21 protein-coding genes (2 of these 21 cut by a window edge) are annotated in these 57,671 nt (G+C 38.9%); all 21 read left to right on the top strand.

Going from position 1 to position 57,671, the window contains the following annotated elements; genetic code table 11:
* Positions 1–361, top strand: the 3' portion of a protein-coding gene (locus JIV24_RS03980) for an RNA polymerase sigma factor (protein WP_234445699.1). It extends 212 nt beyond the left edge of the window; only the last 361 of its 573 coding nucleotides appear in the window; its start codon lies beyond the left edge, outside the window; the stop codon is at positions 359–361.
* Between the two features lie 430 nt (positions 362–791).
* Positions 792–1,955 (top strand): FecR family protein, encoded by a 1,164-nt coding sequence (locus JIV24_RS03975; protein ID WP_200463716.1) that lies wholly within the window; start codon positions 792–794, stop codon positions 1,953–1,955.
* A gap of 110 nt (positions 1,956–2,065) precedes the next feature.
* Positions 2,066–5,308 carry a TonB-dependent receptor gene (locus tag JIV24_RS03970; RefSeq protein ID WP_200463715.1) on the top strand — a complete coding sequence of 1,081 codons (3,243 nt, stop codon included), beginning with the start codon at positions 2,066–2,068 and terminating at the stop codon, positions 5,306–5,308.
* Between the two features lie 20 nt (positions 5,309–5,328).
* Positions 5,329–6,774, top strand: coding sequence for a RagB/SusD family nutrient uptake outer membrane protein (locus JIV24_RS03965; protein WP_200463714.1), 1,446 nt, complete (start codon positions 5,329–5,331; stop codon positions 6,772–6,774).
* Between the two features lie 13 nt (positions 6,775–6,787).
* The gene (locus tag JIV24_RS03960; protein WP_200463713.1) at positions 6,788–7,801 is read left to right on the top strand and encodes a hypothetical protein; all 1,014 of its coding nucleotides are present in this window, start codon (positions 6,788–6,790) and stop codon (positions 7,799–7,801) included.
* Positions 7,802–7,823: 22 nt separating this feature from the next.
* On the top strand, positions 7,824–8,279 hold the full coding sequence (locus JIV24_RS03955) for a DUF4625 domain-containing protein (protein WP_200463712.1): 456 nt from the start codon (positions 7,824–7,826) through the stop codon (positions 8,277–8,279).
* 140 nt (positions 8,280–8,419) lie between these two features.
* Positions 8,420–13,954 (top strand): T9SS type A sorting domain-containing protein, encoded by a 5,535-nt coding sequence (locus JIV24_RS03950; protein ID WP_200463711.1) that lies wholly within the window; start codon positions 8,420–8,422, stop codon positions 13,952–13,954.
* A 65-nt stretch (positions 13,955–14,019) separates the two neighbouring features.
* The gene (locus tag JIV24_RS03945; RefSeq protein WP_200463710.1) at positions 14,020–16,836 is read left to right on the top strand and encodes a carboxypeptidase regulatory-like domain-containing protein; all 2,817 of its coding nucleotides are present in this window, start codon (positions 14,020–14,022) and stop codon (positions 16,834–16,836) included.
* Between the two features lie 233 nt (positions 16,837–17,069).
* Positions 17,070–20,411 carry a T9SS type A sorting domain-containing protein gene (locus tag JIV24_RS03940; RefSeq protein ID WP_200463709.1) on the top strand — a complete coding sequence of 1,114 codons (3,342 nt, stop codon included), beginning with the start codon at positions 17,070–17,072 and terminating at the stop codon, positions 20,409–20,411.
* Between the two features lie 63 nt (positions 20,412–20,474).
* Positions 20,475–24,350, top strand: coding sequence for a S8 family serine peptidase (locus tag JIV24_RS03935; protein WP_200463708.1), 3,876 nt, complete (start codon positions 20,475–20,477; stop codon positions 24,348–24,350).
* 136 nt (positions 24,351–24,486) lie between these two features.
* Positions 24,487–27,771 (top strand): T9SS-dependent choice-of-anchor J family protein, encoded by a 3,285-nt coding sequence (locus tag JIV24_RS03930; protein WP_200463707.1) that lies wholly within the window; start codon positions 24,487–24,489, stop codon positions 27,769–27,771.
* A 1,537-nt stretch (positions 27,772–29,308) separates the two neighbouring features.
* Positions 29,309–30,835, top strand: a complete 1,527-nt coding sequence (locus JIV24_RS03925) for a hypothetical protein (RefSeq protein ID WP_200463706.1) — start codon at positions 29,309–29,311, stop codon at positions 30,833–30,835.
* Between the two features lie 280 nt (positions 30,836–31,115).
* Entirely contained in the window at positions 31,116–34,238 is a 3,123-nt protein-coding gene (locus JIV24_RS03920; RefSeq protein WP_200463705.1) for a SusC/RagA family TonB-linked outer membrane protein, read from the top strand.
* 39 nt (positions 34,239–34,277) lie between these two features.
* Entirely contained in the window at positions 34,278–35,816 is a 1,539-nt protein-coding gene (locus JIV24_RS03915) for a RagB/SusD family nutrient uptake outer membrane protein (RefSeq protein WP_200463704.1), read from the top strand.
* A gap of 39 nt (positions 35,817–35,855) precedes the next feature.
* On the top strand, positions 35,856–37,358 hold the full coding sequence (locus JIV24_RS03910; protein ID WP_200463703.1) for an FISUMP domain-containing protein: 1,503 nt from the start codon (positions 35,856–35,858) through the stop codon (positions 37,356–37,358).
* A 126-nt stretch (positions 37,359–37,484) separates the two neighbouring features.
* Positions 37,485–45,092, top strand: a complete 7,608-nt coding sequence (locus JIV24_RS03905; RefSeq protein WP_200463702.1) for a S8 family serine peptidase — start codon at positions 37,485–37,487, stop codon at positions 45,090–45,092.
* Positions 45,093–45,165: 73 nt separating this feature from the next.
* Positions 45,166–46,635, top strand: a complete 1,470-nt coding sequence (locus tag JIV24_RS03900; RefSeq protein WP_200463701.1) for an FISUMP domain-containing protein — start codon at positions 45,166–45,168, stop codon at positions 46,633–46,635.
* A 3-nt stretch (positions 46,636–46,638) separates the two neighbouring features.
* Positions 46,639–54,249 carry a S8 family serine peptidase gene (locus JIV24_RS03895; protein WP_200463700.1) on the top strand — a complete coding sequence of 2,537 codons (7,611 nt, stop codon included), beginning with the start codon at positions 46,639–46,641 and terminating at the stop codon, positions 54,247–54,249.
* Positions 54,250–54,886: 637 nt separating this feature from the next.
* Positions 54,887–55,426 (top strand): hypothetical protein, encoded by a 540-nt coding sequence (locus JIV24_RS03890; RefSeq protein ID WP_200463699.1) that lies wholly within the window; start codon positions 54,887–54,889, stop codon positions 55,424–55,426.
* Positions 55,427–55,684: 258 nt separating this feature from the next.
* Positions 55,685–57,667, top strand: a complete 1,983-nt coding sequence (locus JIV24_RS03885) for a PAS domain S-box protein (RefSeq protein WP_200463698.1) — start codon at positions 55,685–55,687, stop codon at positions 57,665–57,667.
* On the top strand, positions 57,664–57,671 hold the 5' end (the start) of the coding sequence (locus JIV24_RS03880) for a response regulator transcription factor (protein ID WP_200463697.1). It continues 652 nt past the right edge of the window; the window shows 8 of its 660 coding nt (coding positions 1–8); it begins with the start codon at positions 57,664–57,666; the stop codon falls past the right edge of the window. The genes JIV24_RS03885 and JIV24_RS03880 overlap by 4 nt, the downstream gene beginning before the upstream one ends.

The raw sequence follows: 57,671 nt of genomic DNA, 5'->3' as shown, positions 1-57,671 counted from the left end.
TGGAGCATTACGTAGTTATTTATTTACTTGTGTTCGAAACAGCTGTTTAAATGCTATTCGCAACGCAAAGGTCAATGAGCATACCAAAGATGTGTTTCCCGATGTTCAGTGCCATGATACTGCCGATGAATATGAAATTGAAACAATGGTATATGCTGAGGTTCATAAAGCTATTAAGCATTTATCGCCACAAGCACGCGAGGTAGTTATACACTCAATGAATGGCTTAACCAATATTGAGATTGCTGAGGAACTAAAGGTGTCGGTCAATACTATTAAAACCATGAAAAAACGCGCATACAAAAGTCTACGAGAAAAACTAGGTGGCATGCGTTGGGTTTTAGTTATTCTGTTTGGATAAATGCAGATCTTGATTTTGTTAAAATGTCCTAGTATGTTCTTATGGTGTGGTCAGTGTTATGTGTTTATTTGTTAGGTAATTATAGTTGCGTTCTTGTCTGTGCTATTCAATTAACATGAGTTATTGGGAGATTTTTTTAAAAAAAGTTGCTCAGAGTTCGTTGAAACTGGCTGTTTTAAGGGGGGTACTATCCAAAGTATTAACGTTAATTTTTGCAGGTCGCGAAAAAGTGCACAACTTTATTCAGGAAATTTCCGCCCTTATCCATATCCCAATGTTCTTCCTTTGAATTATTTCAAGTATTTGACTTGTTAAATGATTGTATGACACGGTAGTGTGTTTGTCACATGTGTTTTTGTATAAAAAAAAAAAAAAAGTGTCACCCACATTATTGAATTCCGTGTTTAGGGGGGTGAATAACATTAATTGGATGAATACAAATAACGAAAAGATATCAAACTTAATTATCGGTTACCTTCGTGATGAATTGACCCATAGGGATAGGCAAGAGCTGGAGGAATGGCTAAAGATTGGTGATAATCAACGGTTGTTTGGAAGAATAATTGACAAGCAAAATCTTATTGAGCAGAGTTTATTAAATGATGAATTCGATGCAGCTGAAGCTTGGAATAAGATGGAGGCGCATTTGCGCCCCCAACGGAAGATAGGATGGTGGTTGTTTTATGCGGCAGCTGTATTAGTTCCGCTTGTGTTGTTTTTTAGTGTCTACATATTAAGTGATGATGCAGGCCTGCAAGGGGAATATGTTGAAGGCTATAAGGTGAAGCCAGGTGAAGCTAAAGCGGTACTTACCTTGCATGATGGTAGTACTGTGGGAATTGCAAGTGCAGATACCTTGATTGATCTTTTAAAATCAGGAACCCATATTAAACTGGATTCCCTCGGGGCCAATTACACTAGCAGTAATACCGGGCATATAGAAAAGTTACGTTATAATACCATGGTAACTCCAAGAGGAAGTGAGTTTAAACTAACGCTTGAAGATGGTACCAAGGTGTGGATGAATGCTGAATCGCAATTGCGCTATCCAGAACGATTTGTTGAGAACACTCGTGAAGTATACGTAAAAGGGGAGGTGTTTTTCGAAGTGGCGAAAGATACAGAAAAATCATTTTTTGTGCATTTTAACGACAAACGAGTAAAAGTGTTAGGTACTGAATTTAATGTTCGTTGTTATGAAGATGAATCATCTGATGTGATTACACTTGTTGAAGGGTGTATTGCTTTGGATTCGAAGCGTGAGAGCGTTATACTATCACCTGATCAGCAAGCAGTCATTGGGCTGAATGATAAGAAGATAGCCATTAGCAATGTGGATGCTAAGCTATTCGCAGCCTGGAAGGATGGTAAATTTGTCTATAACAATACACCTCTGGAAACGATTATGAAAGATCTGTCAAGGTGGTACCAACTCAATATTTTCTATCAGAATGCGAATATGAAGAACAAACGCTTTTCATTGTACACCATGCGTTATGATTCGATAGAAGAAATGTTAGAAATACTAGAAGCAACTAATAAAGTAAAATTTGAAATATTTGAAGATAACATTGCCATTAAATCGATAGACTAAGAAACAGAAATGTACAAAATAAATGAAAACAGGGAATATTGGTACTATCCCCTGTTATCGTAAGCTGATTGGAGCTCAGCTCATTCGTTAAAATAATCAATTTCAAAAATATGAAGAAAAATGGAGAAAACATCTTTCTGGAGAGGCGAAAGATGTTAAAACTGTACAGGATTATGAAACTGTCTTTTATATTATTATTAATCGGAATGCTACAGGTATCTGCAAGTGTTTATTCGCAGGATAACAAGGTGAAGATCAGGGAGCGGAACATCACCTTAGCAGAATTGTTTTGGAAAATACAGTCAAAAACTGATTTTGTATTTGTATTCAGTAACGAAGATGTAGAATCATTTTCGAATATTGATGTCAATGCAGAAGGGGATATTGAGGACGTATTAAATGAGATATTGGCTGATAAAGGACTCACTTTTAAACTTAAGAATGGGGTTTATGCAATTCAGCGTAAGGCTGAATCCCTTAAGTCGTCTGTTGTAGTTGCTAAACAGCAAGAGGAAAGAGCTATTACTGGTAGCGTACGTGACGAAAATGGGGAGCCTATCCCGGGAGTGACTGTTTATATCAAAGGTACAAGTGTGGGTACCATTACGATGGTTGATGGTAGTTATAATATCACAGTACCAGAAAGTGCTGGCATTTTAGTGTTTTCGTTTATCGGGTTTGAACCACAGGAGGTTCAACTAAAGGAGGAAACGACCATTAATATTGTTTTAAAAACTGAAGCAACAGACCTTGACGAAGTTGTTGTAACCGGTTATGGTATTAAGAAAAAGGGTACTTATACCGGATCGGTTGAAGTGGTTGATGCTAAGAAAATAGAACAGGTACCCGTTGCCAGTTTTGATCAAATACTACAAGGTAATGCACCTGGTGTGTTGAGTGTGGGGTCTTCGGGAGCACCGGGAGCGCCTTCAACAGTGCGTATTCGCGGTTTGAGCTCCTTAAGCTCTGGTAACAGTCCTCTTTATATTATGGATGGCATACCCATTACAGCCGGGCAGTTTAGTGCCTTAAACCAGAATGACATTGAGAATATGTCGATATTGAAAGATGCGACAGCTACTTCGTTATATGGTAGTAGGGCATCTAACGGGGTTATTGTTATTACTACCAAGCGTGGTAAAGATTCAGAAAGAGCCATGATTCAATACCGTGGGCAATATGGTTCTAATCAGATTGCCAACGATAATTTTGATATGATGACTTCGGCTCAGAAAATACAATATGAAGAAGAACTAGGGCTGCAGGATTATACTGATAAAGAAAAATTTGACCGACTAAAGGTCAATACCAACTGGCTGGATGTGGTACTGCGTGATGCCATTACACAGTCCCATGAGCTTTCGGCAAGGGGCGGTAATGCAAGAAGTAAATACTATATTTCAGGTGGTTATTATAGTGAGGAAGGTATTCAGTATAGAAGTGATTTTGAGCGTTATACCTTTCGATTAAATCTTGATAACAAGTTATCCGATAAGGTTAATTTGGGTGTGAATTTCACTTTAGGCTACGAGACTTTTAATCATACCGTTTCCTCTGGAACCAATGTTTATAACCCAATTTTCTCCGCACGTTTGTTGAATCCCTATCTGCGTGCTTACAATGTGGATGGTAGCTTTAACCAGGAGGGACTTCCCTGGGCCAACCCTATTGAGCAGCTCATGTTAAACGATGATTCTAACGATCGTTTCAAGATAGTAGGCGGTCTGTTTTTAGATGTTGATTTAGCTGAAAATTTAAAGTTTAAAACAAACTGGGGGGTCGATTTCTCCGATGGCACCGCTGATGGCTTCTTAAGTCCCGAATCAGAATGGGGAGCTGCCTATAATGGAGAAGTCAGCAGGAGCATGTCACGAAACTTCCGATTAACACCCACCAATACCTTGAACTATAAGCTCAACCTAAATGATGTTCATGACTTTAACTTTCTCATAGGTCAGGAAGCGATCATCAATAATTCGCAGAGTTTTAGTGTTTCAGCCTATAATGTACCGTCCGAAAAATTATCTGTTTTAAGTGTGGCCAGTGAAGCAGGAAGCTGGGGAGGTGGCTATTCAGATTATACCGTCGCTTCGTTCTTTGCCAATACCGCTTACAATTACAAGTATAAATACCTGGTTGATGTTTCTATTCGCCGGGATGGTTCATCGCGTTTTGGTAAAAACAATCGCTGGGGTACATTCTGGTCTTTTGGGCTTGGATGGAATATGCAGGAAGAAAGCTTTATTAAAGGCATTGATTGGATCGACCAGTTAAAAATAAGGGCGAGTATAGGAGAAACAGGTAACTATAATATTGGTAATTATACCCATCAGGGATTATACTCTTATGGTTCCTATTTAAATAATGGTGCCGCTGTTTTTTTACAGTATGCTAACGACGATCTGACCTGGGAAAAAGTGTTGAAAGCTAATGTGGCTTTTGAAATGAGTTTCTTTCGTAAATATAGGCTAAAAGCTGATTTTTACAGGGAAACGACGAGTGACATGTTATTCTTTATCCCCTACTCTTTAACAAGTGGTGTTGGTGGCCGTATGGAGAATGCAGGATCCTTAAGTAATAGTGGTATTGAAGTCGAGGTGGATGCGACTCTTTTGTCTACACAAGACTTTAGACTTAATGTCAATGCCAACATGGCCTATAATGTTAGTAACATTATTGAGCTTTATGGTGATATAGATGAGATAGACCAGGGCAATACGATTATCAAAGAGGGTGAGCGCAGGGGCACCTACTACATGACAGAATGGGCTGGTGTAGATGCTTCAACAGGCAAAGGACTCTGGTATACGGCTGATGGGGAAGTCAGCAATATGTACAGTGATAGCTATCGGGTTGTTCAGGAAGGAAAAAGTTACCTACCTCCTTTACAAGGAGGTTTTACCGGTACTTTAAGCTACAGGAATCTTCAATTAAGCGCCTTTTTTACCTGGATGGCTGATAAGTGGTTAATCAATAACACCCGTTATTTTATTGAATCACAGGGTATGTTTGCCGCCTATAATCAAACAGCAGAAATGCTTAACTATTGGCAGGAACCTGGCGATGTCGCCGTTAATCCACATCCAAAGTATCAGGATAATCAGTTTGATACGCGTTTACTTGAAGATGCATCGTTTTTGCGCTTAAAGAATTTAACACTGGCCTACAGCTTTAATTCTAAGTTGTTAAAGCGAACAAAAGTATTTAGAAATGCTCGCATTTATGCTCAAGGGCAGAATCTGTTAACGTGGACTGGTTATTCGGGTATTGATCCTGAATATTATGGTGTTGCAGAAGTAAATATGTACCCGCATGCAAGGAAAATCATGTTCGGTATTGATTTAGGATTTTAATAAGAGAAAAAGAAGTAGAAATGAAGAAGATATTTATAATACACCTGTTATTTGCGTCACTAGTGCTGGTTTCGTGCGAAGATTTCTTCGATTTAAAACCGCATAGTAGTACCGAAGAAAGTGAAATACTTAAGGATGAGGATGATGCGCAAACACTTCTGTATGGCATGTACTCAACGTTTAAGTCCGGCTCATCCTATGGTAAAACCCTGACGGTGTTAACTGATATAATGACCGATGCCACACTCGCTACATCTGACTTTTCAAATCAGATGGGAAACATGTATGCCTGGAACATACAGCCGGGTATTGGTGAGATAGGTGGTTTGTGGGGTAACCACTATAGTGGTATTTACCTGACCAACAAGATTATCAATAACATTGATGGTATCGAAGGTGAGAAAGCCAATCTTGAGCGTATTAAAGGAGAAGCCTTAGTAGGAAGGGCCTTATTTCATTATAACCTGGTCAAGTTCTTTGCCAAGGCCTATGACCTTAATACGGCCGCTACTGATTTAGGTGTGCCTTATATGACTGAAAATGTTATTAGTCAGCCAACGCGTGATGCTGTAAGCACCGTTTATGCAGCTATCAAGAGTGATTTGGAAGCAGCTGTTGAGCTATTGCCAAATAATCCTCAATCAGATACAGAGTTCTTTACCAGGCATTTTGCCAACGGTTTATTGGCGCGTATCTCACTTGATATGAGAGATTACGATGGGGCCATTAATTATTCAGAAGACGTGATTAACAATAGTGGTTGTAGACTTCTAGGTGGCAATGCCTTTATTAATATGTGGACCCATGATTCGGGGAATGAGATTATTTGGAAGGTAGGGTACACTGATACCGATAAAGGTGATGCACCGGGTTACAACTTCTTAAACAGAAATTATGAAACGAGTCTGCCATACCCGGATTATATTCCAGCTAACTGGTTATTGAATCTATATAATCAGGTGACGGACATAAGGTTTTATACTTATTTTAAAGAATCTGCCACTGCATTTGGCTGGAGTGGTTATCTTGTTAATAAGTTCCCTTATAATCCGGAATTACCACCATTTAGGGCTGGTTTAAATATGCCGAAACCAATGCGACTGGCAGAGATGTATCTTATTCGTGCCGAAGCCTATGCCATGAAAGATATGGATAAAGATGCTGCCATTGCCTTGAATTCCCTTCTTGATTATCGTCTTTATCCTAATCCTGGTGTTATTGAAAAAGGGGATGATTTAAAAGAATTAATTGCGGAAGAACGTATTAAGGAGCTGATTTATGAAGGCTTTTACTACCACGATTTAAAGCGCTCAGGTTTGGGCTTTGAGCGTGTTCCACAGGAGAATACATCCGCTGCCAATGATCTTAGAATAGCTACGGGTGATTTCCGCTGGGTATGGCCAATCCCAACCAGCGAGCTAAATGGAAACAGTGAGATTGAGCAAAACGAAGGCTACGAAAATTAAAATGGATTTAACGATGATGAATAGATATATAAATAAGCTTACAGTATTTTTTGGCATCCTGCTCATATTATTGGCATGTAAAGAAACAGAGACCACTGTGTACGATGGTCCAAGTCTGGTTCATTTTGTTACACCCTGGGGAGAACTGTCAGTAAGGGACAATAATCCTGAGATGAATATTTCAATTGGTACTACTTCAGCTGTAGACTATGATCGTCATTATTCGATTGAAGTAGTTAGGGCACAAACTTTAGATGAAGCAATAGAAGGGCGAGAATATGAGATAGTAGATGATTTGGTAACGATTCCAGCAGGAGAGGTATTAGGCGAATTTACTGTTCGTGGCCTTTTTGAAGGGGTTACTGAGGCAGGCACCTACGCAACTTTTACCATTGCACCACAGGAAGATGATCTTGCTGAATTTGATAACGAGTACACATTGGAGCTGATGAAGTTTTGTAACTTCTCTCAGGATGCCTTTATGGGGCAATATGATGTAGAGGAATCGTCCTATTTCTTTGGAAATACGAAATCCTTTTTGAGAACAGATGCAGGCAGTTTAGATACAACGATTCTTGTTAATAATTTATGGAGCTATGGTGCCGAAGCCTGGGAGGCTTATCTTGAAAGTATGTTTCAAAAATCAATTGATTTTGAAATTCTGCCCATTGAAATACATTTTGATAATGAGCTTGCAGTCTGCAGTATACCTAAGCAACCGTTTATCATTAATGAAGCACTGGAAGGCGATACCATGTATATTGGTAGCTTTTATAATCCTGGTTTTGGAGCTGATGGGATTGGCGAAATTAACAGTTGTTTTGGAAGTATTGAAGATTTGGATTACTGGTTTTTCAGTCCTGACTCTATGCAAGTGTATGATGCCGTGTTTAAAAGTAATTGGGAGTTGTATACGGGAGCAGAATCTTTTGGTTTGGCGCCTGAATTGACCAATGTCTCTCCTTCAAAACTTAATCTTTTGGAGAGTGAGCTAAAATCAATAAAGCAACAATTAATAGTAGAGTAACAAAAATATAAATATAGAAGTCATGTATAAGATTATTTCAAAATTATCAGTCCTAATGCTATTGGCAATTGTAATAGTTGCATGTGGTAAAGAAGAAAGAGATAGTGAAGCACCAACCATGGAAATTATGAAGCCTTTGGAAGGTGATACCTTTACATTTGGTCAACCGGTATTGTTTACTGGTCAATTTTTTGATAATGAAACATTAAAAGATTGCGAAATAGTATTGACATATAATGGAGCAGAGAAGAGTGCTGTACTAAAGGGACTTGAGAGCCCTTGGGAGGCTGTTAACCGTGGTGACGCCATTTTATTTACGGCTGAGGAGTTGACATCAGCTATGAGAGAAGATTTGCAATTGTTTGGAGAAGCTGTGCCAATATGTTTGTCAGGTAGTTATACTATTACGTTTATTACTAGCGACCTTGCTGGAAATAAGACGGAAGAAAGTGTTGACATCAATATTGCTCTTGACTAAGAAACTACTTATCAGGTAAAAGCAATGAAATATGCACACACCTTAAGTTCAGGAGTTTTTTGCCTAACAATTTTTTAGGACTGAAAAATATATGGGCTTAAGGTAATTTTAGCAAATCAGATAAACTAATTGCAAATTCTATGAGCAAATTAATATTAAAATATTTATTTAGTACAATCTCTGCATTTATACTATTAGGGCTTGTCGCTAATGCTCAATCTACGGACTATGATTTTTATTCTTCATTAGAGGAGGAACCTATACCGAAGATTTATGAGGGTGAACCGGCAGGAGCGCTGGCTCAATTAAAAAGTACAAGTACGTTTGTGGAAATTGGTGAATTTTCAGGTTGGAGCAACGGGATGATACCATTAAACCAGCATTCTGATTGTACGCTATCTCAAACCATTTATTTTCAAAGTGAAATTAACGTAAGAAATAAACGGATTAAGAGTTTATATTATTATGTAGTTGGTGAGGAAAACTGGTCGAATACTACTGAAATATATATGGGCCACACCAAAGCTACTGAGCTTGAGAGGGGGCTTTTGCCTGCTGAAAATTTCACGCGTGTATTTAAGGGTGAGATATCCACATCCACACCAACTGGATGGTTAAAGATTGATTTAACCTACCCCTTTGAATACAATAACACCGATAATTTAGTAATTGCATGGGTAGATAATGATCAGATTAATATTGTACCTTCCTATTTTTACCTCACAGCAACGGGGGAAAATGATCTTGGTCCCTTATTATCTTTCAGAGATTTTGGTGTTTCTCCAAGACCCTTTGGAACACATGAAGAGGGCGGGAGACCATGGAATAGCAGACCAGATGTCCGCATTGAGTTTGAGGATATCCCTGCAAGGCCTATATTACAATATACACCTGAAAAATTAGACATTGTTTATTTTTCAGATATTGGTGAAATACCTACAGAAACAACAAAGCAGCATTCGTTTGATTTAAAAAACCTTGGTAATACAGCAGTAACCATCAATGGGCTGGAGTTTGATGAGTTACAGGATGAGTATGCATACGATGGCGGTAATATAACGATAGCTCCCGGCCAGACAGAGAGTATTCCCATTAGTTTTACACCATCTGCACGTGGTGACTATTATACCAATGTAAAATTGATTACAGATATCCCTGTTGATGGCGACTCTACGATTGTATTACGATCAACTGTATACCCGCGCGGCCATTTATACCAGGGCTGGGAACACACCACTATAGAAGATTTTCCCGGGAATCATTGGACCTTCAGTGAGAATGATATACCGTTTGAAGAGGTGTTAAATAACTGGAGGCTAGGATATGATGATTACCCTGAAGCATTTTCTTATGATCGCTATAACTTATTAATGACTGTTTACACCGATTATGTAGATACATTAATAACACCAGCCCTTGATATACAGGCCGGAGGGATGGACAGCATTACCTTTTATGGTCGTTCGCATTCTTATGGAAATTCTTCGATGCCAATTGTTATTTCTAAAGATAAAGAAAATTGGTCACTACTTGAGGAAATCGAATTTGAAGAGTGGGATCTTCTAGGGGCTTATCCGCAAGATAGGTTCAAGAGATATTCAATTAACTTTCCGGATTCAATAGTTGGTAAGCATTATATTGGCTTTGTTAGCAAAGGTAATATGGCATACCTTGACAAGATAGAAGGGCCAAAACTGTTTATTTCTGATGCTGATCTATTGATAGCCTCATTAGAGGCTGATAATGCGCTGGCCTTGGATAAGGATAATGTCTTTACGCTGACCATTGAGAATCTTGGTTTACCTGTTGGTTATAGTGATTATACCATACAGTTATTTGATGCCAATAGTCCGGATGTGCCGATCAAAGAAATGCCTGGCGAAGCCATTGATATACTGAGTAAAGTAAGTGTTGATTTTATCTGGCATCCCACTGTAGAGGGAGCCTATGATATCTTCTTTAAGATTTTATTGACTGGTGATGAGCAACCAGAAAATAACCTATCAGAGATAGTGCCAGTTAATGTGTATGATGGTAATTTAGAGGGGTATGAGGTTAATGGAGGAGAGGATGAGTCGGATGTTTATTATCCGATGAATTTTAATTTCATGGTGAATTTGGCACAAGGTATTTATTTCCCCGATGAATTAAGTTTTGGTAAAACTGAGATTTATGAAATGAATTTTGAAGTGGATGTGGATGGTTTTGTTCCTGGTCAGAAATTTAAAGTCTGGATTGGAGAGACGGAAAAAGAAAGTCTTGAAGATGGTATGATTCCGGCTTCGGAATTGACATTAGTATACGAAAGTGATAGTATCGATTTTCAACCAGGTAAGCAAACCATACGTGTTCCGTTTAAAGAGCCATATCAATACACTGGTAAAAACCTTGTATTTATGCTTCATAAACAGATGGTTAAATCATGGTACAGTGGTTTAACGGAATATAAAGTAAGCCATACACCGGAACGAGCCAATAGAAGTGTTAGTTACCTGGCCCGTTATGAAGATGCTGATCCTTATAATCCACCAAGTGGCAAATTGGTTTGGAACCCTAATGAAACGACCTATCAGCAACACTTTTTAAGTTATTATATGGATGCTACCTTCTTTTTTAATAAAGAAGGATTAGGCGTCGTAGATGGCAAAGTGACTGATGTAGAAGGAGTGGCTATAGAAGGTGTTAAGATTACGGAACGAGCTTCAACTATAAAAGCAATAAGTGACGAAAGTGGATTTTATCAGTTTGATTACCTTAATGAAGGCCCCACTACGTTTAATGCTATCAAGTTTGGTTATAGTGATTTAAGCAATGATGTATTTGTTGCAGGTAATTACTATCAGAACGTTGACTTAATAATGCATCAAAGGCCAAAGTATGAAGTAATAGGTCGCCTTGTGGATTTTCGCAATCAACCGATTAATGAAGCTTTAATTACTTTAAATGGTTACGATTTATACACCGGAAGTACCGGTGTTGATGGGGTGTTTTTTGATGATAGTGATACTTCAAATATAAAAGCATATAGTAGTACGCAACCATATGTACTTCGCATTGAAAAATATGGATATGAAGATTACTATGATACAATAGCAATTGAAGATGCTGCTATTAATCTTGGAGATATTCAGTTAACAGAGATTACGGGGCATAATGCCGAAGTTAAAGCTAGCGTTGCTGCTACCGGAGAAGACATGAATATTAACTGGACTTCACCCAAACCGGCGTTAGCACATTATTTCAGGTACGATTCAGGCCTGCTTCATGATGAGCCGAACTATATCGGGTATACATCCTCAGATAAGGCCTTAATTGGAAATGCTTTTAAGAATGAAGCATTAATTACTGATATCGAGTTTTATTTATATGATTCGAAAAGAACAGAATCGTTGAAAATATTTATCCTTGGATTAAATAGTATTGGGGCTCCAGATAAGGATAATATATTATATGAGTCTGACTCAATTAATGTTATTACAAACGATTGGAATAAGTTTACTCTTGAAACGGCCGTCTATGCCGAAAATGGATTTTTTGTAGGATTTAATTGTGCTGGTTTCTTAGGCCTTGGAAAATGTCAGAATACCGAAGAATATCCATTTCAGAAGAAATCAAACTATTTAAGTGCGAATGTTGATGATCGTGAATTTATTGGTCATTTCTTTCCACTTGAACTAGACTTAAAAACGCCAAATGAAAATTTTATGGTGAGGGCCAATGGCTACAACTATGGCAGCCTTAGCTATGATTTTCTTCCATCAACTGAAAATAAAAGCCTCGTTCAGCAAACGATGCTTAAATCAGCTACTCAACTAAAAGCTGGTGAAGTTGATAGCTATACTTTATATCGTTTCTCCAACGAGCATATTAATAATCCGGAATTATGGACATTAGTCGCTGAGAATTTAACGGATACCTTTTATGTAGATGCGGAATGGAACAATTTATCCCGGGGAAGTTATCGTTATGCGATAGAAAGCAAATTCAATACTGGTCATCAGAGCTTTAAGCGAAAGTCTAATATCGTAGGAAAGGATATGAGCCGTGAGCTTGAAATTAATGTAACCCTTCCTGATAAAATGTTAAATGAAGCTACAATGGTGAAATTAACAAGAACCGACATTTTTAATGGAGAAAGTGTTGTTCTTAATGGTGCAAGTTCACAACTAAGAACGAACTTGTGGCGAGGTAGTTTCAAATTGGAGGTGACACATCCTAATTGCGTTAAATACATTGAAAATATAGACTTAAACGCAAGTGAAGGGACGTTTATTAAGGATGTTACGCTTGAAAACGCCCTTTATGCTCCGGTTAATGTTGATGCGAAGGTTAGTAGCAATAATAGTATTGACTTAATGTGGGAAAGTTACCCTTCTGATACCATTCAATATGATGATGGATCCGTTGAGTACGGTTTCTTTTTCTTGCCGGGCAATATTGGTGAGTTTGGTAATAGATATCACACAGATACCCCAATAGTCATTAAAGAGTTGTTGGTATATAGTTATGAGCATTTATATACTCTATCAGGTAATAAAGTTACTGCACGCATATACAATGCACAACATGAGTTACTAGCCGAGAGTGCATCGTTTGAACTTTCGTTAAACGGTTGGACAACTGTCAGTATGCCTAATGTAAAGGTATACGATACCTACTATGTGATGGTTAGTTGGGACGATTTTATCAAGCCAACGGCATTACTGGCATTAGATGCAAATGGTTCATTAGCTCATGAGAATGAAGCTGCAGTGGTTAAAGATGAAATGAATTTCTTTAAGGAATTCGGTTCTGTTGGAGGCCGAAGCGGTGCATTCTTAATACGACCAATCGCGCTTAGTGGAGCCGAGGATCTAAAATCAAACTCATTAAAATCAATAACGACTGACCACGATAGAGAAGGTGTTGAATACCTGGCACCTGTATTCTTGGAGCATGAGGCCAGCATAAGGGCAACAGAACCTAAGCCCAAGACAATGCTGAAGTCTACTATTGAAACCTATCATGTTTATCAGGATGATATGTCAATACCTTATTATTCTGACCTTATTGGAAAAGGATTCTCGTTTGATAATATCAATGCGCAGCAATATACGCTTGGAGTCTCGCAGGTTAATCCGTGGGGCGAATCAGATATCGCTGCGATAACGGTTGAATTTGATGGTTCTAAAAGTGATGCAACACTCGAATCGTTTAGTCTTGATGGCGTTAAGTATGCAGGATTTGCACCTGACAAGTTTAATTACATCATCGGTGTTGATGATCATGTAAATGTTTATCCATCCGTGACAGCAATTGCTAAGGATTATGAAGGCGCGACAGTAACTATTACCGGAGGTGATACTGAGGAATATGTTAATATACACGTATTGGCTCAGGATAAGTTGACCAGCAATACCTATTCAATATTGTTTACCAAGAAAACAGGAGTAGAGGATACTCAGCTTGATAACATTAAAGTCTACCCAAATCCTGCAAAAGGTATGGTGTATATCGAAAATGCCGGAGCATGTAATGTCGAAGTCTTTAATATGTCGGGAGTGGTTGTTTTAAAACGTAAAGTATCTGACAGAGGAGAGATCAACCTAAGCTCTTATGCGGAAGGAGTATACTTCATACATTTTACTGATGCTTATGGTCATACAACTGTTAAGCGCCTTGTCAATCTAAAATAATTAAACCGTAATAATAAGGAAGGAAGTAAATCCCCTTCCTTATTTATTCACTAAAAGTAAATACTATGAAAAAGAATTTTTACGTGATTTATGCTTTGGTTGCCTTGCTGTGTTTTAGTCTATCCAGTGCCGTTGCTCAGGATATATACCTTATATCAGATTATGATGCAGGAGCTAATCCTCTCGTTGCTTCATCAGGTATTTTAACAGATGATGGAGGTGTTGATGGTCCACACGGCTTAGACCAAACTTTTACAGCAACTATTAAACCAGAAGTTGCTACAGATAAAGTGAAATTGAATTTTACATTAGCCGAGTACGGATATTTTTCAACGATTGAAGTATTTGATGGAACAGATGTAAATGCTCCGCTTATTAATAAAGTATGGGATCATTATGTGAATAGTCGAGAGGCTTTAGTGGCCTATGACGAATTTGTAGCAAGTAATTCAGAAGGTGCTTTAACTGTTAGATTTATAACGGATAGTCATGTTGGTCCAGGTTTCCAGGCCGAAATTTCTACTATAAGCGAAACGAATGATGATTTTGAAGTTTATGACATATTACTCAGCGACGATATTATTATTATCAATGAGGGACAAACTATTGGAGCTGTTATAAAAAATAATGGAACCTTAACACAAAGTAAAAATGTGGTTTTAAGTGTAAATGATGTTGATGTAGAAGTGTTGTCATCAGGAGAAATTGCTAAAAATGAAACATCAAATGTGACATTTAACTGGACGCCTTTAACTGAAGGTGAAGTTACCTTTAAAGTGCGAGTAATTGCTGATGATAATAATACGAATAATGAATATTCGCGCAATGAAACAGTTTATGGTGCCGATAATCTTTACGAGAATTTCGAAAGTGCTGAATTTCCTGCCGACTTATGGCAGATAGAAGGCTTTGGCATTGAGCGTTTCTATGAAGAAGCAACCCTCAATTATTCTTGTTTCTTAAGTGAACAAGGTTCTGCACTTATTACACCAGTATTGGATATCAAAACAACATCTAAATTGATATTTGATGCTAAAAACGGTATGAGGAGCGTGTCTGTATTTTATGAGTTTGCAGAAAATGATTGGCGACGTTTGGTTATTGAAGAGCCAAACTTCCCATACAACGCCTATATACGTTTGGAAGTTTCTTTCATTGATTTTGAAACAAGAAGTCTTATTGAAGGACAATATCGCATCAAATTTGTAGCACAAGAAGGTGGCGACTATTACGACAGAATTGTAGGTCCTAAGTTATTCTTCCACGATGTTAATATGAAGGCAAGTGATATTAGTGCTCCTGTGTATGGTGCTGCCAACGCTCCTGTCAACATCGATGTGGCTATTCGTAATATGGGTAAACAGGATGTGGCTGATGCAGCATACACAGTAGAGCTATATCAGAAAGGTGTCACTGAAGATGTTTTATTACAAACGGTTGATGGAACGGCCTTGACTCACTTGTCAAGCACTACATTAAGGCTTTCACATACATTTACTACAGCCGAAAAAGTAGAGGTATATGCAAAGGTGAATATTGCAGGAGATGGTGATAATAGCAATAATGCTACTGATGTGGTAGCTATTGATGTATTTCCTGAAGGAACACAGGACGTTACCGTTGGAACAGGAACAGATGAAAATATTAATGCACCTGTTAAATCAAATGCCGAATACTCAATTGTACAAATGATTTACGGTTTTGATAAAGTCAATGTGCTTGGAACCATCAGCGGTGTATCCTTCTTCACCAACTTTACAGAGGAAGAAGTAGCTACTAATTATATTGTGAAAATTGGAACAACGGCAAACAGTACTTATAATTTTGACACGCCTGAGTTTATTGATGAAACAGCCTTTGTACAGGTGTTTAACGGCGCATTAAGTGCTGAAGCAGGGACTGGTGAATTATTCATTCCATTCACAACACCATTTGTATATAATAATACATCGAATCTGGTAGTATCTGTTCGCCGTGAAGGAGGAGCTGCTTTAGGTACTCAAAATTTTGTGGGTACAAGTTATGCTCAAGATGGAAGCGGAGATTTTGTTATTAACTATGGTGATGCGGCTGCATTTGATTATACAGCGGTAACCGGCACTGTATATAATTTCTTACCCAATGCTAATTTCTTTATTCAACGTCCGATGACTAATGTATCAGGTACTGTTACCGATGGTACAAATGGTATTGAAGGTGCAATTGTTCGTCTGGCCGGTGCAGAAACTTTTACTTCAACAACAGATGTTAATGGTCATTATAGCATTCGTGTCATTGCCAATGAGGCATACGAATTATCCGTGACCGCTATTGGATATGAAAATATTGTTGAGCCAAATTACCAAGTGGGAGGTGATGACATTGCAGGTGCCAACTATACGATGGCAGTTGTCACTGCCGATATATCAGGTGTTATTACCAAGGGAGGAGCACCGATATGGGGAGCTACCATTACACTTGTTGGAACGACACATACATATACCACTGATTTTACTGGTACTTATACATTGACTGGAGTGACGATGAACGAAACCTATGATGTTAGTATTACCGCAAGTGGTGAGTCGGAATATACGACTCAGTTGTACGTCGGTGAAGTTAATATTGAAAGGAACTTTGATATTCTTGCAACTAATATTGAAAGCACATTATCTGCTGTCACTATTTTTCCTAATCCAGCAAAAGGAATAGTGACGATTGAAAATTCTGCTAACTGTATGTTAAGAGTCGTCAATATGCTTGGTGAAATAGTATTCACTCAAAACGTAACTTCAGACCGACAGATTATTAAGTATGGTGATTTAGTTCAAGGTATTTATTTTTTCCAGATTACTGATGGAAAAGGTAATTCAGCAGTGAAGAGAATTGTTCATAATAAGTAATCATAGATTAGTATCAGGGGCTGTTGTAGTCCCTGATATTACTAATTAAATCAGGCCAGTAAACAACAAATAGAAGCATAGTGTAGCTTTTAAGTGGCAATAAACAGGAGCATCAAAAAAGTAAAAGACATATGAAATTATTGTTTAATAACACCCAATCAAAAACGAAACAAATTATAAGGCTTAATAAGCCAATTGATTTTGTATGTGCTTTTAAAAAGAGAAATATAAATATGCAGTATTTAAAAAATATCATTAGCGTATTAGTTTTATTGTTCATTTTTGCCGGGTTAAAAGGGCAGGAACAAGCCTTAAAGACCCATGAACTCAATGGACAGAGAGCTAATTACATTTTTGTGGAGAAGGATGTAACAACAGGCTCTAAGTTTGCTAAACTAAAAAGTGTCAACGGAAATACAGCTGTTCAGGTTAATAATCCTGATGTTGAAGCAGTGAAGATATTAACAGCGCCTTATACGAGCGTGCAAGAGGAAACAATGCTTGACATTGTGATACGCAACAATAGTGGTTCTGATCTGAACGCTTTCGATTATTACATAGAATTATACCGAAAAGGAAATCCGGATATCCCTCTTCAATCCTACTCTGGTAGTCCGTTATTAATTGGTCAAACCGATACCATTTCTTTAAAGTATACCTTCAAGTATGTCGAACAAGTCGAGGTATACGCCAAAGTCAATATTGAAGGAGATGTTAATACACTAAATGATGCCACAGCTTCAGTCGACATTAGTATTCAAGAACTGGGTACATTTAGCGACACCGCAGGAGATGGTGTACTTGTGCAAGGCTCACTGCCCATGAACCTGTCAAAGCAATATTCCGTAGTTCAGATCATTTATCCTGAAGCGATATTTACTAGCCACGGCTCAATCAGTGGTGTTTCTTTTCCTAAAAACTTTATTGCTGATGTTGCTGATGTTGCCTGCGAGGTAAAAGTAGGCTATACAGCTAATACACAATTGGATGCCGGTTGGATAGATGAAAAAGAACTGACAGCCGTTTTTAATGGTACTGTTAAGTCATATGCTGGTGAGGGAGAGCTGTATATCCCATTTGTTAATTCTTTTATGTATGAAGGTGGTAATATTGTATTGTCTATAAAGACAAATGCTTCTAACCTTTCTACTCAGCAAAATTTTGTAACCACACTGGGCACATCAGGTCAGGTTAGTCGTTATGCCGCTTCAGCTACAGAAATAGACCTTGGTATTAATGCAGGTACTCCTGGTACATTTTACCCGAATACTAAATTTTTCTTAAATACAAAATATGGTAGTTTAACTGTTAACGTTAAGGATAATTATGGCGAGGCGATCGATTTGGCTCATGTAACGCTAAATGGCATTGTATCATACAGTGCTAAAACAAATCATGAAGGGATGGTCAGTTTTGACGGGATTGTTATTGGAGAAACTTATGAATTAAGAGCGACCAAGGTTAATTATGATTCCTATGTTAATAATAGTTATTTAATTTCCACAGCTGATATAAGTCAGGATATCACACTGAATAAAATTGAAATTCCTGTTGCAGTTATAGCAGATGTGGATATAGAAAGAGGTGAAAGTTCCATTACCTGGACCTCCTACAGTAATGCCTTAACCGAGGATCCTGTCTATCATAATGGAACCCTTGAGTCAGTGTACGACGCAGTTCCAGATTCTACGCATAAATGGGCTGGTAGTCTGGTCTCCGTTAATAAGCCCGGTACGCTTATTGGTGCCTATATTCTTGGTTTTACTACTAATATTTATCTTGAAAACCCACCTGTTACACTTGAAATGCTGGATGCAGATTTTAATGTGATTGCCGTTAGTGAGCCATTTAGATTGCCTTCGCATACCGAGATTTTCGTTGATATGCCTCCTGTTAGTTATGATTCTGATTTTTACCTAATGGTTCACTGGCATAGAAATACGGCTCCTACCTTTGGTCTTGCTCAGGATGAAGATGGTTCGTTTCAGAATGCCTATGCCGGCACTATGAGAGATGGTTTTAAAGCCCTTAATACTGCCCTGTGTGTTTCACCACTCATGCTTTCTGAAAATGTTAGTTCGGCTGAACAAGGTGATGGAATTAAGGGCTATAATATTTATCGCGGTTTATTAAGTGATATGGATAATGTGCAGAATTGGGAGATGTTAAATTCATCAACCATTACGATGCAAAGTGGCCTTGCTTCCTACGATGCTTTTGGATGGCCTGATGAGACTACCGAAGATGGTGTTTATACCTATGCCGTTAAAACATTATATGCCAATGGGATTTCGGAGTATACTTTTTCGAATCCTATTCGCGTTGGTACAGATACGGAAGTTACTGTGTTAGTCAATACAGATGGTGCTAATGCCGAAGGAGCCGAAGTTGTCTTAAGCAACAACGATAGCCTGCGCATACATCAGTATTTGGCTTATGTGCAAGAAGATGGTTATGCCACTTTCCCTACTGTAATCAAGGGAACTTACCAAATGGAAGTTAATACTGGCGGTGATTTTAGCGCATATAACGAGGAGGATATTATTCTCAATACTCCACAGACTTACCTGAATGCCACAATCAATCAGTTACTATCAGCACCTGTTGAGTTTGATATTACAGAAAAAACCAATCAGGGTGAACTGGGTGTTAGATGGGATAAAAAGCAGGTAGTATTGGATAATGATACCTATGAAACAGGACTTGGTCTATTCCCAGGATGGGACATGGCAATCGGTAATAAATATGAAATCGGTTATTCGGGATATATTAGTGACCTGGATTTATATGGCCATAACTATAATGGTACATTTGAAGAGGTCGTTGTAGAGATTCTTGATAAGGATTTGCAGTTGCTGGGAAGAAGTAATGGATTTAAAATACCAGCCAGTCGATTTGTAAATGTCGAATTTGAAACTCCTGTGCCATTTGACAGTGTTTTTTATGCCATGGTTACTGCTTATCCATCGGTTAATAGGATTACCAACCTGGTAGGGCTTGATACAAATGGCCCACATAAAGGAGAAGGCCTTGCTCATATCTTATTAGGAGGTGAGATAAAAGAATTATCTGAAGCTCTTGATAATCCTGATCGGAACGGAGTGTTTGCTATTCGTCCGAACATTGAGAAACGAGGCAGAACCAAGATGATGAAGACCTACAACTTATACCTTGATGATATGGAGGTGCCAGTTGTGAGTGGCTTAACAGAATTGGAACATAAGCTTTTGTACATTCCGAAAGGGCCTCACGAAATAGGTGTTTCAACCTCCTATCAAAAGGGAGAATCTGATATTGTGAAGTTGGAATTTGATATTGATAATAAAACAGGGGTAGATGATATATGGGTTGGTCTTAAGGTATACCCTAATCCTTCTGAAGGTGTGATTACTGTTGAAAATGCTTATGGAGCCGAAATACAGGTGATTAGTATGGATGGAAAAATGATAATTAAGGAAGAAGCGGATTCAGACTTGTTTGTGCTTAACCTGTCAACCCTTCGTAATGGATCGTACATACTGACGGTGAAGAAGGATAATAGTGTTGCTATTGAGAAGCTTATCATTAATAAATAGCAGGGTAATGCCGATAGGCATTGGTAGAAAGGTGAAAAACGTAAATATTTCAATCCAAATAATATGATACAATTTATTAAGCGCTATGTTAAACTGATTTTAATGGCAACTGTTATGTTGCTATTAGGTGATTCAGTGCTTGCGCAAAACCTTAAGGGTTATAAAACAGGACAAGTAAGGATAAAGTTTGGACAGCATATGGATAATTCCCTTAAGGGGATGAGTATTCAAACATTAAAGTCGGGTACTGTGGCGACCGGACTTAATGAAATAGATAATTTGGCCCATGAGTATAAGGTGGTGAAAATGAAGCGCATTTTCCCAAATGCCGGTAAATTTGAAGCGAAGCATCGACGCCATGGTTTACATTTATGGTACGAATTGGAATATGCCGAAGATATAGATATTGAGAATGTACTTAATGCCTATAATGAAACCAGTGAAGTACAGAATGCAGAACCTGTTTATGAAGTAGAATTCTATAACGGACTTAATCGCAGAGAGCTGAAGTCTACCGATGCAACTGCACTTAATTTCCCAAATGATCCAAAGCTTAAAGATCAGTATTTTGTTTACAATAACAATGAGCCTGCTATTAATGGTGGTGCAGATACCTATGCGCTTAACGCCTGGTCGTTGGAAACGGGTGATAGTGATGTTATTGTTGCTGTTATTGATGGGGGAGTTGATACAAGCCAGGTTGATTTAAAAGCAAATTTATGGATAAATAAGGGGGAAATACCGGGTAATAATATTGACGATGATAACAATGGTTATGTAGACGATATTAATGGTTATAATTTTGTGACAGGCTCAGGGAAATTAACCCCGGATATGCAGAGGCATGGTACCCATGTTGCCGGTACAATTGGTGCCGTCACTAATAATGAAACTGGCATTGCTGGTATTGCCGGTGGCAGTGGTCAGGGCGATGGTGCTAGAATAATGAGTTGTGCCATTTTTTCAGACCGTTCTTCTACAGGTGCAACCGAAAAGGCAAATGTATTTATTTATGCTGCTGATAATGGAGCTGTTATCGCTCAAAACTCCTGGGGTTATACCTATCCTGGTGTTGCTGAACAGGTTGTGCTGGATGCGATTGATTATTTTATTGATAATGCTGGTTATGATGAGAATGACCGACCGGTAGGTCCGATGCAGGGCGGTATTGTATTTTTTGCAGCCGGTAATAATGGTGACTATGATGATTATTATCCTGGCTGTTATCATAGGGTACGTGCCGTTGGTGCGAGTGATTCAGAAGATAAAATTACCAGGTTTTCAAACTATGGGCATTGGGTTGATATTATTGCACCAGGTTCCAGAATACTCAGTACTTTAGGAGAGACAACATATTCTTTTATGGATGGTACATCCATGGCATGTCCGCAGGTTTCTGGAGCTGCTGCTTTAATCGTATCAAAATATAAAAATAAGATTACACCAAATGAAGTATGGACAAGGCTTAGAAATTCTGCAGATTCAATTGAGCACCTTAATGAAGACTATAAAGGCTTGATTGGAACGGGTCGTCTTAATACTTTTCACGCCTTAATGGAGTTGGAAAATGATAATTTGATTCCTAACCAGGTGACTGATCTTAGTGCTTCAAATATTGGACCGGTAAGCATGGATCTTCAGTGGACAGCACCAGGACGAGGTGCAGGTAACGAAGGTTCTGTCAGTTATTACGAGCTTCGTTATTCGGAAGATCCGATCACTGCTGATAATTTTCATCAGGCACAAGAGTTTAAAATGAGGCATGCTTTACCTGCTGGTGAGAGAGAAGAGATAAATTTAAATGGTTTGTATCCTGGTAAAAAATATTTTATTGCACTTGTAGCAAAGGATTATTACGGTAATCGATCAGAAATTTCAAATGTCATATCCGTTGTTGCTCAGGAAGCGCCGGTTATGGTGTTACCAAAAGGGGAAATACATTCAATAAATCGTCAGAATGGTAATATACATACTTTTGCATTGAATGTTTTAAATGAAGGACAAAGGGACTTAATAATCGATCCTTCTTATGAACTCACAACATATACAGGATTGGGCACTGGTAATATTTCATTTAACACGACTCAGTTAACTTTGGCTTCTGGTGCCAGTTTGGATATTCAGGTAGTATACAATATTAATGAAGATGTGCCGGATGGTAAGTATACGGCTAACTTCGTTCTCAATACGAATGATCCTTTCCAAAGTGAGGCAAAAGTGCCTGTTGAAATATTTATCTATGGAGACTCAGCATCATTGATTGCTCCTCAAAGTGTTGATTTAGGAAAAGTATATGCAGGTCATGAGACAACAAAGTCATTTAATATTTATAATGATTCTAATGTCGAAGGATTGTTGGTTGTTGAATCTTTAGAACTTTCAAGCACAGACTTATCAGTTAATAATCGTCTTCCAATATATATTATGCCTGGCGATTCTGCGCAAATAGATCTTAGCTGTCTGTCAAATGATGTTAAAGAACTAAGCAGTACAGTTGGGTTATATACTAACCAGGGAGTTGATGTCACAAACATAGCCATTTCTGCCAGTATTGTTAACCCTCCTGTTATAGATGTTGTCAATAACGATATGAGTGCTGTTGTACCACAAGATGAGAGCGAGGAATTTGTATTTACAGTAAGCAATTCAGGTGCTGATGAATTGCATCTTGATTTTTCGGTAAGTCCTATCATCTACGATATCAATAATAACTTGGTAAATCCTTTATCTCTTCAGACGGAATTGTTTTCAGATTCATTTTTGAGTACCGAGTTTTCTACTGGCTGGGAAACACAAAATGACGATGATAGTCAAGGGTGGATTTTAAGTGATGACGCCTCAAGTGATGGATTCATTATTCCTGAACATGACGGTATCTATGCCTCAGTTAATGACGATAATAGTGGCCAAACCAGTTATGGACGTAGGGATTATTTGATTACACCCGAAGTATCATTAGATAATTTAACTGATGTGACGCTGGAATTTGACAGTTACTATACTGGTGCCAATAGTATGCTTGCGACTGTTGAAATATCATTAAACAATGGAGAAACATGGATGCCGATTTATCAGCCTGAAGGAAATGAAGAGTGGGTAACAGAAACAATTAGCTTGCGGCAATTTGTCGGACAGAAAGTTAAGCTGGCCTTTCATGCTGATGATAGAGGTGTGCAATCGTCCGGTTGGGCCATTGATAATATTAAAATGACCGGAACGTTGGAATGGGCTGTTGTTGAACTTGTTTCAGGAAGTACACCGGTTATGCCAGGTGAATCAAGCGAATTTAAGTTGAGTATTTCACCATTTTTTCTTGAGCATGGCATCTATCAGACTACTTTGAATATCACCTCTAATGATCCTGCAAAATCAAAGCTTTCGGTGCCGATTATGCTTGAAGTATTAGGCACAGGTAATGCTTTGCTTTCCGAGCTTAAGCTGGATGGTGTATTGATTGATAACTTCAACCCAGAACAGTTTATCTATTACGTGGATATTAATGGTAGTGTGTTTCCAGCCATTGATGTATTGGCACAAAATCCCAATGCTGTTGTTGAACTGAGAGAACCAACCAACCTTGCGAGGGGATTTGAGGCTTTAACGGCAGAGATAAAAGTTGTATCAGCCGATGGTAGTAATAGCAGAACCTACACTATATTCTTCAAAGGACACGTTGGTATTTCGGAAATGGATGTAAGGCGATTAATAAATATTTATCCGAACCCATTCAATGAGATGCTTTATGTGGATAGCCAACGAGGGGAGCATGTTGTGTTAACAATTTATGATGTAACTGGTAGATTGATGCTACAAGAACAAATCAATGGAAATGGTTTACATTCCATTAATACATCTGCTTTAGATAATGGTATTTATCTGTTAAAGTTAAATATTGACGGGGAAAGCTATAATTATAGTAAAATGGTTAAAGTGAAATGATGTTAATAAGATAAAAGACCGATAGCCTGTAAACACTTTAGTATTTCTATATACTAAAGTGTTTGCTGTATTGTGACAATAGCATCGAAGTTTTATAATTGAGATTAAATAGTGAAGTTATTCTAATAGTATACTTATGAAAGTTAGATTTAATGCAATGACATCATTGCTTGTATTTATTTTATCTTTTATGCACATCACTGTCCATGCTGCATTCAATGATAGTATAGAAGTAAAAGGTAATGGTCCGAATATTATTATTAAAGCAGTTGATTTTAAAAAGAGTCAACCATTACGCACGCTTAAAACAGGTGTTGTACCAACCGATGAAAAGGCAACACCTAACGGAGTTCTTAACCTGCAATTTAAACAAGGCACCTATCCTTTTGCTGAAACCGCTTTGCCTCAAAATGGTGATCCAGTGGTGCAGCGCCAAATGGGTAAACGGGGTGCCAGTAAATTAAAAGGCATCAGTACAAATTTTGCCGGTCAGAAGACAAGCCGTAGCCCGTCTGATTGTATCGGGGCAGCCGGTCCCAATCACTATTTGCAGTCAGTTAATGCATCCTTTGCCATCTATAGTAAATTAGGTGAAGTGGTCGTTCCTTCAACAAGCCTTAGTGTTTTATTTGAAGGCCTTGAGGGAGCCAGTTATGATGATGGGGATCCGATTGTGCTTTATGATGAACATGCAGATCGATGGTTTGTTGCTGAGTTTTCAATAAAAGGCAGTAACGATTTTATGTTGGTTGGTGTTTCTGCCACTAATGACCCGACTGCTGAATGGTACACCTGGTCGTTTGATGTGGCTGATGAACCCGACTATATGAAGTTTGGTGTATGGCGCGATGGTTATTACATGGCCACCAACAATGAGGACGGGAATGATATTTATGTATTTGAACGTGATGCCATGTTGGCAGGTGAAGCCGCTCCTCGAATGGTTGGATTTGTTAATACCGAAAGACCTCGTAGTGGTTTTCATTGCCTGATGCCTCTTGACAATGATGGCGCCCTAGCACCTGAAAGAGAACCGGGACAGTTTATTACCATTTGTGATGATGCCTGGGAAAATAAGACCGATGCCCTATGGATTTATGAGCTGAATATCGATTGGAACGATACCAGAACGGCCTCCTTCCAAAAAGTACAGGAACTAAAGGTTCAACCTTTCGACAGTAACTTTGGTTCCACATGGTCTAATATTTCACAGAAAGATACCGATAATAAGGTGGATGCTATTTCGCACATATTGATGTATAGAGCTCAATATCGTAATTTTGGTGACCACCAGAGTGTGGTTTGTGCTCATACGGTTGATGTTAATGGTCAGGATCATGCAGGGCTTCGGTGGTATGAACTACGAAAAACCTCCGGAGAGTGGGAGCTTAGGCAGCAAAGTACCTATGCTCCTGACGATCTTAATAGATGGATTCCGAGTATTGCCATGGATAAAAACCATAATATCGCCTTGGGGTATAATATTTCGGGTGAACAGAATTATCCTGGAATTAGGTATTGCGGGCAAACAGGTGAAGAAAATCTAAGAGCATCTGGTATACTGGATATAAGAGAAACTGTTGTGTGGGAAGGTCAAATGTCGCAGAAGACAGGTAATCGATGGGGTGATTATGCTTCTATGAGTGTCGATCCGACGGATGAATCTACCTTTTGGTTTGCTGCCGAATATTATGAGAGCATGAAGGCGACGCGTATTTGTGCATTTAATATTGATAATCTGTTTAATCCCATCGTTTTTGACGCCAATGGGATTTCAAAATCGGAAATCCACCTTTCCTGGAAACTAAACCAGCTTGGCGAAAATGTACTATTAGCATGGTCAGCTACTGGTGAGTTTGGCGAGCCGCAACACAGTACCACTTATCAGGTCGGTGATGAATTATTAGGTGGTGGAGAAGTGATAGCAAAGGGATTATTAACTGACTTTATTCTTGATGAATTGCCAGCCAATACCATCCAGTATTTCAAAATTTGGTCTTTGCACGAAGATGGCAGCTATTCACCTGGAGTTCCAGAATCAGCGATGACAACATGTGCGAGTTACGACCTGGACTTTACAGAGGATTTTAATGGTGAAGTATTCCCTTCTGACTGTTGGGCTATATTGACTGGAAAAAATGGTCTTGGTACTCAATACGGATGGAAGCTATATACACCAGATTCACAAACCAGTGAGGCTTTTATCAGAAATGAAGAGTTGGAGAGTGGTCAAGTTGCAGAAGATTGGCTTGTTACGCCACTTGTTAATCTGGGTAATGGTTCGAAATTAACATTTAGTCAGAAACAGAGTAGTGCCAGCGATTTTAATTCAAGCTATCATATTATGGTATCAACAAAATCACAAACCAATCATGACGATTTTGTTGAAGTGGACTCATGGACTGAATTGGATTTTACAACGACTCATAGCGTGAAAAATGTTGACTTAAGTCAATTCGATAATCAGCAGGTTTACCTTGCTTTTGTGAACAAAAATAACAAAGGTGATAACTGGTTTATTGATGATGTAGTACTTAGCTCGATTTCTGATCCAAAACCTCTTGCTACCATGAACCTGATGCACGACTGTCCTTCTGCTTCCATTGAGTTGGTTTCTAATTTTGATGGATTACAGACATTTACCTTAAAAAATGATCAGCATGTTTTAATCGCTCAGATAGAACGTGACGCTTATTCTTATGTATTCGAGAATTTAACAGCTGGCAGGTATTATGGACAGGTGGAAAGAAAAGGAATCGCATCTGAACAAACTGAGCACGGTGAGTTGTTGAATGTCATTGTAAAAGACTCCCTTTTGTCTATTTGTTCTGGTGAGGAAGTGTTGTTTGGTGACAATTTGCTAAGTGTGTCGGGTAAATACACCCATGTTGTTGAGTCTGTAACAACTTGTGATTCTATTATTAATTTAGATTTAACTGTTGTTGTTATTGATACTGAAGTAGACAATAAAACAACAGAGTTGATTGCTAAAGAAAGAGACGCAAGTTATCAGTGGATGAAGTTGGAGGAGGATGGATTAGTCGCTTTAGAGGGGCAAACAGACTCAATATTTCATCCAATAGGAGATGGTATTTATAAGCTTATGATTACACAGAATGGCTGTAGCGAAATGTCTGAGTTTTTAAGTGTAGGAGATAATGCTATTGTGGTAATGCCATCAGGCACCATACGTGTTTATCCAATTCCGGCCGATGACCATATAAATGTTGAGTTTGACAAGTTGCAGGGGGATATTGAAATTAAGCTGTATTCAATCAACGGAGAGTTAATGTTTAATCGTAAAGTTAACAACATAACATCGTATCAGCTGGATGTTAATGACCTGACTCCTGGGTTATACATGTTAACAATCGTTGGAAAAGATGAGCCAGTCACCATTAAGGTGATTAAGAGCGCTTAGTATATACCTGAATAAAACTATATAGCTAAAAGCGTGTCGGACTTATGTGCTGAAGGCTCTGTTAATCCTATTGACATCGGTATCGATTATAGGGTGAGTCAAAATGCTAAAAAACGCCTATGTCCGACAGGCTTCTAGCAACCTTTTTTAACAAAACCATTAAACCGCTTAGCGCGATAGATGCGCTTAGTGGTTTTTTCATTTCTTTTGGTATTTACCTGCATAATTAAGTTTCTATTGTCTACTATTAATAGACGATTGAGCGTACTTGCTCCATATCTTCTACCTGCAAAGAAGGAACTAAACTCAAACTAAATTCACATTAAACTCAAAGTAAACTCATATTAAATTCGATTACAACTGAGTTTAATATGACTTAAATATGTAATAACACTAACTTGTAAATGACTTTATGGAGAAGGAAATTTGACTCGGTTAGCTTGTTGTTATGGTGTTATACCGATAAGCAATTACAATACACTTTATTTTCGCTTCACTCATAAGACATTTTAATTGTCTTTGGCATTACCAATTTATTTTAAAAATGGAATGAATATTTTGAATTTGTGCGCAGTTATGGATTATTAACTGTTAATAATGCTTGAACGAGACGACTTGAGTCATTAGTGGTTAAATTAATGACCTGCTGCTAAACAATGAAGGCTTGGCCTTGGTAAAACAGAAAAGTAGGAGCACTTATAGTAATTGATGGCAGTTGATACTAAACGCTTTTATACACCTCATGGCTTGAGTAGTATCTTTAATTGTGAATATTTTAACTTTTTAATGGCAGTTCATTATTAAATAGAGGTGATTTTTTGCTACTTACGTGCACTTAACTTTAGTAGAGACTTGTATTAAATGTTAATAAACAAAAAGATACAGGACTATTTTAAAAATACCTGATCTATATCAACTGAGCAATTGATATTTTTAATTTACACATATTCAATGCTTAGCGATTGAGGTTCGGATATAAATGAAACTTAACTGCTCATGAGCTGTGATAGTAATTACAATACTGGTTCTTTATATCGCTTCAACTTCATTTTTTCAAGAATGATAAAAAGTAATTTACCGATAGAATGTGGCGCTGTATGTATCAGGTAAATAGCGCCATGGCGTCAGCGTAGCAAGGAAAACCATGCTTATAAAAACAAGGAAAACAAACCTCAAATACGAGGCAAACAACTTCGGTGTTAGCTACTTAATGTCTTTTTTTGTGCTGTAGCAAATATTGGATAAAAAGAAGACGAATACTTTACATTCAAAAATAACACAATGTAAAGCCCAAAAAATACAAATTTGAGAAGCTGGTTTTTTAGGATTTGCTACAAAGGAAAACAGCCCAAGGCCCACTTGAAGAAGACGAGATTTGTGTGATGTTATATCATCAATAAGATATTAATGAGGTTAGTGGTGAAAATAGAAAATATAAATATACAAATGAACCTGGTGTTTTCAGGTTATCAAATGGATGTTTGTTGGACTTGTTTCATCCCTAATGCTTTAATCAGTAATATTTAAAAATTTATTTATGAGAAGAAAAATTTTTTCTATGATGCTAGTGGCCGGTATGGTCACATTCGGAAGTTGTGTCGGTGACGACATTGATAGTTTACAAGACCAGATTAATGATCTTGAGCAAGAGGTTGGTGATCTTCAGGCTGCTCAACAAGCTGCTTTAGAAGCGCAGGTTGCTACTCTTTTGGCTGAAATTGAAGCTTTGCAAGCTGCAAATGACAATCAGGATGACGCTGTGCAAGCTGAGATTGATGCCTTGTTAGCACAGTTAGCTATTCTTGAAACAACAGTTGCTGACAATAAAGCGGAGGTGTTTTTCGGCAATTTAACAAATCCTGATGAATATGCGGCATTAGCCAATCAGGCTGGAGCAAAGGTTGTTACTGGAGATGTAATTGTAAATACCATAGAAGAGGCAGCTTTGTTGGCAAATATTGTAATGGTTAGTGGTGATTTGGATTTAAATGTTGCTGCTGATTTGAACATTGAAACAGTTGGAGGTAAATTGGAGATTAAAGGGCTAAATGAAAATGGAGCAGTTATCTCTTTTCCAAATTTGTCTATTGTAGGTGTTTTTAAAGTTGATGGTAATACTGGAATCACTTCAATTAGTGCAGACGAATTAAAGTATGCTAACGAGATTAGACATTCTGGTACTAATATGTCATTACTATCGTTTGCAAAACTTATTGCTGCTGGATATGTGGAAGTAAATGGTGCTGATTGGAATGCAGAAGTACCTACAGCTGGTCCAGCTGAAGTAAATTTGAATGGCGCAAACGTTGGTGACCTTAGCCTAAGCTATGTTCATGGAGATAATTTAAAGATCTCAGTTGGTGAAGTAGCAGGAAACTGTAAATTAATGTGGAGTGGAAGAGCTGATTTAGAAGTGTTAGGTACTACAATTGGTGGTAAGCTAGAGGTCAAGAATAATCAAAGTGTATCTGTTAATGCCCCTAATTTAGAGGTGATTGAAGGTGGATCAAGTACTAGTTTCTTTAATAAAGCTATAGACATCAGTAATAACTTTAAGAGTGGAGATATGAGTAATAATTATCAAGATTCTGAAGGTATTCGTATGATGAATTTTGATAATTTAAAAGTGGCTCATGGATGTATCTTTATTTCAGGAAATCGTTATGTGTTAACTGATATAAACACTTTCAATAATTTGGAAGAAATGTCTCGTGGATATATTAAGTTTGTGCAGCACCGTTCTGACCTTGTTGAAGTAAATGTTTTCAACAAGATTCAGCAGATTATGACAAATGCATATATAGAATTAGATTTTTCAAATGTAACAACAAATGTTGTTGCTTTAAGTGCTCTTGAACAAGCTCAAAAAGTTAAGTTAACTACAAACACAACGGTACTTAATGATTATTGTGGAATGAAACCATTTTTCGATAATGTTAATAATGGAACTTATACTGGTCTTTTTGAAGTTTTAGATAATAATGTAATGGTTACTGACCTTGGAGGATGGGTAGGTGCTGTTACTGCCAACTGTTCTGGTGGTGGTATCGGAATTGGCATCTAATTCTTTAATTAATTGTAAACAAGTTCTAAATACAATCAGTAGGTTTATTTAGAGAATAAATATAAACAAACTCTTCGGTATCGTTAGTTAGTATATTGCCGGAAACAGTATGCTAGCGATACCGGAGAATTTCTAATTTAGTCTGGATGCCGGCTTTATGGTGTTCAACTCCAACCCAATCAAATTTTTGTAACAACTATTATTAAATAGGCGAATGACGTTGCAGGTGTAAGATCACCAGCGATGGTGATAGCATTTGCGATAAACTAAAAATAAACGAATGAAAAGTTTTCTGTGGGGATTTCTTTTAAGCCTGGTTTTTTCGGTGTCGGCGATGGCACAAGCTATTCAGGTTCAAGGAACAGTGACTGAGGAAGCCACCGGGTTAACCTTACCTGGGGTGAGTGTTTACATCGAAGGAACAACAACGGGTACCATTACGAATATTGATGGCCAGTATACGCTCGACGTACCTTCCGATGCTACTATTGTGTATTCATTTATCGGGATGAAAAGCATTAAAGAGGTAGTGAACGGACGTACCATCATTGACGTGCTAATGGCACCGGATAGCGAACAGATTGAAGAAGTATTGGCAGTGGGATATGCGCCATCTACTAAAGAAGCCTATACAGGTGCCGCTAAAGTAGTAAAAGCAGATGTGATTGAAAATCGCCCGGTTACTTCATTTGAAAAAGCCCTTCAGGGCGCAACTGCAGGACTACAGGTGACCAGTTCTTCAGGTCAGCCTGGTGCAACCGCTCAGGTCCGCATTCGAGGTATTGGTTCTTTATCGGCTGGTAGTTCGCCTTTATACATTGTTGATGGAGTGCCTATTACAGGAGGTATCAGCAGTATCAACCCTAACGATATTGAAAGTACAACCGTACTAAAAGATGCGGTCTCGGCAGCTCAGTACGGATCACGTGCCGCTAATGGTGTTATCATGATTACCACCAAGCAAGGTAAAGCCGGTAAAACAAACATTTCTTTTAGCGCACAAACGGGTGTAGCCAATCGTGTTTCCGATGGTTACCCATTAATGAATTCAACGCAGTTCTACGAGCACTCGTGGTCTGGAATTTACAATTTTGCCATTGATAACACACCTCAGGAAGGTGATACAGGATGGGACGAATATCAGAATATCGATGGTGGTGACCCACATCTTTATGGAGTACGAATTGCGCACCGTGATGTGAAAGACATTGTGGGATATAATCCATTTAGTTTGGAAAAGCCTTTGAATGACAATGGTAAATTAATACCGGGTACGACAGTAAATACCAATACTGATTGGCGCGATCAAGTATATAAAACCGGTATAGTACAGAATTATAACTTAAGTATGTCAGGTGGTACAGAAAGTACCAAAGTCTATTTCTCTTTAGGTTATTTCGATGATAATGGTACAGTTCTAAGCTCCAACTTTAAACGCTATAGCAGTAAAATTAATGTATCACACAAAGTGAACAGCTTTATTACAGCTGGTGTAAATACGTTAATGTCTTACAGCATTACAAACGGTCCGCCTTCAGGTTCCGGTGGTGCCAACCCAACACGTTCGGCAGATATTATCAATGCTGCCTCACCTGTAAAAGTGAATGGTGAATGGGCCTGGGGTAATAGAGCAGTACTTGATTTCAACCCGGTAGCTTTGGCCGAAATGGATATTTACCGCTCAAAAGGTATGCGCAGCATGATCAGCTCTTTTCTTGATATTAGCATACTACCATCTTTATCGTTTAAAACAACGGGTTCGGTGGATTACAGCCACTCAAAAGGATTGACGTATTACAACACGGAGCATGGTAATGGTGCATCTGTGAATGGCCGTAGCTCTATGAATTCTGGTGAAGGTTATGTTTGGAGTTTATCCAACCTCTTATCATGGAAAAAGTATTCAGGCTTGTCAAGCTATAAGGCTTTATTATTACAGGAATCGACAGGTACCTTTAGCGAGAGCATGAGTGCTGGAGTGACTGATTTTGCTATACCAGGTAAATACGACTTAGTATGGGGGAGCCAGCCGTCAACACCTGGTAGTGGTAGCTCTGAATCTAACTTATTGTCATACCTCGCTTCATTTGGCTATAGTTATGATGGTAAATATTATGGTGATATCAATGTGCGTACCGATGGTAGCTCCCGTTTTGGAGAAGATTACAAGTATGGTGTATTCTATTCCATTGGAGGTGGTTGGATTATGACGCAGGAAGCCTGGATGAAAGATATTTCTTGGTTAAACTTTTTAAAACTACGTGGTAGTTATGGTACAGCCGGTAACAACAACATTGGTAACTACGCTTCATTAGGATTATACAGTGGTGGTGCCAACTATGGTGGTTACCCAGGCCTTGGTGCTTCACAGCCTCCCAATCCGAATATACACTGGGAGTCCATGACCTCAACGAACATTGGTGTCGAAGCAACGATTTTTAATAACCTTTCCACCACTATTGAATTGTATGAAAAGAAATCAGATGGTCTCTTATATTCAAGACCATTATCATCATCCAAAGGTTTCACCAGCATCACCACAAATTTAGGTGCCATGAAAAACTATGGTATTGAGGCTGAGTTCTCGTATAAAAAACAAATAGGCGCACATATCACTAATACCACAGGATTTAACATCACGGCAAACCGTAATGAGATTTTAAACCTGGAGCAGGAACGTTTAACCGGAGCCACACAGATGCGTGAGCCGGGTGGCGATATGCACCAGTTCTATATGAAAGAGTGGGCCGGTGTGAATCCTGAGAACGGTAACCCAATGTGGTACACCAATGTGGCATCGGATGATGAAGACAATAATGCTGAGCCCGAGGGACATTTTCCGCATCCTAATGGTTCAGGGCGCATGGTCACTAGTAATTACGAAGATGCAGAGCGTACACGCCAGGGTTCAGCCATGCCTGATTTCTACGGAGGTTTATCCAACATGATGACTTATAAGAATTTCGATTTTAATTTTAATTGGTACTACAGTGTAGGTGGTCAGATTTACAACTACGATTATGCCACTAATATGCATGATGGTACAAAAATGGGAGACAACCTTTCGACTGACGCTTTAGATGCCTGGACACCTAATAACCGTTACACCGACGTCCCGAAGTATGTGCAAAACAATGCTAGCGGTAGTAACCAGATTTCGACACGCTTTTTGGAAGATGCGTCTTATCTGCGATTGAAAAATATTCAATTAACTTATAATTTACCTCAATCAATTTGTTCAAAACTGAAAATGCAAGGTTTAAAGGTGTTTGTCCAGGCAGAGAACCTTTTAACCTTTACCAACTTCAAAGGCTTTGATCCGGAAGGTGCTTTAAGTGGTACCACCAACAACAACATACCAGGTGTAAAAACCTACACTTTCGGTATTAAGATGAATATGTAGAATAAACTATTGAGATAATAAAAATTAAATTATAAAGAAATGAAGTTTTTGGATAAATATATAAAGATAGTCGTTGCAGCAGCGATCATTGGCTCAACAGTATCTTGTAGTGATGAGTTTTTGGATACCAAGCCTGAAACAGCGGTGTCGTATGAAGAAGCTTTTGAATCATTAACCAATGCTGAGTCGGCTTTGGTGGGTATGTATAATAATCTGAGTTCATTCAGTTTCGATGGTTTGTATGCGCCTATTATGGGTGATTTAGTAGGTGAGGATATACTATTGGATTCGAAACATAACTGGAACTGGTTTTTAGAAGTTTACCAATTGGAAACACTAGCCAATTACACATGGGCCAGTTCACCCTGGTCTGATGGCTACTTTTTGATTTATCAGGCCAACCAGATTATTGAAAATGCTGATAAGGTGCCGGATGCGACAGTGGCTGAGAAAGGAAACCTGAAAGGTCAGGCTAAGGTAATGAGGGCTGCTACTATGCTGAAGTTGGTTCAAATGTATGGTGAGGCCTACTCTGTAAATCCGGAAGCACCTGGTATATTAAATGCCAATAGTGCTAGGGAATGGGATGAGGAAGATATTGGCCGATCTTCAGTTCGTGAAATATATGGTCAGATTCTTAAAGATTTAAATGAAGCAATTCCAATGTTGGAAGACTATGCCAACCTTTCACCAAACGAACGTTCTCAAAAATTCAATGATTTAACCGCTTTTTTTAATGTACGTTCTGCCAATGCGTTTTTGGCAAGAGTTTACCTGGATATGGCTGGTTATGAAGGAGCAGAGGAGGATTATTGGGAGAAAGCCCGTGATCACGCCGCTGTAGCTAAAAAAGATATGGTATTAATGGATCTAACAGATATGTTTAGTGGCTTTAGCTTTCCTAATAGTGAAACCATTTATTCTATTAAATATACAGCCGATGATAATAATGTCTTCTTATCTATACCTTCGTTTTACTACCCTTTCGATGGTTATCGCTCGGTACGGGTTGATGCTGATTTTCTTGACACATTCAGTGCATATGATCAGCGCAGAAAATATTGGTTTGCCGATGGGCGCGAATTGATCTTCGATTGGCCATGGGATGATACGCCGGAGGCTGTGCCATACGATGAGGATAATTTCGTAGTCATGAAGTTTAATAGTATTGGTTTTCAAACTGGATATGCAGAGCGCATCAGCATTCGTGCATCAGAAATGTATCTAATTGAAGCGGAGTGTGAGTATGAATTAGGAAATGAAGATAAAGCGCGGGAATTATTGTTTGCTATCCAACAAAGAGCACAGCCAGGTGTAGATAAGTCAATTAATACCGGAGAGAATTTAATTAAAGAGATCTTATTGGAGAGACGAAAAGAGCTGGTAGGCGAAGGTTTCCGTTGGAATGATATCAAGCGTCGCAGCTTGCCATTCAAGCGCGAAGGTGATCACTGGTCGGAAATAAGGAATTTTCAGTTTGGCGATGAGGATTATTACCGCCTGACGTTCCCTATCCCTCAAAATGAGATTGATAACAACAGTGCTTTAACAGAGGCAGACCAAAACCCAGGTTATTAATTAAAAAAATGAAATTAATAAAAGGGTAAAATATTGTCTATGATTGGGAAAATAAATAAGTGTTTAACAAAGATTGGAATTTTACTAAGTATCATTTTGGTACTTAGTAATTGTTCCAAAGATGACGACATCGTGAATCTCAACCCAAATGCGGGGCAGAGTTTTCTGGATGTCGAGAGCGAGGGGTATGTGGTGACTCTCAATGCAGAGGAGCCGGTAGAAGGTCAGGAAGGAATCTGGCGCGTTTATAGTGGGGAGCACTATTATTTCGAGAATATAAATAATCCAAAGTCTGCTTTTTATGGTGTTCCGGGTGAAATCTATCGCCTTGGCTGGGAAGTAAGACAGGGGAAAGAATATAAAGCGGAAACCATTACGGTTTCATTTAAGCCATTGAATGCATCTATTGTATCAAATGTGGCCGATACCTTATTTAATAATGTGTCGATTGAACTAGAAGCAGAAGCTGCACAGTTTGGTGCCGAAGGTCGTTGGGAAATTATTTCAGGCGATGGCGGACGAATTGAACATGCAGATAATCATATTGCGCAGTTTATTGGTAAAGAAGCGACTGATTATGAATTAAATTGGATATTATCATTTGACAGTCCTGTTGATTCTTCTTTTAAGGTTCAGGATCATAAATCAGTATCTTTTCATACCGATATTTTGCGTGCCGATGCAGGAGAAAATAACCTGGATATTATTACTGCGAAAGAAGCAGATATTAAATATACCAACCTCAATGCGGTTTTACCAGCCGGTGGTATAGGAGCCTGGACTTTACTGGGGGCGACTGATGGAGAAGTATTAGCTGCCAATGATGCCAGTTCGGTATTTAAAGGTTCGGCTGATCAAATCTATCAACTACTTTGGACGGTTCAGGTTGATAACTACATTTCGACAGACACGGTTGAGATACGCTTCCGTGATTTATGGGGTATGTGGACCGATCCCCGTGACGATCAGAATTACCGTTTTGTAGTCCTAAACGGCTTGGAATGGATGGCTGATAATTACAATTACGATAGTAAGCCATATTCAGAAGGTGTACACCCTTACACCGAGTATATCCGATCCTGGTATTATGGTCAAACAGCCCGTGCACAAATCAAGGATGGTGTTCCGGTTGAAGGCAAGGAAGATAGAAAACATTACGGACGACTCTATAACTATTATGCGGCCTTATTCGACACACCACCTGATGGTTGGCGATTGCCTAGCTTTGACGAGTTCGAAGCTTTAATGATCTACCTTACTTCTGAAGGTATGTCTACAGATGATCTTGTGCTTGGTGGAAAGACAGGTTTGGATTTAATCTATGGTGGAAGCATGGCTTACAGCAATGATAGACCAGAGCAGAAAGATTATTTCGCCGAACAAGGTATTGCGGCTTATTACATGGTGTCCGATTACAAGGCAGAAGAGTTCAAATCTTTTGGTGCTCATGTCAGTAGTAATTACGGAGGGATTCACGAGATACCGATGTCTGCTTTCTTTACAGGTATTTCTGTACGCTATGTCAGGGAAGTAAGTGAATAAATGAATTAAAGATAAGGCTTATTGGTAGGTGGAATTTAAGTTGTGATTACGTGTAGTTTTTAGAGGCGAAGGCGTTGTTGTAATCTATGTTCATTTCTGTTTATCATCAAGAATAATAGTATTCATATGAAGAAATTAAAATATTATTTTCTCTTAATAGTTGTTTTCCTGCAAGTGCTGGCTGTTCAGGCTCAGGTGCCGATGGACGACATCGTTAAAGGAAAAATCAGAATTAAGCTCCATAAAGAGCAATTGCAGGAGCTGGGCTCATTAAAAGGGGCAAATGTCACAGGTACGTCCAATGTACTTGGGGTACAGCGTATTGATCAGTTAAGCGATGATATGGGCGTCACACGCATCAGTCGTGTATTTCCATTTTCTCCTAAAAACGAAGAGCGTCACCGTAAACACGATTTACATTTATGGTACGAATTGGATTTTGATGTTTCTGAAAATCCTAATGGAATGGCGGCCCTGTATGCCGAATTAGAAGATGTGGCCATTGCTAAGCCGGTGTATAAAAAAATATTTATTGAAGGGGATGGCACACCTGTTGAGGTGAATGTCGATTCCTTACGGCTAGTTGCTTCCGCCGGCAGTTATTCTGCAAGTACTCTAAAAAGTACGTCTGGTAATGCCAATGAAGCTGTTGCATTTAATGATCCTGAGTTGGTGAACCAATGGCACTATGAAAATGATGGAACCATTGGTGCGGAAAATGTTGATATTGACTTATTTAAAGCCTGGGCTAAAGAAACAGGAAGTACTGATGTGGTGGTGGCCATTGTAGATGGTGGTATAGATCCTAAACATGAAGACTTAATAGATAACCTTTGGGTGAACGAAGCTGAATTAAATGGTGAGCCTGGAGTGGATGATGATCAAAATGGTTTCATTGACGATATTCATGGCTTTAACTTTGTTTATGGTGGCCCGGTAACAGCCCATTTTCACGGAACACACGTTGCCGGAACGGTTGCTGCAGTTTCTAACAATGGCATTGGTGTTGCGGGTATTGCCGGTGGTGATTTTCAAGACGGAAAAGGTAATGGAGTGCGCCTGATGTCATGTCAGGCCTATGATACCAGGGGCGGTAGTGGTCAAGGTTTTGCAGCAGCCATTGTGTATGGTGCAGATAATGGGGCTGTTATTTCGCAAAATTCATGGGGTTATTCAACACCTGGTTATTGGGAGCCTGAAGTACTAGATGCCATTAAGTATTTTAAAGAAGAAGCTGGTTATTTTGAAGGTAGTCCAATGCAAGGTGGTATTCTCTTTTTTGCGTCAGGTAATTCCGGTAAAATGGAAGAACATTACCCGGCTGCGCACGAGGAGGTAATTGCAGTAGGTTCGACAGGACCTGAAGGAAATAATGCGCCCTATACAACCCATGGACCATGGGTAGATATTGTTGCTCCGGGAGGAGATCAAAGTGGCTCATTCGGCCCTGAAGGGGGAGTACTAAGTACCTTGCCGAACAATAAATATGGTTATCAGCAGGGAACATCCATGGCTTGTCCACATGTTTCAGGTGTGGCTGCATTGGTGGTGTCTAAGTTTGGCGGACCGTCTTTTACGGCTGCTGAGTTAGAACAAATGATATTAGGTTCGACCACCGGATTAACTTTTGAACACAATGATAACTATGGAATAGGAAACCTGAATGCCTTAAATGCCTTAGCGGAGGATTTACGTATTGCGCCCAATGCCATTGATGATTTAAGTGCTTTTGATATTGCACACAATGAATTGTCTCTTGAGTGGACAGTACCGGTTGATTCTGATGATTTTCGCCCTATTAAGTTTCATCTTGCTGTGAGTGGTAGTTTGCTAACGGCTAAAAACTTTGATCAGGCACAGGTTTTTGATCTGGAAAACCCATATGAAGCTGGTAAAAACGTGCAGATTCGTTTACCCGGCTTGCAAAAGCAGACAAAATATTATTTTGCCGTTAAGTCTTCTGACCGTTATGGCAATACATCTGTTATTTCTAACGTATTGGAAGTAACCACAACCGATGCACCCTATTTTAAGGAGTCAACACGCGAACTGTTCTTCGATATCGATGTGTCGCTGCTGGCACTTGAATCAAAAAACATTCAGTTTTCTAATGATGGTGAAGGTTTGGTGCATTGGGCCAGCGAAACCATGAACAATAGCAAATTATGGATAGACCTAGCTGATTGGGAAGAGACGATTAGCGAGCAGGCTGCAGCAGCTGCTGCCGAACCACAATTATATCATGCTACGCGACCTTATTTACAAAGTGAAGAAGGTGGTTTAAAAAGTGGGACAAAAGAGCACTTTTTAAATGACCAAACAATTAGTGTAGGCGGACAATCGTATGAGACTGGTAATGGCTATTACGATGTTGTAGGTTCCGGTTCACCAAATGCGGGTCTGATATACGGAACACGTTTTCAGGGACCTATTAATTTGACACACATTGAAATGGCTTTGTATTTTACCCAAAAAGAAAAGCCAGTTACCATTGAAGTTAAACGAGGCAGCGAACGGATTGAAGATGCAAATACCGTATTAGTCCAGGAGTTTTTCGTAGATACAGTTAATGTGATGAACTTTTGGAAAATGCCACTTTATCAACCGCAGAATATGCACGAGGAAGAGTATTTCTGGGTGGTACTGCATTTTCCTAAGGAAGAACCTTATCCCTTGGTAGTGGAGCAAAATGCCCCTTATTACGAAGATGCTTTTATGATATCGACTAACAATGGTTATACCTATAATGAAGCCTATCATACAATCGGTGTGAATAGAGTGCCTACTGTTAGAGCACTAACATCTGGTACAGATGGCGCTTTCGCATTCATTGATCCGACTTCCGGTTCTATTAAGGCTGGTCAACCTCAGGATGTTAAGGTGACTGTTGATGCCAATTACTTAAGCAATGGTAAACACATGGCTACTTTATCGGTATATACAACCGATATATTTAAACCTGGGGTTGCTATTGATGTAAAAGTAAATGTAAGCGGACAAGTAGCCGGGTTTAAAGCTGAGGATATTTATACCTTTGATGCTTTTGCCAATGTAGAACAGGAGTTCTTGTTTGATGTGGTTAACAGTGGTTACGATACCTTGACCATCAAAGATGTTAGTGATGTTAATGGTTATTACACCAAAGCATTTGAAGACTCCATCAACATTTTACCTCAGCAAAAGCTTAGTATCCCATTGAACTACCTGACTACACAAACAGGTATCTATAATGAAGATATCACCGTTCATACAAATATAGGCGATCAGGTGATGACGGCCCAGGTGCGCAGTGCTGAAGCACCCACCATGACCGTTTCTGCAGCCTCTGCTGTTGATGTTGTAGTACCTTATAATGGTTCAGCAGATATATTAGTGGATATTACTAATACCGGAACGGGTTCCGTTTTAGCTTATGATATCAATGAGTATCATAGTACGCGTGTTTATAATGGTTATCAACTCAATGGAGGAAGCTATACAATTACAACTTCTGATGATGTGGGTGGTCCGGTAGCAAATTCATGGGAAAACATTGAGCCATATGCCGAAATATATCCAAGCGATTTTTATAATGCACATCGCATTAAGCTGAAGCATGACTTCCCATTCTTCCATACCGAGTTAAGTGAATTGGTATTGAATAGGTTCCTTCAAATTTATGGGGCTGGTAAAGATGAAAATGGGGTGAATACTGGATTTGCCTTCGTAAGCATGGATTGTAAGGATGCTAATGTTAGTTTCAAGGATGCTTATTATCATGATTTTGGGGATCGATTTGTGTTTACATTAATTGGTTATTTGAATGGAGATGAATACAAAAATGAGCCCGATATTCGTACGCAAGTTGTTTTATTTGCTGATGGAACCATTGAGTACCGCTACGATAATGTGGATGCCATTGTTAATAATAATTTAAATAACTGTGTTATCGGTTTTAAAGGATTTAATACGGCTGATACGGTCAGTTATGCCCGCTGGGATGATGGGCTGGAACCACTTAAAAATGGTTTAGTGTTACGCTTTGCTCCGGAGAAGGATATGAACCTGGTATCTACTGATGATACTGGTGGTTCAATAGCTAGAGGACAAGCGCAACAAATTAACTTTAAAGTAGAGCCATCTCAAATTGGCGCTCCTGCAGGGAGCTACGCCAATACCATCCGTGTAAAAGCCAATACACCTGATTTATTTCAGGAAATACCGGTTAATATAACCGTTACAGGCGAACCACAACTATCATTGGCCGACACAGTTGCCTTTGATGTGGTAAATACGGGGCAAGTGGGCGAAACTTTCCTGGCAATTACAAATTCTGGCAGTGATATTGAAACCATTACGGCAGGACAAGTGGTGTTTGGCGATAATGCATTATCTGTGCTTAGCGAATTGCCATTTGAAATAGCTCCGTTTTCAACGCAACAATTAAAGGTAGCCTACGCTCCAAGTGTTGCAGGCGAGCTATCAAGCAGTGTGATTATCAACTTTACAAACGGCCAGGCGCTTTCGTCAATTGTTACGGCAACTGCAAAAGTCGACCCGGTAATGATAACGAATTTGCCAGCAAGCATTGATGAACAAATCAATGCTGGTGAGATGATAAACATTCCGTTTACCATCGCAGCTACAGATGCAGATTTGGAGTATAGTTTTACGAATTCAATTTTCGCAAAAGCTATTCGCGATAATCAAAGAATGGGTGAAGGCTTTACTGAAGAGGATTTCCAACAATTAGGAGAAGGCTTTAAAGCACACGCCGATACCTATATTTACGGCTACAATTGGCAAGAAGGAGAAATACATGGTGCTGATCATCGTTGGGACGACCTAAACGATTACGACGATGTGGATACCTTACACATTATTCAGGGTGGTCAGTATGTACTAGATTTAGGTTTTGAATTCCCCTACTATGGTGAAGTATTTGATACCATCTGGGTGTCTAAGAACGGATATGTCACACCAATCTTACCACAAAGTGATATTGTAAATCTGAATTTCTTGAAAGAGGATGGTATTATGGGAATGATTGGTCCTCACGTTTCAAGCATGATTCCTGATGAAAATGGAGGAGGGGTACTTCTACGTCAATTGGACGACCGTGTCATTATACAATGGGATAAGTTTATTGGTGACGGAGGCTATATGTCATATGATGTGACCTTTCAGTTAGAATTAGTTAATGATGGTTCTATTTACTTCCACTATTACGATATTGATTTGTGGGACGCCCCATTAAATTATGGACTTGAAAGCCCTGATGAGTCGGAGACCATGGAAGTGTATCGTCTGTCTTCTTTAACCAAGAACTATAAAACAATAAACGATCACATGACTTTAGCCCTCACACCTCCATCAAAAGGAGTAGTTCTGGAAGGAACAACGGCTAACTTTAATCTACAGCTTTCAGCTAAGGATCTTTATGCCGATGGGGTATACCAAGATACTTTGGCCTTATATAGCGGAAGCAAAACCGATGCTTTGCGAAAAGTACCAATTCGCTTGACTGTAAACAATGGTGTTAGCGTAGTTAAAGCACCTGTAGTGATTGATGCTGGTCAGATAATCTATAAAGAGGGCGTAACTGTGAATGCCAAGGCACAACAAGCTATTGTTTTGACCAATAAAGGGCGTGGAATCGCATCTGTAAATAAAATTCCGGATGTTAATCTTGTGGGGCTAAGCTTGTATGATGCTGATGGAAACCAGTTAATAAGATCAAGCAGCTCAGGTTTATTATCATCACCAATAGTATTGAATCCTTGGGAGAATGATACCCTGATAGTCCAGGTGCCGGTTAATACTTTGGAAAGTATTGATGGTGTACTGAGTTTTGAAGGAAATTTTGAAAGTGTTTCAACTCAGTTTGTAGCAAATGTAGTATCGTCTCCTGAGTTTGCATGGACGGCTGTTGATCAAAACATTGAAATGCTCAATAGTGAAGAGTATGAATATACCTTCTCCATCAGTAATAATGGGGAAACGGATTTAAATTATAAGTTACTGCCAACGGTAGTGCCGAAGCTTCAGGAAGGTGAATACCCAGGTGATATTGAGGAGTTTGGCACGTTGTTAACAAGTAACATTATTACCATTGACTCGGTTGCACATGATCGTAAGCAATTAGCCGATGGCTATCAAAAACCATATACGGCCTATTATACGAATTTGTTTGATGCCCCTGAAGGCGGTTTAATGATCACCCATGTTAAGGTGAATATTAACTTACCTGACCCAAATCAGTTGGTGGATTTACACATTGCCGTGGGAGGTGGAATACCATTGGAAGGAGCTTGGACTATTCCGGACTGGGATAACAATGTGGAGTGGCCTGATCCTGATACGACGCTAATACCAGGCATTGAAGCCTACCGACAAACTTACCGTATACCAGAACAAGTGACTGAAAACTGGGTGTATTTTCCACTTGAGGAACCAGTAAGTATTCAGGATGGTGAGCATTTCTGGGTATCGGTAAAGCAAAGCGGAGCGATGGGTTACGATAATCATATAGGTGAGCAATACGCCATGGAAGACACCATTCGTACTGGTGCAGACCATTGGAAATACCCTCTTCTATGGAATCCAACAGAATCAGATCGGATATGGAAAATCAGACCTGTTACTGGCATTGGTGATGATGGACAGTGGTTGACAGCCGAGCCATTAAATGGTACAGTCGCTGGTGGTGAGTCAGTTGACATTACAACAACAGTAAGCGGTGATTTTGCCAATAAAGGTGAGCATGAAGGACAACTGATTGTTGTGACCAATGATGTGTCTAACAAAGAAAACAGGATTAATTACAATGTTAAAGTCAATGGTTACCCTGAGTTAGTATTTAAACCGAACAGTTATCAGGATACCTTGCGCATGGTGGAAACCGAAACGCATTTTCTGAATTATGTTTTTGAAGATCCGGAAGGAGAAACAGTAACGTTCAGTATGGATGAAATTAATAATGATTCCATTAAAGTTATAACTGAGACTGTTTCGGCTTATGGTGCTAAGGTTAAGGTGATTACCAATTATGATAGTGATGGCTATTATGAAATACCGGTAAGTTTGACCGATGCTGCCGGTAATGTATTGAGCGATACCATTCGATTTGAAGTGGCTGACTTGAACAGAACCCCATATTTTAATCCGGTTTATAGGAACATTGAGATTAATTTGGCAGATCCAAATCCGATGATCATTAAAATCAATGATTTGTTTATCGATCCGGATGGTGATAAGTTGTACTTGCAGGCTGGTAATATTAACCAACAAGTCTTGGACATGGCCTTAGGGTACGATTATATTACGCTTCATCCAAAAGCATCAGGAATTGGCTTCCTTGTTTTTGCTGCCGACGATGGTAAAGAAAATGGTTATAAGTTCGATTACAGTACTGTAATTGTTACCAATAATCCGGATGCGGTACCTAATGACTTAAATAGTTTCGAAGGCAATGAACACTTGATGGAGCAATTGGCACAGGGCATGGTCATTTCACCTAATTTGGTGCAAGATCAACCATCTAATGTGTTGTTCAATCTGGAAGAAGATGCCGATGTTCGCTTGGAATTATACAATATGAAAGGCCAATACATTGATGCTTACCTGAATACAAAAAGAGGCGAAGGCCTTAATCAGGAGCAAGTTGACTTTTCAACATTAACACCAGGATTGTATCTGTGTCGCTTTGTGGTAAATAATGAAGTGAAAAATACAGTTAAAATAATAGTTAAGTAATTAGTAGCCCTCTCTTGTCATAGGTAAGAGAGGGCTATTGTATTATCAGTTTTCACTGGTCCAATCAACAGTAATGAATAAAAAAACTACAATTCATATTCTTTCTCTTATTCTGTTCACGACAATTACCTTTATCCGTTGTTCAAAAGAGGATGATGAGATTAATCTAAACCCTCAAGCGGGGCAAAGTTTTCTCAATATTGAGAACGAGCGTTATACAGTCACTTTAAATGCTGAAGAGCCCCCTGAAGGACAGGAAGGGATCTGGCGTGTTTATAGTGGACAGCATTATGAACTTGGCAATGAGAAGGATCCTAAGTCTACTTTTTCCGGTATGCCGGGAGAGATGTATCGCCTTGGCTGGGAAGTGAGTCAGGGAAAGGAATATAAAGCAGAAACCATTACGGTTTCATTTAAGCCCTTAAACGCATCAATTACAACAAACGTTGGCGATACCTTATTTAATAATGTGTCGATTGAATTGGAAGCAGAAGCTGCGAAATTCGGGACCATAGGTCATTGGGAAATTATTTCTGGTGATGGCGGGCGAATTGAGCACGCCGATAATCATATCGCACAGTTTATTGGTAAAGAAGGAACTGATTACGAATTAAGCTGGAGACTTGTATATTACAGCCCTGTTGATTCTACTTTTAAGGTTGAGGATGTGAAGTCGATAGCATTACATACTGACACCTTGCGTGCTGATGCAGGGGAGGATCGTCGTTATATCAGAAATAAGGTTGAAGACGAAATAAAATATACTGCTCTTGAGGGCTTTTTGCCAGCAGGAGCAAGCGGCCAATGGAACCTTATTGAAGGAGAAGGTGGACTAGTGTACATGAGTCAGCATGCGACCTCCTTGTTTGAAGGCCAGGCAATGGAGGATTACTTCCTGACCTGGACGGTGGAATTAGATGGATATACATCAACAGATACCGTGAATATTCATTTTCGTGATAAGTGGGGGCTTTTTGTCGATGAACGCGATGGTCAACATTATCATACCGTAGAATTAAACGGACTGGAATGGTTCGCCGAGAATTTCAATTATTATCAGGCTCCTAATGAATATGCCTGGTCCTTCTACTACGGACAGGCAAGTCAAGCCTATATTAGAGATGGATATGCCGTAGAAACGGAAGCAGACAGAAAGTACTATGGTCGATTGTATAATTACCCGGCAGCCTATGAATGGGCGCCAGAGGGATGGCGTATTCCAACACTGCAGGAAATAAAAGATTTAGTAGAGATCTTAGGGGGAGAAAACCGTGCTATGCCAAAATTAGTTGATGGAGGAGAAACCGGATTGGATTTGGTATTTGGTGGATTACTTTCCTATAGTGGTAACCACGTTGAAAATAAGGATTTCTTTTTTGACCAGGGGAAAATTGGGTACCTCTGGACTGATAGTTTCAACCCCGATACCTACGGGTGTAAGTTAATGTTTTTTGATCACTATAATTCAGTAACTCAGGAAGTATCAGCTTTGTATCAAACATGCTCGGTGCGTTATGTACGTGATATTAAATCGGAGGAGTAAGAAATGAGAATAAAATTATCATATATTTTTATTATTGTCTGTCTTGGGATTACACTCTTAGCAGGTGCTCAGCAAGTGACTGGGTCTCAAAACGAATTTGTTAAAGGTAAAATTCGTATCAAACTTAAGAAGGAGAATCTGCAAGAAGTCAATCAGCTAAAAGGTGCTCATTCACAAAATAGCACTATGTCTTTAGGCATTGAGCCAATTGATGCCCTAAATGATGGTTTTGGCATTAAACGTATTCACCGGGTATTTCCTTTTTCTCTGAAGCATGAAGCCAAGCACCGCGAATATGGTTTACACTTATGGTTCGAGTTGGAATTTGATGCCTCAATGAATCCGGAAGCAATTTCTGAGCAATACCGATTGCTGGAAGATGTGGCAATAGCTAAGCCTGTTTATAAAAAAGTGTTTGTTGGTTCAGATGAAGGACCTGTCTATTTTAATATTGACTCACTTCGTTTAATAGGTAAAGCCAAAGAAAAGGTCATTGTAAATAATCAATTAAAGAGCGGCTCAACGGCAGTAGAATTTAATGATCCACTTCTGCCCGATCAATGGCATTATGCCAATGATGGACGGGTAGGAAATGCCAATGAAGACATTGATTTAACAAAGGCCTGGGCTAAATCAACAGGTAGTTCTGATGTTATTGTATCTGTTGTAGATGGTGGTATTGATACCGAGCATGAAGATCTGAAGGACAATCTATGGGTCAATGAGGCAGAGTTAAATGGTGAAGAAGGCGTTGATGATGACCAAAATGGTTATGTGGATGATGTTTACGGATATAATTTCGTCTTTGGCGGACCTGTAACTGCACACGATCATGGGACGCATGTTGCTGGTACCATTGGTGCTGTTTCTAATAATGGTATTGGTGTAGCCGGTGTAGCTGGTGGTGATGGTTCAGGTAATGGTGTACGCCTGATGGCATGCCAAATTTATGATGCCAGACCTGGAGGTGAAGGAAACTTTCCGGCAGCGATCATTTATGGTGCTGACCACGGAGCAGTTATTTCACAGAACTCATGGGGGTATTCACAGCCAGGTTTCTTTGAACCGGAAGTATACGATGCAGTAAAGTATTTTATTGCCGAAGCAGGCCAATACGAAGGCAGTCCGATGAATGGCGGTATTTTTATTGCTGCCGCAGGTAATGACGGTCGCGAGCATGCCCATTATCCTTCTGCCTTTGATGAAGCTATTTCAGTAGGTGCATCAGGTCCAACCGGGCAGCCTGCACCTTACACTAACTATGGTAAATGGCTGGACATATTGGCACCTGGAGGTGATCAGGCCTACTATAATGAAGAAGGTGGAGTTCTGAGTACTTTGCCTGATAATGAATATGGTTTTTTTCAGGGGACTTCGATGGCCTGTCCACATGTGTCGGGTGTTGCCGCTCTCGTACTTGCAAAATATGGTGGGCCTTCCATGCGTCCCGACGAGTTAAGGAAAATATTATTGAACGCCGTCGATCCCTTTGATTTTGAAGATGAGGGTAAGTATGGAGTAGGTAAATTAAATGCCTTAAATACACTTGTAGATGAAAGTAGTATAGCACCGGATAAGATTGAAGATTATAGGGCAAGTGAAGTATTTCATAATGAAGTACGATTAATGTGGACAGTACCACGCGACAGTGATAATTTTCAGCCAAAGTACTTCCACTTAGCACTTTCTTTAGAACCGATTACAAATAGTAATTTTTATCAGCAAAGTCTGATTACTTTTGAAAATTCTTATGAGGCAGGGGATACCGTTTCTATTTCAGTAGCAGGCCTTCGAAAGCAGGCTAAGTATTATTCGGCCATTAGTTCGAGCGATCGCTTTGACAATATGTCAGAGGTGTCGAACATAATCAGTTTTGTAACAACTGATGAACCTAAGTTTGCCGAATCAACACGTCAGATTTACTTAAATATTGATGTGACACAAGCCGATAAGACACAGGTGCCGGTTACTTTTTCAAATGTTGGGGAAGGTATATTGTACTGGAACAGCTCTGTTATCAATGACAATGATTTTTGGATTAATTACCGTGATTGGGAAAAAGCCAGGGAAGAAGCTACCGCTGTAGCTGCAGCTAATCCTGAATTTTTTGAGGCGACACGTTCGTATGAGCAAGATGTCTCTATATTAAAAAGTAGTGGGGTACCTTATTCTCCAGAACTTTTTAAATACGATAATACGGCTTATAAATCAGGCTATAGTTATTTCACGGGAGGCCCCTTATTTACATTGGGTACGGGTAATCCCAACGCCGGTTTGATTTTTGCGACTCGTTTTAGAGTCCCTGAAAATCAAAGCTTCAATATGACCCATGTGGATCTCGGATTAAGTACCTTGCTAAACGATTCGCCCGTTAAAATTGAGATAAAGAAAAGTAAGGAAGGAGTTTTAGCCAATGCCGAAACGGTATTCTTTCAGGAATATGTGCCGGAAAATAAAGAAGGCATGCAGAATTGTCGCATTCCTTTATATAAAGCTCAAAAGTTCGAGAGTTGGGAATATTTTTGGGTAGTCTTGTATTTTTCGCCTGAAGAGAAATACCCCTTGGTGATGGAATATAGTAATTACGCCGGTGACTATTCCGATTATTTCCTGCTATCAACCAATAATGGAGTTTCCTATATAAATGCTTTCGAGTTGATGAATTATCGGCGTGTAGCCCCATTGGTTGGTGCATTTAGTACTGGTAAGGATGGTGCATATGTTTATTTAGCACCGAATTTCGGAGAGATAAATGGAGGTGAATCGCAAGAAGTACTGGTGTCTGTTGAAGCCGGGAATCTAACCAATGGTAAACACTCTGCTTCCATTGGTATTAATACCAATGATCGTAACAAACAAGGTATTGCTATTGATGTGTTGTTAGAAGTGAGCGGTCAGCAGGCTGAATGTGAAGTAAATGAAATTTATACTTATAAATTATTACAGAATGTAGCAAGTTCCTTAGACTTGGAAGTTCAAAATACGGGACTTGATACCCTAATAGTTACTAGTTTATACAATGTTGACAATACAATTCTGGAGGATTATCCGGATAGTGTTGTATCGGTATTGCCAGGTGAAAAGGCACTGCTCCCCTTTAGCTATACAGCCTTAAGCACAGGGCAGTTGTTTGATCGGGTAACTTTAACTACCAATGTAGGTGAGTATTATGCAGATCTTGTATTTGATGTAACACCACCTGCTGTAATGAACCTGAGTTTGGATCAAACAGCGATTACCTTGCTAGATGGTGAAGTTAAAGAATTGGAGTTGACCATTACTAATGCCTCATCAGATGCGATATTGGAATACTCTCTCGAAGATTATGAACAGCTAATTGTAGAAACAGGACGAATGCCTGATAAAATAAATTATCAGATGCTTTCTTCCAATGATATCGGTGGACCAGCCGCTAATCAGTGGGATGAGATAAAGGGATTTTCTCAGGTGCTTCGGGGTGATTCATTGCGTTATCAGACGGCACCAATCGATTTAGGCCTGAAGTTTCCTTTTGAGAACAATGTGCTTTCCGGCATATGGTCTTTACCGGGAAAATCTGTGCCGCAATTGTTCTTTTACTCATGGGGAGATTTAGGTTTTTTCACAGAAGAGGAAGCTAAATTTATGGATATTGGCAGTGGAGCCTTCAGCCCTCTATGGATGGATGCTAAATACCAGGAGGTAGATAATATTTACTACCATAGCTTTGGCGATAGAGTGGTATTTACATTCGATATTAATCTGGCAGTGAAAAGGCACTCGAATGAGACGCCAGGTAAAATGGAATTCCAGCTGGTCTTATTTAAGGATGGGGCTATTGAATATCGTTATAAGAATGTTTCAGAACTCAATAAACGACCTGAGATAAAATATGCTATTGGTATACAGGGTATTTTGGAGGAAGATTGGTATGAGTATACGAGTTTTTCTGACAATCTTAAAACAGTAAGCGATGGCATGGTCATTCGTTTTGAACCGCTGAGTGATGCAAATATGGTATATGCCAGCAACAGGCTTAAAGGGCTTGTGCCGGTTAATAGTGCTATAAGCGTTCCTGTTACGATTGATCCTTCAGTGTTGGAGTTAAATCAGGGCATATATACCAATCGAATTAAAGTTTTAGCTAATACACAGTCAGGTCAGGAGGAAATAGCATTAACAGTCAATATTACTGGTGAAGCAAAATTAGCGGCCGACAGTGAGATAGACTTTGATTGGCTTAGAATTGGTGATGCCGATACTTTGTATTTAAATGTTGTTAATACCGGAAGTGCAAACGGGGAAATAATAAACCTTGCATTGGCTAACCCTGCCTATACAATCAATATCTTGACTCCAATTGTGATACCTGCTGATGGTAATGTGCAGATTCCTGTCATTTTTGCACCATTGCAGGCTCAGGAATACAATAGTAGTTTAACACTGAGCTATGGTGATGGTAGTCAGGAAGCTGTAATGTTAAAAGGTGAGGGGAGGCATGATCCTTCGTATAACCTGTCCGTAGATGGAAGCTTAACCCTAGATTTAAGGGCTGGAGAAATTAGTACAGTGCCAGTAAGCATTAGTGTTGATGCCAATACCGATGAACTTAGTTATACCTTAACTAATGGATTATTTACTCAATTAAAAGATCCGAAAAATGTAACAGGAAATCCATTAAATGAGAGTTTTAAGGATATTCCTGGGTTTGAGATGAGCTCATCTAAGGAAGGCATAGAATTTCATCGATGGAATAATATTAAAGGTCTTGGAACCAAGTACGAGATTTTAGATGGTAAACATGAAATGATAGAGTTGCCTTTCGCATTTCCTTTTTATGGCGAGCTGTATGATACCATTTGGGTATCTAATAATGGATATGCTACACTTGAAGAACCATTTGCAGAAGGGAGTCATTATGATTTTCTACCAGATGATGGATTAAAAGCCATGATTGCACCATTTTGGAATGGCTTTTTACAGCCTAGTGAAGCAGGCGATGGCGTATGGTATTATGAAGACACAGATAGCAGTGTGATACTACAATGGACGAATTTTAAGAGTGTAGATTTCGTATCGCAAGGCCTTATGACCTTTCAGTTGCAATTAACGGCCGATGGTTACATTTGGTTTCATTATAAGGATGTGTCAGGATATAAAGGGGGTTTTTCAATGGGTATCGAGAGCCCTGACGAGCAAGAGGTAATTGGCGAATCCTTAATGGTGATGAATTTTGAGCCAATGGCTCAGGATTCTACCAGTATTGTGTTAATACCTTCTTTATCAGACAATATCTCTGCAGGTCAAACACAAGATATGCAATTAATATTGGATGGTCGCCTGGTAAATTATTCGGGTGCATATCGTGATACAGTTGTCTTGCATACTAATAGCCTGGCACAGCCAAGCACTGAAATTCCGGTACTTGTAAACTATAGCGGTGAACCTGTTCTGGAAACAGTAGATAGTATCATTTGGATAAATGAAATTTATCATAGCCAACTGGTTCTGGAGAGGGAAATAGTTCTTAAAAATACAGGTGTTAATGAGTTGTTTATTAATCAAATTACCCACGATAAGTTAACTGATCTGAACCTGTTTGATGAGCAAGGAAATGAAATTATAATGAGTAGTTCAGGACTTTTGGCTCCACCGCTCGAAATCTTACCATGGCAAACCCTGACACTTCGTTCGAATATTCCTGTAGTAGAACTTTCAGAAGAACAATTACCGGAAGAAGCGAATATTGAAGATGCAACAATAACGTTTATAAGTAATGCAAAGGATGTAACGACACATGTGAATGCATCATTTGTTGATTCACCTGTGTTTACATGGGATGCTCAGGATCAAAGCTACCACTTGCAACAAGATTCGACATTTGTAATAACTATGACTAATGCGGGTCCATCACCATTGGAATATGATTTATTGGCTGCAGTGGCAGGCAAGGGAGGTGAAGAAACATACCCGGGAGTAATTAGTGAGCCTGGTAGTTACCATACCGACCAACCTGTAACAATGGACTCGGTGCAACATGATGTTAAAAGTTTGGCGGATGGACATTTCACATCATTCCAGGCACCACATTTAGGTTTTGCTAATGAATTTATCGCCGGGGAAGGTGGCTTTTCTTTAACACATGTACAAACACTTGTTAAATTAACTTCATTGAATGAGAAGGTTAAGCTTGCTATTTACCTTGGTGGCGATGAGCCACAACGAGGCGATACCATCTATCAGCAGCAGTATACCATCAATCGCTATGTGGAGGATGAGTGGGTGTACTTTCCGCTTAATACTGTTATTAACATTCCTGAAGGTGAGAAATTCTTTATTGAAGTAGCGCCGCCGGCCAGTTCGAACAAGATGGCTTATGAAATTCCAGGCGATAAAGATCTGGAGTGGAAATCGTGGACAGCACCTTACTATAACGATACAGTACAGTTGGATTCTCAATTTGGAGGCTGGCTGCCTATTGCTGAAGAAGGCGGTTTAAATGGTGTTTGGAAGATAAGAGGAGTAACTGCAGCCGTAGAAGGGCAGTGGGTAGAGTTAGAGCCATCTAAAGGAACAATTTTACCTGGGGAAGCACTTAAAGTGACTGCAACCATGTATCCTGAGAAGGGAGAGGTTGGCAGTAATTTGGCACGTATTATTGTTAATACAAATGATCAGAATCATTCGCGTGATGAATTCGAGTTGATAATGCATGTGAATGGAGCCCCACAATTAAAAATGTGGCCTAATAAATACACCGATACTCTAAAAGTCAGGGAGACCGAAGAAGCCGTTTGGAATTACCTGTTTAATGATCCGGAAGGTAAAGAGGTGACCATATCCATAGAGCAGACTAATGATACATTGGTACCTGTATTGGTGCAGCACGGGCCGAATCTGGCTGAGGTATCTATTAAAACAGACTACAATAGTGCAGGCGTATACAATTATCCGGTTCAGATAGCTGATGTAAGTGGTAATATTACGCATGATACCATATGTGTAGAGGTTCAGAATTTGAACCGTAGACCTGTATTTAATGAGGAGTATGGTGTAATTACCCTGAATATGGCCGATCCGGAAATCAGGACGTTTACCGTTGAGGATGTATTTTCTGATCCTGACGGAGATGAATTGCGGATGTATGCCGGTAACTGGACACCGGAGCTGATAGATATGGCAATTGGTAATAGCTACATATCCTTACATCCTCTGCAAACAGGTACTGGTTTTGTGGTATTTGCTGCTGATGATGGTTATGAAAATGGATTTACGGCCGTAGGCTGTTATGTTTTGATCACTAATAATCCGGATGACGTAAGTACTGCTCCAAATGGGTTTGAAAGTATTAACGAGGTATTTGTGGAATCAGCTGCTGGCGTGATGGTATTACCAAATCCGGTGGCTGACGGTATGGCAAATGTCGTGTTTAAAATGAAGGAAGAAGGTGATGTTTCTCTTCAGCTCTATGGCTTACAAGGACAGTTACACAAAACAATGAACTTGGGAACATTTGAAGAGGGTATTCAGGTGTCAAACTTAAAAGTGCATGACTTAGCACCTGGTGTATATTTGTGTCGATTGATGAGTAATGATAAGCAGATAGGAACCTGTAAGGTGGTAATAAAACAGTAGTGACTGTGATTAATGTTAATAACGTTTATTGTTTTTTTAAAGATAAAACAACCTGAATGCAGGCTTTAGGGCCTGCCTTAAACCATCAACGGATGGATAAGAAAGACTAAGGAAATTAATAAATAGGACAAGAAAGATTTCATAGGTAGGTTTAGGTTGTGATTGGAAGGAGTAGAAGGGCGTGTAGGTTACCTTCTCTCCTCCAATAGCTATGATTGGTGTTTTAAATTGACGGCTTAAAATTATACGCTTATTTTTTTACTAATTTGATGATAGGTTTAAGTTGCATATAATGAGTGTTGTAGGGTGTTGGGTTGAGAAAAGATGTGCCTGTGTTTGTTAATTTCATTTAGGAGAAATTGTGAGAAATGGCTCCTATTATGATGAATTTTAACGGCTGATATTTTCTTCGAATTAACATATTTGTATAGGTGAGTTGATGAGTTTGAGGTACACTCTTAAACAAACAAATGAATATAACTAATTAATCATTTCATAGACAGAGTTTTGGTTTGTAGGTTGCAGAAGAGGGGAGACTCCCCTCTTCAAGCAACCATCTAGCGACTTCGGTGAAGGAAATTACAATTCTCCTTGAGATGAAATGATTTGCTAAGGTAATGACGATAAAAGAGATAGAATGTGGTATAAATATTTAAAATGGGGATTAGTTTTTGGTTTAATCAGTTTTATATGTGTTTTTTTAACTGGTGTTTTGTGGGGTAAAGTAAATACATATTGGTGGTTCGTAATCAGTTTAGTTTCAAGTTTGTTTATCGGAGTACTCGTATTTTATATCAGTCGAATTATGAATTATAAAGAGATTAAAGCACTGAGAAATATTCGTATTGAAGAAAAAGAGGAAAGTATTCTGGTAGATGGAATCGCTTGTTGCATTGGTGATAAAAAGAAGGTTGGTAAGTTATTTATGACGAATCAAAAATTGTTTTTTAAAGCTGCTGAGAGTCATTCTCAGATGAGTTTTGAAATTGAGGGTATTTCTGATATTAAAATATATCGAAAATGGAGAATGATAGGTGCCGGACTAATGTTTAATTATAATGGTGAGCAGACTCAATTTAATGTAGATTATCCGGGTGATTGGAAGGCCTTAATTGAAACAGGGCAGGAGTTTAAAAAACAGTGCTTGGTTGCTAACCCTATAGTCGTAGAAGTTTGATTATTATGAGATTGACAATAATAGCTTAATTAAGAAGTGATAGAGAATAAATAGTGGTATTTATTCTCTTTTTTTAATGTATTATTCAACAACATGATATCATTGATGTAATGCAAATGAGTTTGAATATAATATAATATCAATTTGCAATACTAAAGCTCGTTATCTATCTTTAGTTACCAGATTGAAATGCTTTTGGGGAGGATAAAGGAAACATTATCATAAAATAATTTATAAAGAAATCATTCGTTGTAGACTATGGTCGTATTCAAGCAGGAATTAGACGAACTTAAACAAAAGATAATTAATACGGCTGTATTGGGGGCAGCACTAACATATTTACCAGGTTCACTTCTTTCCCTTCTTCGTATTTTCTATTTTGGTTGGTTAAATGTGTATTATTTGCACATTTTTGTTGTTGTATTTGCTATCGGGCTTTTAGCCTTTAGAAAAAAGGTAAACTATTCGATTATTATCCATGTTCTGACAGTAATGGTGCTTGTTGTTTCATTCGCTACACTGGTTAATTTTTCGTTTACAGGAGCTGCTTTCATCCTTTTTGCAGTTAACTTTCTCCCACTTATATTATATAGTAAGCGTTTAGCTTTTGCCTATTCTTTTGTCTATTTCATAGGATATTTTACAATTGCACTCTTACATGAGTTCTCTTTTTTGACCGATGCAGTGGATTTTGACGAGTACATGGATGACTTATTTATGTGGTTTGCATATGGTTTTTTCTATGCCATTGCGCTTTGCTATCTTGGATATATGCTCAATATGTATTACGTCTTGTACATTAAAGCTATTAAAAGAGTTGTTAATTATTCCAACGAACTACAAGAATCTTTGAAGAAAGTTAAATTTCAGAATGCTCGATTTACATCGTTTATGGATGCTTATCCTTTTCATGTAAGTATTAAAGATGAAAGTAAGAAGTATGTGTTTGGGAATAGTTCTATCTTAGAATTAGCAAAGTTAAATCGTCAGGATATGTTAGGTTTGTCAGCTCATGATGTATTTCCTGGAGAGTTGGCCAGGCAGATGGAACAAATAGATCAACAAGTTATTAATACCAGAGAATCTGTTACAACAAAAGTATATGTTGATTTTGAGGGGGAAAGGGATAAGTACTACGAAGTCATTAAGTTTCCTTTACTAAGCGAAGAAAATAAAATGTTAGTAGGAGGTTTGTCAATAGATATTACCAGGCAGGAGAAAGTTGAAAAAGAACTAAAGCTCAGTGAGCAACGGTATCGGTCAATTTTTGAGGGTAGCATAGATGGTATTCTGTTTTTGGATGAAAAACTTCATATCATTGATTGCAATCAGGCTTATTGCGACTTTATTGGCTATTCGAAAGATGAACTGATTGGAAAGTATCACGATATCCCTATTCTGGATAAAACTTATGACTGGGAATCTTTAGTTTTGAAACTGGCTACAGAAACACGTGTTGGTGCTAAGAATATTCAGGTTGATGGCGTCCGAAAAGATGGAAAATTAATTTATTCTGATTGTGTTATCTATAAACTTAATGAGGAGAATAAAGATCTCATATGGGCGGTGGTGCGCGATATTGGTGAGAAAAAAAGTCAGGAAACAGAGATATTAAGCACCATGATAAAATCAGAGGAAGGTGAACGCTCCAGATTTGCGATGGAGTTGCATGATGGTTTAGTGCCTGTTCTTTCAACAACATTGGGTTATTTACATATCTTACGAAACGAAAAAGATGAAGAAAAAGCCAGGGAATACAATGAACGGATTAAACAACTGCTAAATGAGTCCATAAGTAGCATAAGGGAAATATCGAATAATATCAGTCCCGATATTTTGGCTAAATTTGGTTTAGTGCAGGCTATTCGGGCTTTTTGTGAGAAGCTAAGGCCGATACATGAAATTGAATTTTCCATTGATACAAACCTGACAAGCCGTACAAATGAAATTATTGAATTTGTTTTGTATCGTTTATTAACAGAGTTGATTAATAATACCATAAAATATTCAAAAGCTACTAATGTTAATATTAGTATTAAGCAAGTGGGTAATGTATTGACACTCAAATATAATGATGATGGTGTCGGGTTTGATTATGATTCAGAACAAAAATCGGCCAAGGGATTAGGACTGGTAAACCTCGAAAACCGAATAGAGAAGTTAGGTGGGCAGTTTTCATTTATTTCAAGTAAAGATAACGGGGTCCAAGTTGAAGCGATCTTTAAAACAACATATTTATGATACG

Origin of the sequence: Carboxylicivirga marina (assembly GCF_016612505.1) — a bacterium.
GTDB classification, from domain to species: Bacteria; Bacteroidota; Bacteroidia; order Bacteroidales; family Marinilabiliaceae; genus Carboxylicivirga; species Carboxylicivirga marina.
The sequence above is the reverse complement of the archived record's forward strand: the minus strand, read 5'-3'. Positions and strand labels throughout refer to the sequence as shown.

Excerpts from the sequence above, each read along its gene's own strand:
- JIV24_RS03975 (WP_200463716.1), top strand. The coding sequence starts at position 792 with ATGAATACAAATAACGAAAAGATATCAAACTTAATTATCGGTTACCTT.
- JIV24_RS03970 (WP_200463715.1), top strand. The coding sequence starts at position 2,066 with ATGAAGAAAAATGGAGAAAACATCTTTCTGGAGAGGCGAAAGATGTTA.
- JIV24_RS03965 (WP_200463714.1), top strand. The coding sequence starts at position 5,329 with ATGAAGAAGATATTTATAATACACCTGTTATTTGCGTCACTAGTGCTG.
- JIV24_RS03960 (WP_200463713.1), top strand. The coding sequence starts at position 6,788 with ATGATGAATAGATATATAAATAAGCTTACAGTATTTTTTGGCATCCTG.
- JIV24_RS03955 (WP_200463712.1), top strand. The coding sequence starts at position 7,824 with ATGTATAAGATTATTTCAAAATTATCAGTCCTAATGCTATTGGCAATT.
- JIV24_RS03950 (WP_200463711.1), top strand. The coding sequence starts at position 8,420 with ATGAGCAAATTAATATTAAAATATTTATTTAGTACAATCTCTGCATTT.
- JIV24_RS03945 (WP_200463710.1), top strand. The coding sequence starts at position 14,020 with ATGAAAAAGAATTTTTACGTGATTTATGCTTTGGTTGCCTTGCTGTGT.
- JIV24_RS03940 (WP_200463709.1), top strand. The coding sequence starts at position 17,070 with ATGCAGTATTTAAAAAATATCATTAGCGTATTAGTTTTATTGTTCATT.
- JIV24_RS03935 (WP_200463708.1), top strand. The coding sequence starts at position 20,475 with ATGATACAATTTATTAAGCGCTATGTTAAACTGATTTTAATGGCAACT.
- JIV24_RS03930 (WP_200463707.1), top strand. The coding sequence starts at position 24,487 with ATGAAAGTTAGATTTAATGCAATGACATCATTGCTTGTATTTATTTTA.
- JIV24_RS03925 (WP_200463706.1), top strand. The coding sequence starts at position 29,309 with ATGAGAAGAAAAATTTTTTCTATGATGCTAGTGGCCGGTATGGTCACA.
- JIV24_RS03920 (WP_200463705.1), top strand. The coding sequence starts at position 31,116 with ATGAAAAGTTTTCTGTGGGGATTTCTTTTAAGCCTGGTTTTTTCGGTG.
- JIV24_RS03915 (WP_200463704.1), top strand. The coding sequence starts at position 34,278 with ATGAAGTTTTTGGATAAATATATAAAGATAGTCGTTGCAGCAGCGATC.
- JIV24_RS03910 (WP_200463703.1), top strand. The coding sequence starts at position 35,856 with ATGATTGGGAAAATAAATAAGTGTTTAACAAAGATTGGAATTTTACTA.
- JIV24_RS03905 (WP_200463702.1), top strand. The coding sequence starts at position 37,485 with ATGAAGAAATTAAAATATTATTTTCTCTTAATAGTTGTTTTCCTGCAA.
- JIV24_RS03900 (WP_200463701.1), top strand. The coding sequence starts at position 45,166 with ATGAATAAAAAAACTACAATTCATATTCTTTCTCTTATTCTGTTCACG.
- JIV24_RS03895 (WP_200463700.1), top strand. The coding sequence starts at position 46,639 with ATGAGAATAAAATTATCATATATTTTTATTATTGTCTGTCTTGGGATT.
- JIV24_RS03890 (WP_200463699.1), top strand. The coding sequence starts at position 54,887 with ATGTGGTATAAATATTTAAAATGGGGATTAGTTTTTGGTTTAATCAGT.
- JIV24_RS03885 (WP_200463698.1), top strand. The coding sequence starts at position 55,685 with ATGGTCGTATTCAAGCAGGAATTAGACGAACTTAAACAAAAGATAATT.